At 61.8% G+C, this 52,803-nt stretch carries 50 protein-coding genes and 1 pseudogene (1 of these 51 running past the window's edge); 22 read left to right on the top strand and 29 right to left on the bottom strand.

Going from position 1 to position 52,803, the window contains the following annotated elements; translation table 11 throughout:
* Positions 1-106: 106 nt before the first annotated feature.
* Positions 107-517, bottom strand: coding sequence for a group II truncated hemoglobin (locus QKW60_RS17265; protein WP_282370487.1), 411 nt, complete (start codon positions 515-517; stop codon positions 107-109).
* Between the two features lie 105 nt (positions 518-622).
* Here QKW60_RS17265 and QKW60_RS17260 point away from each other — a divergent pair, with 105 nt between their 5' ends.
* The gene (locus tag QKW60_RS17260; protein WP_282370485.1) at positions 623-1,468 is read left to right on the top strand and encodes an EamA family transporter; all 846 of its coding nucleotides are present in this window, start codon (positions 623-625) and stop codon (positions 1,466-1,468) included.
* A gap of 27 nt (positions 1,469-1,495) precedes the next feature.
* Here the strand turns inward: QKW60_RS17260 and QKW60_RS17255 are convergent, their stop codons facing one another.
* Positions 1,496-3,916: a GcvT family protein gene (locus QKW60_RS17255; protein WP_282370483.1), complete on the bottom strand. Its 2,421-nt coding sequence runs from the start codon at positions 3,914-3,916 to the stop codon at positions 1,496-1,498.
* Between the two features lie 183 nt (positions 3,917-4,099).
* Here QKW60_RS17255 and QKW60_RS17250 point away from each other — a divergent pair, with 183 nt between their 5' ends.
* Positions 4,100-5,623, top strand: a complete 1,524-nt coding sequence (locus QKW60_RS17250; RefSeq protein WP_282370481.1) for a trimethylamine methyltransferase family protein — start codon at positions 4,100-4,102, stop codon at positions 5,621-5,623.
* Between the two features lie 38 nt (positions 5,624-5,661).
* Here QKW60_RS17250 and QKW60_RS17245 read toward each other — a convergent pair whose 3' ends face one another.
* The 8 genes from QKW60_RS17245 to QKW60_RS17210 are packed head-to-tail and all read right to left on the bottom strand — an operon-like array spanning position 5,662 to position 13,230.
* Positions 5,662-6,651, bottom strand: coding sequence for an arginase family protein (locus tag QKW60_RS17245; protein ID WP_282370480.1), 990 nt, complete (start codon positions 6,649-6,651; stop codon positions 5,662-5,664).
* Positions 6,652-6,659: 8 nt separating this feature from the next.
* Positions 6,660-7,028: a carboxymuconolactone decarboxylase family protein gene (locus QKW60_RS17240; RefSeq protein WP_282370479.1), complete on the bottom strand. Its 369-nt coding sequence runs from the start codon at positions 7,026-7,028 to the stop codon at positions 6,660-6,662.
* A gap of 1 nt (position 7,029) precedes the next feature.
* A complete protein-coding gene (locus tag QKW60_RS17235) occupies positions 7,030-8,718 on the bottom strand; it encodes a thiamine pyrophosphate-binding protein (protein ID WP_282370477.1) in 1,689 nt (562 codons plus the stop codon).
* A 3-nt stretch (positions 8,719-8,721) separates the two neighbouring features.
* Positions 8,722-9,513, bottom strand: a complete 792-nt coding sequence (locus QKW60_RS17230) for an alpha/beta fold hydrolase (RefSeq protein ID WP_282370476.1) — start codon at positions 9,511-9,513, stop codon at positions 8,722-8,724.
* 6 nt (positions 9,514-9,519) lie between these two features.
* A complete protein-coding gene (locus tag QKW60_RS17225) occupies positions 9,520-10,116 on the bottom strand; it encodes an amino acid synthesis family protein (protein ID WP_282370475.1) in 597 nt (198 codons plus the stop codon).
* A 12-nt stretch (positions 10,117-10,128) separates the two neighbouring features.
* Entirely contained in the window at positions 10,129-11,181 is a 1,053-nt protein-coding gene (locus QKW60_RS17220; protein ID WP_282370474.1) for an LLM class flavin-dependent oxidoreductase, read from the bottom strand.
* A gap of 21 nt (positions 11,182-11,202) precedes the next feature.
* Positions 11,203-12,684 carry an aldehyde dehydrogenase gene (locus QKW60_RS17215; RefSeq protein ID WP_282370473.1) on the bottom strand — a complete coding sequence of 494 codons (1,482 nt, stop codon included), beginning with the start codon at positions 12,682-12,684 and terminating at the stop codon, positions 11,203-11,205.
* Positions 12,685-12,696: 12 nt separating this feature from the next.
* A complete protein-coding gene (locus QKW60_RS17210) occupies positions 12,697-13,230 on the bottom strand; it encodes a flavin reductase family protein (RefSeq protein ID WP_282370472.1) in 534 nt (177 codons plus the stop codon).
* Positions 13,231-13,345: 115 nt separating this feature from the next.
* On the opposite strand from QKW60_RS17210, the gene QKW60_RS17205 reads away from it, so the two are divergent.
* From QKW60_RS17205 to QKW60_RS17175, 7 genes are all read left to right on the top strand, one after another.
* On the top strand, positions 13,346-14,182 hold the full coding sequence (locus QKW60_RS17205) for a LysR family transcriptional regulator (RefSeq protein WP_282370471.1): 837 nt from the start codon (positions 13,346-13,348) through the stop codon (positions 14,180-14,182).
* 336 nt (positions 14,183-14,518) lie between these two features.
* Entirely contained in the window at positions 14,519-15,478 is a 960-nt protein-coding gene (locus tag QKW60_RS17200; protein WP_282370470.1) for an ABC transporter substrate-binding protein, read from the top strand.
* Between the two features lie 72 nt (positions 15,479-15,550).
* Positions 15,551-16,588, top strand: a complete 1,038-nt coding sequence (locus QKW60_RS17195; RefSeq protein WP_282370469.1) for a quaternary amine ABC transporter ATP-binding protein — start codon at positions 15,551-15,553, stop codon at positions 16,586-16,588.
* Positions 16,581-18,173 (top strand): ABC transporter permease, encoded by a 1,593-nt coding sequence (locus QKW60_RS17190; protein WP_282370468.1) that lies wholly within the window; start codon positions 16,581-16,583, stop codon positions 18,171-18,173. The genes QKW60_RS17195 and QKW60_RS17190 overlap by 8 nt, the downstream gene beginning before the upstream one ends.
* 126 nt (positions 18,174-18,299) lie before the next feature.
* Positions 18,300-19,028 carry an ABC transporter ATP-binding protein gene (locus QKW60_RS17185; RefSeq protein WP_419762700.1) on the top strand — a complete coding sequence of 243 codons (729 nt, stop codon included), beginning with the start codon at positions 18,300-18,302 and terminating at the stop codon, positions 19,026-19,028.
* A complete protein-coding gene (locus QKW60_RS17180) occupies positions 19,022-21,391 on the top strand; it encodes an ABC transporter permease (RefSeq protein WP_282370467.1) in 2,370 nt (789 codons plus the stop codon). Before QKW60_RS17185 ends, QKW60_RS17180 begins: the two co-directional genes overlap by 7 nt.
* A 4-nt stretch (positions 21,392-21,395) precedes the next feature.
* Complete coding sequence (locus tag QKW60_RS17175; protein ID WP_282370466.1) at positions 21,396-22,610, top strand: efflux RND transporter periplasmic adaptor subunit; 1,215 nt, start codon at positions 21,396-21,398, stop codon at positions 22,608-22,610.
* A gap of 129 nt (positions 22,611-22,739) precedes the next feature.
* On the opposite strand, the gene QKW60_RS17170 is transcribed toward QKW60_RS17175, so the two are convergent.
* Positions 22,740-23,885, bottom strand: coding sequence for a type III PLP-dependent enzyme (locus tag QKW60_RS17170; protein WP_282370465.1), 1,146 nt, complete (start codon positions 23,883-23,885; stop codon positions 22,740-22,742).
* A 224-nt stretch (positions 23,886-24,109) separates the two neighbouring features.
* On the opposite strand from QKW60_RS17170, the gene QKW60_RS17165 reads away from it, so the two are divergent.
* Positions 24,110-24,541: an Lrp/AsnC family transcriptional regulator gene (locus QKW60_RS17165; protein WP_263739664.1), complete on the top strand. Its 432-nt coding sequence runs from the start codon at positions 24,110-24,112 to the stop codon at positions 24,539-24,541.
* A gap of 84 nt (positions 24,542-24,625) precedes the next feature.
* Positions 24,626-25,390, top strand: coding sequence for a VOC family protein (locus QKW60_RS17160; protein ID WP_282370464.1), 765 nt, complete (start codon positions 24,626-24,628; stop codon positions 25,388-25,390).
* 47 nt (positions 25,391-25,437) lie between these two features.
* On the opposite strand, the gene QKW60_RS17155 is transcribed toward QKW60_RS17160, so the two are convergent.
* From QKW60_RS17155 to mutM, 7 genes are all read right to left on the bottom strand, one after another.
* Entirely contained in the window at positions 25,438-25,884 is a 447-nt protein-coding gene (locus QKW60_RS17155) for a VOC family protein (protein WP_282370463.1), read from the bottom strand.
* Positions 25,881-26,996 (bottom strand): DNA replication/repair protein RecF, encoded by a 1,116-nt coding sequence (recF, locus tag QKW60_RS17150; protein ID WP_282370462.1) that lies wholly within the window; start codon positions 26,994-26,996, stop codon positions 25,881-25,883. The genes QKW60_RS17155 and recF overlap by 4 nt, the downstream gene beginning before the upstream one ends.
* Before the next feature lie 60 nt (positions 26,997-27,056).
* Positions 27,057-28,175, bottom strand: a complete 1,119-nt coding sequence (gene dnaN / locus QKW60_RS17145) for a DNA polymerase III subunit beta (protein WP_282370461.1) — start codon at positions 28,173-28,175, stop codon at positions 27,057-27,059.
* 117 nt (positions 28,176-28,292) lie between these two features.
* Positions 28,293-29,657 carry a chromosomal replication initiator protein DnaA gene (gene dnaA, locus QKW60_RS17140; RefSeq protein WP_282370460.1) on the bottom strand — a complete coding sequence of 455 codons (1,365 nt, stop codon included), beginning with the start codon at positions 29,655-29,657 and terminating at the stop codon, positions 28,293-28,295.
* Positions 29,658-30,181: 524 nt separating this feature from the next.
* The gene (rpsT, locus tag QKW60_RS17135) at positions 30,182-30,448 is read right to left on the bottom strand and encodes a 30S ribosomal protein S20 (RefSeq protein WP_263739658.1); all 267 of its coding nucleotides are present in this window, start codon (positions 30,446-30,448) and stop codon (positions 30,182-30,184) included.
* Positions 30,449-30,598: 150 nt separating this feature from the next.
* Positions 30,599-31,375: an enoyl-CoA hydratase gene (locus QKW60_RS17130; RefSeq protein WP_282370458.1), complete on the bottom strand. Its 777-nt coding sequence runs from the start codon at positions 31,373-31,375 to the stop codon at positions 30,599-30,601.
* Positions 31,376-31,436: 61 nt separating this feature from the next.
* Positions 31,437-32,288, bottom strand: coding sequence for a bifunctional DNA-formamidopyrimidine glycosylase/DNA-(apurinic or apyrimidinic site) lyase (gene mutM, locus QKW60_RS17125; protein ID WP_282370457.1), 852 nt, complete (start codon positions 32,286-32,288; stop codon positions 31,437-31,439).
* 83 nt (positions 32,289-32,371) lie between these two features.
* Between mutM and ubiE the strand changes: the two genes are divergently transcribed.
* A complete protein-coding gene (ubiE, locus tag QKW60_RS17120) occupies positions 32,372-33,124 on the top strand; it encodes a bifunctional demethylmenaquinone methyltransferase/2-methoxy-6-polyprenyl-1,4-benzoquinol methylase UbiE (protein ID WP_282370455.1) in 753 nt (250 codons plus the stop codon).
* A gap of 1 nt (position 33,125) precedes the next feature.
* Positions 33,126-34,655 (top strand): 2-polyprenylphenol 6-hydroxylase, encoded by a 1,530-nt coding sequence (ubiB, locus tag QKW60_RS17115; protein WP_282370453.1) that lies wholly within the window; start codon positions 33,126-33,128, stop codon positions 34,653-34,655.
* Positions 34,656-34,658: 3 nt separating this feature from the next.
* Here ubiB and QKW60_RS17110 read toward each other — a convergent pair whose 3' ends face one another.
* Positions 34,659-35,330: a flagellar hook capping FlgD N-terminal domain-containing protein gene (locus QKW60_RS17110; protein WP_282370452.1), complete on the bottom strand. Its 672-nt coding sequence runs from the start codon at positions 35,328-35,330 to the stop codon at positions 34,659-34,661.
* 13 nt (positions 35,331-35,343) lie between these two features.
* Positions 35,344-37,023 (bottom strand): flagellar hook-length control protein FliK, encoded by a 1,680-nt coding sequence (locus QKW60_RS17105; RefSeq protein ID WP_282370451.1) that lies wholly within the window; start codon positions 37,021-37,023, stop codon positions 35,344-35,346.
* Between the two features lie 107 nt (positions 37,024-37,130).
* On the opposite strand from QKW60_RS17105, the gene QKW60_RS17100 reads away from it, so the two are divergent.
* Positions 37,131-37,418: a rod-binding protein gene (locus tag QKW60_RS17100; RefSeq protein WP_282370450.1), complete on the top strand. Its 288-nt coding sequence runs from the start codon at positions 37,131-37,133 to the stop codon at positions 37,416-37,418.
* A complete protein-coding gene (locus QKW60_RS17095) occupies positions 37,408-37,764 on the top strand; it encodes a hypothetical protein (RefSeq protein WP_282370449.1) in 357 nt (118 codons plus the stop codon). Before QKW60_RS17100 ends, QKW60_RS17095 begins: the two co-directional genes overlap by 11 nt.
* Positions 37,765-37,957: 193 nt before the next feature.
* On the opposite strand, the pseudogene QKW60_RS17090 reads toward QKW60_RS17095, so the two are convergent.
* Positions 37,958-38,068: pseudogene (locus QKW60_RS17090) on the bottom strand (chemotaxis protein MotB); the annotation flags it as partial.
* Between the two features lie 116 nt (positions 38,069-38,184).
* Between QKW60_RS17090 and QKW60_RS17085 the strand changes: the two are divergent.
* On the top strand, positions 38,185-38,769 hold the full coding sequence (locus tag QKW60_RS17085; protein WP_282370448.1) for a VOC family protein: 585 nt from the start codon (positions 38,185-38,187) through the stop codon (positions 38,767-38,769).
* Here the strand turns inward: QKW60_RS17085 and QKW60_RS17080 are convergent.
* The 5 genes from QKW60_RS17080 to QKW60_RS17060 all read right to left on the bottom strand — a co-directional run bounded on the left by QKW60_RS17080 (position 38,766) and on the right by QKW60_RS17060 (position 43,476).
* Complete coding sequence (locus QKW60_RS17080; protein ID WP_282370447.1) at positions 38,766-39,878, bottom strand: cystathionine gamma-lyase; 1,113 nt, start codon at positions 39,876-39,878, stop codon at positions 38,766-38,768. The genes QKW60_RS17085 and QKW60_RS17080 overlap by 4 nt on opposite strands.
* Before the next feature lie 101 nt (positions 39,879-39,979).
* Positions 39,980-41,221, bottom strand: coding sequence for a saccharopine dehydrogenase family protein (locus QKW60_RS17075; protein WP_282370446.1), 1,242 nt, complete (start codon positions 41,219-41,221; stop codon positions 39,980-39,982).
* 48 nt (positions 41,222-41,269) lie between these two features.
* Positions 41,270-42,364: a carboxynorspermidine decarboxylase gene (locus tag QKW60_RS17070; protein ID WP_282370445.1), complete on the bottom strand. Its 1,095-nt coding sequence runs from the start codon at positions 42,362-42,364 to the stop codon at positions 41,270-41,272.
* Positions 42,365-42,504: 140 nt separating this feature from the next.
* The gene (locus tag QKW60_RS17065; RefSeq protein WP_282370443.1) at positions 42,505-43,209 is read right to left on the bottom strand and encodes a winged helix-turn-helix domain-containing protein; all 705 of its coding nucleotides are present in this window, start codon (positions 43,207-43,209) and stop codon (positions 42,505-42,507) included.
* A 21-nt stretch (positions 43,210-43,230) separates the two neighbouring features.
* Positions 43,231-43,476, bottom strand: a complete 246-nt coding sequence (locus QKW60_RS17060) for a hypothetical protein (protein ID WP_282370442.1) — start codon at positions 43,474-43,476, stop codon at positions 43,231-43,233.
* A gap of 172 nt (positions 43,477-43,648) precedes the next feature.
* Here QKW60_RS17060 and QKW60_RS17055 point away from each other — a divergent pair, with 172 nt between their 5' ends.
* The 3 genes from QKW60_RS17055 (at position 43,649) to QKW60_RS17045 (ending at position 46,088) form a co-directional block, all read left to right on the top strand.
* Entirely contained in the window at positions 43,649-44,122 is a 474-nt protein-coding gene (locus QKW60_RS17055; RefSeq protein WP_282370441.1) for a hypothetical protein, read from the top strand.
* A gap of 132 nt (positions 44,123-44,254) precedes the next feature.
* Positions 44,255-44,890, top strand: coding sequence for a ribonuclease HII (locus QKW60_RS17050; RefSeq protein WP_282370440.1), 636 nt, complete (start codon positions 44,255-44,257; stop codon positions 44,888-44,890).
* 85 nt (positions 44,891-44,975) lie between these two features.
* Complete coding sequence (locus QKW60_RS17045; protein WP_282370438.1) at positions 44,976-46,088, top strand: site-specific DNA-methyltransferase; 1,113 nt, start codon at positions 44,976-44,978, stop codon at positions 46,086-46,088.
* 152 nt (positions 46,089-46,240) lie between these two features.
* Here QKW60_RS17045 and QKW60_RS17040 read toward each other — a convergent pair whose 3' ends face one another.
* From QKW60_RS17040 to mutY, 3 genes are all read right to left on the bottom strand, one after another.
* Complete coding sequence (locus QKW60_RS17040) at positions 46,241-47,854, bottom strand: hypothetical protein (RefSeq protein WP_282370437.1); 1,614 nt, start codon at positions 47,852-47,854, stop codon at positions 46,241-46,243.
* A gap of 538 nt (positions 47,855-48,392) precedes the next feature.
* Positions 48,393-49,529, bottom strand: a complete 1,137-nt coding sequence (locus tag QKW60_RS17035) for an alkane 1-monooxygenase (protein ID WP_282370435.1) — start codon at positions 49,527-49,529, stop codon at positions 48,393-48,395.
* A gap of 52 nt (positions 49,530-49,581) precedes the next feature.
* Positions 49,582-50,643 carry an A/G-specific adenine glycosylase gene (mutY, locus tag QKW60_RS17030; protein ID WP_282370433.1) on the bottom strand — a complete coding sequence of 354 codons (1,062 nt, stop codon included), beginning with the start codon at positions 50,641-50,643 and terminating at the stop codon, positions 49,582-49,584.
* 82 nt (positions 50,644-50,725) lie between these two features.
* Here mutY and QKW60_RS17025 point away from each other — a divergent pair, with 82 nt between their 5' ends.
* The 3 genes in view from QKW60_RS17025 to QKW60_RS17015 are tightly spaced (at most 5 nt apart) and all read left to right on the top strand, a layout consistent with a single transcriptional unit that may run on beyond the window.
* Positions 50,726-51,253 carry a DUF721 domain-containing protein gene (locus QKW60_RS17025; RefSeq protein WP_282370432.1) on the top strand — a complete coding sequence of 176 codons (528 nt, stop codon included), beginning with the start codon at positions 50,726-50,728 and terminating at the stop codon, positions 51,251-51,253.
* Positions 51,254-51,257: 4 nt separating this feature from the next.
* On the top strand, positions 51,258-51,929 hold the full coding sequence (locus tag QKW60_RS17020; protein WP_282370431.1) for a DsbA family protein: 672 nt from the start codon (positions 51,258-51,260) through the stop codon (positions 51,927-51,929).
* A 5-nt stretch (positions 51,930-51,934) separates the two neighbouring features.
* Positions 51,935-52,803: the 5' portion of a CaiB/BaiF CoA transferase family protein gene (locus QKW60_RS17015; protein ID WP_282370429.1), read on the top strand. Its footprint extends 250 nt past the window's final position; 869 of the gene's 1,119 nt are visible here — the first part of the coding sequence; its start codon is at positions 51,935-51,937; the stop codon falls past the right edge of the window.

Here is a 52,803-nt window from a genome sequence, read left to right as displayed (position 1 = left end):
GACGGCGACCAAAAACGCCTCAAAGCCCGCATCACACCCTTCCCGCACTTCGACCCAACAAAAGAACGAGTCAAAGGAAACTATTGAAAGCGTCGGTCCACAAAGCTCAAACGGCGCGAATGCCCCAATCCGTCAGGTCGTTGACAAGCATCATGCAGATGCGCCGCAAGATCGCGCGCAGACGGTCGACCTCGGGTCCTGCCAAACCGTTATCAGCCAAAGCCTGATCCATGCATTTCAGCCAGTCTTCCGCTGTCTCGGCGGAAACGGGCACATGTGCGTGCATCAGTCGCACATCCATATGACCGTGCTTTTCCTCGTAGTAGCGTCGCCCCCCGAGAAACCCACTGAGGAAATTGAACTGCTCCACTCGCGCATGATCCAGCCCGTGCCCCCGGATATGCAGGGTCCGCAGACGGGCACCATCGGCAGAGAACTCGACAATATCGTAGAAATCCTCGACAAGTTTGCGCAGGGCATCCTCGCCTCCGATACGGTCGATCATGGCCTGCGCCATTCGGTCCTCCTGCTGGAATTGGTTTCCTTGTGAGACAATACTTTTCCTTTTAGGAATACCAGAATTACCTGTAGGATGCCAGTAAATCAATCCGGGGAGATGAACTTGGTCAGTCTTGCGCTTGGGCTCATTGCTGCGCTGGCTTGGGGTGTGCATGACTTTCTCGTCCGCTTTCTCGGCGGCGGGCTGATCATTCCTTCCGCTTTGCTTATCGTGCTCTCTGTCGGCACAGCGGTTACCTTGCCGATTGCTGTCGTATCGGGTGGATGGTCAGGCTTGGCCATGTCCGAGTTCTCCGCCGCGATGGGGTCCGGCCTGGCCTATGCGCTTGGCTCCTACTGCCTCTATCGGGCCTTTGCCGAGGGGCCGGTGCGGCTCGTCGCCCCGATCATCGGCGCCTATCCGGTGATCACGGTCGCGCTGGCATGGCTGTCGGGCAAGGCGGTTCCGGTATCCGACTGGCTCGCCGTTGCGGTCATCGTGACGGGCGTCGGACTGGTCGCCAGGCTTTCCGGTGCGGGGGACGGGACCGGGCGGCGTCGGCGGGCAGCGGTCAACGCGGCGGTATCCGGGATCGCGTTCGCGGCCGCCTTTGCGCTTGCTCAGTCGGCGGCCAGCGGCAGCGCGGACTGGCCCGCGATCATGGTGATCCGGGCGGCTGCGATTGCCGGGGTCGTTGCCTTCCTGCTGACCGTGCACCGCGGACCGGTTGCGCCGCAAACAGGACAGTTGCCGGTTCTGGGTGCGATGGGGCTTTTAGACGCCGCGGCGCTGTCACTCGTGACTGTTGCAGGTTCCCTTCCCAACCCTGAATATGCCGCCGTAGTGACGTCCATCTTCGGCGTTGTCACGGTGATCCTTGCGCATGCCATTCTACATGAGCGGATGACAACCGGGCAGTGGTTCAGCGTTTTCGTTGTCTTTTCCGGCGTCGCAATGCTCGGTCTTTGACGGATGTGGTTCCCTTAAGGCCCGGGTTCAGGCGCGGACGTTGTTGTTTTGCGGATCGTAGAGTGCGGCGTCGACGATGACCGCAGTCACCGGATCTCCGATCACCTCGACGGTCAGCACGGTTCCGTCCGCCGCGAAATCGGGTTCAACGAAGGCATAGGCAATGTTGCGCCCGACCCGGTGCCCCCATCCGGCCGACGTTACGGTGCCCACGACGCGGCCGCTGGCCACCACACTGTCGCCGCCATGGGCGGGCGCGTGGGTGCAGTCGAGAACCAGTGACACGAGCCTGCGGCGCGGGCCCTCAGCCTTTCGCCGTATCAGCGCCGCCTTGCCGATGAAATCGGGTTTGGAGAGATCGACGAAGCGATGAAGGCCGGTCTCGAACGGGTCAAATTCGGTGATGAGGTCGGCCTTCCAGTGCAGGTAACCTTTTTCGAGGCGCATGGACTCGACGGCTTGGGAGCCAAAGAGCGTGAGCCCATGCGCCTCGCCCGCCTTCCTGAGCGCCAGCCAGGCGGAATAGAGCGAGGCATTGGGCACGTGGATTTCATAGGCGAGTTCGCCCGAGTAGCTGACCGCCATGACAACGGCAGGCGCGATGCCGACAAAGGCGCGACGGACCGAAAGCCAGGGGAAGGCCGCCGCCGACCAGTCGCCGCGTGAGGCCGCCGCCAGCACGTCACGCGATTTCGGTCCTGCAAGGATCAGGATCGTGTAGTCGTTCGTCAGCCAGCGCAGCCGGATATCCTTACCCTCGGGCAGATGCATGCGTAGCCAGTCCATGTCGTGCCATTCGGACGCTGCCGCCGAGCCGTACCAGATCGTGTCCGCATCGAGATGGGCAATTGTCGCTTCGCCCTTCACGCAGCCATGGTGATTGAGGAGGTAGCCGAGGCCGACACGGCCCGGTTTCTTCATCACCTTCCCGCAGAACATCGTATCGAGCCAGCCCTGCGCATCCGCCCCGGTGATCTCTATCCGGTTGAAGCCGCTGACTTCGGTCAGCCCCACGCCCGATTGCAGCGCCTTCACTTCCTTGGCGACGACATCGAACGCCTCAGTGAATCGGAAGGAATGTGTTTCGTGGAAATCGGCGGAGGGCTTGATATAGGCCATCCGTTCCCAGCCATTGACCGTGCCGAACTCCGCCCCCTCGGCCGCGAGGATCGGGGTTAGCGGCGTCGTCTTCATCGGGCGACCCGCCGGGCGGTGTTCATGCGGGAAATGGAAGCGGAATTCGTTCTGGTAGTCCTCCACGGCTTTCAGCGCGGTCAGTTCGACGTTGGCGTGACCCGTGAAGCGGCGCGGATCAAGGCACCAGGTGTCATAGCAGGCCTCGTCATGGACGATATGCTGCGCCAGAAGCCAGCCATGACCGCCGCCTTCGCCCAGACCCGCGCGCAGACCGATGATGCAGAAGGCGTTGCGTTTGCCGGGGATCGGGCCGACCAAGGGCGCGCCGTCGATTGTATAGGTGATCGGGCCGTTGACGACCGTGTGGATGCCCACCTCCATCAAGGCTGGCATACGGGCAAATGCGCCTTCCAGCACATCCGTCACCCTGTCGAGATCGTCCGGGCAAAGTGCATTTACGAAATTCGGGTCGATTCCGTCCATGCCCCAGGTCTTGCAGCCCTGTTCATAGAACCCGACCAAGAGCCCCATCTTTTCCTGACGACAGTAATAATCGCTGATCGGGCAGCGCAGGAGCGGCATGCGGTGGCCCGCGTCGCGGATCGCGGGAATCTCCTCGGTCAGAAAATACTGGTGTTCCATCGATGCGACGGGGTGGTGGACGCCCATCATCGCGCCGACCTCGTTCACGCGGTAGCCGCAGGCGTTGACGACGATCTCGCAATGGATGTCGCCATGTTCGGTATGGACCGTCCAGCTGTCATCCTTGTGCTGCGTGAGCCCGGTGACGGGAGTATTACGATAGACCTCGGCTCCGGCCTTCCGGGCGCGGCGAGCCAGCGCCTGGCAAAGCTGGGCGGGGTCGATATCGCCGTCGAGCGGGTCCCAAAGCCCGCCGATGAGGTTGTCGGTTGAGATCAGCGGGTGGCGGCGGGCGCATTCGGCGGCGTCGATCACCTCGAAATTGACGCCCATTCCCTTCGCCATCGAGGCGAAATGGCGATAGCCCTCCATCACCCGCTCGGTATTGGCCAGCCGGATGCCGCCATCGCCGTGGTGGTAGTTGATCGGGTAATCCGGGTCCTCGGCCAGTTCCTTGTAGAGCCGGATCGAATGGCTTTTCAGCCCGACCATCGTTTGGTTCATGCCGAAATTCGTGACCTGCGCGGCCGAGTGCCAGGTGGTGCCTGAGGTCAGTTCATTGCGCTCCACCAGAACCACATCGGTCCAGCCTTCCTGCGTCAGGTGATAAAGAGTCGAGCATCCTGCAATGCCGCCGCCGATCACGACAACGCGGGTCTGGGTCTTCATCTGCGGCACTCCGTGTTTTTTGGTATTTGCCATTGAGTTGCGATGCGCTTGGTCATCCGGTCAATGACTGCAAGGCGAGTTTCGAATTTCCGTCGTTGTTCATAGATGTTTTGAAATTGTGCCTCCGTGCTTGTCACGCTGCATATCGGTGCGCGTAACTGAACGTACTGCCGGGAGGAGTGCATGACAGAAGTGACAACAGGAAGGCGCGCTGGGGGCCGCGCGGAACGGGTCGCGAAACGCGCAGCTCCGCCCGAGGTCAATCCCTGCCCGCCGGGGCAGATCGGCGGGTTCTACAAGCCGTTGAGTGAACCGGAAATCGTCGCGATCTATGAAACCGCGCTGCGGTTGCTGGCGGAACTCGGCATGGGCGAGGTGCCCGATATCCTCGCCCGTCAGCTTTTGGATAATGGTGCAGAGCGGTCTGGCAACCGTATCCGTTTCCCGCGCGGGATGGTGGAGCGCGCGATCGAAGTCGCGGCGAAGGAGTTCACCTTTCACGGCCGCGACCCCGCCCGGTCGATTCAAGTCGGCGGAGAGTGCGTGCATTTCGGCACAGGCGGCGCGGCGGTTCAGACGCTTGATCTTGATACCGGTCGTTACCGACCTTCCACTTTGCGCGACCTTTACGACTTTACGCGCTTGCAGGACACGTTGACGAATGTGAGCTGGTTTACACGTTGTTGCGTGGCGACCGACATGGCCGATCCGTTCGATCTGGACGTCAACACGGTCTTCGCGCTCCTGAAGGGCACGACGAAGCCGGTCGCGACCTCGTTCACGCTGGCCGAGTATGTGGCACCGATCATGCGCATGGTCGGAATCGCGCTGGGGGAGGAGGGGGCGTTTCGTAAGGCTCCGTTCCTCAAGGCCCATATCAGTCCGGTCATCTCACCGATGCGGTTCGGTGAGGACGCGGTGGAGGTGACGCTCGCGTGCATGGAGCACGGGCTGCCCATTTCCTGCATCACGGCGGCGCAATCGGGGGCGACCGCGCCGGCGACGCTTGCAGGCTTTCTCGCCCAGTCTCTCGCAGAAACGCTGGCGAGCCTGATCATGGTGAATGTCTTTCAGCCCGGCTATCCGATGGTCTTTTCCAACTGGCCATTGGTCATTGATCTGCGCACGGGGTCGTTCTGCGGCGGGGGCGGCGAGACTTCGGTGATGAACGCGGCTTCGGCGCAAATCTCGAACTGGCTAGGCCTGCCTTCGGGCGTGGCTTCATCGATGACCGACGCAAAGGCGATTGACGCCCAGTATGGTGTAGAAAAGGCGCTGTCGTCGCTTGCCGCCGGACTAGCTGGTGGCAATCTGATCTATGAAAGTTCAGGTATGATGGCCTCACTTCTGGGCGCGTCCTTTGAGGCGTTCATTCTGGATGATGAGATGCATTCGATGATCTACCGCACCCTGCGCGGTGTCGAGGTGACGGAAGAGACGCTCGGTTTCGACGCGATCTGCGAGGCCGTGCTGGGTGAGGGACATTTCCTCGGTGGGGCGCACACGCTTGCGGCGATGCAGCGCGACTATTTCTATCCGCGTTACGCTGACCGCGACGCTCCGATCACCTGGACCGAAAAGGGCCAGAGCGACGCCTGGTCACGGGCACGGGAAGCGGCGCGCGCGATACTGGAGACCCACCGGCCGGACTATTTGCCCCCCGAAGCTGAGGCGCGCATCCGGGGCGAATTCAACATCTTGCTTTAGCTCTTCGGGGCTGACCTCCCCTGGGCGCCTGGACCGCCTCAGGCCCCGGCGGTTCCGGACCGGTTCTCGGCAATCATCGAGATCATCTCGAACATAACCGCTGCTGCCGTCAACGCGGTGATATTATTAGGGCTGTCCTTAGTGGGCATCATGCAGACTACATCGCCGCCGACGATGTTCATGCCGCGTGCCGCGCGCAAAAGGCCCACCGCCTCGTCGATATCGAAGCCTTTCTCGCCGGGTTCAAGGTTCGATACGCCCGGCGCGATGGTCGGATCGAGGCAATCTAGGTCGAAGGTGAGATAGACCGGTCGGCCTGCGAGCACCTCTTTGATCTGGGCGATCACATCGGCCAGCCCGCGCTGGCGGAACTCTTTCATCGTCACGACATTGTAGCCGTAATCGTAGGAGGGCTGCAGCCAGTCGAGCGTGCGGGGATGGCCCCGAAGCCCGATCTGCATCGACCGTGTCGGGTCCACCTGCCCCTGATCGGCGAGATAAGCGCCCCAATGGGCCGCAGATTTCTCTGCGCCAAGAAAATGGTCGACCTTGGTGAAGACATCGGTATGGGCGTCGAGATGGAGGAAGCTGACGGGTTCGCCGCCCGCGATCTTGCCACGCCCAAGCGCCTGAACAATGCCGCCGGTGATCGAATGATCGCCGCCGACCGAGACGGGCCGCGCGCCCGCCGCATCGATGCGTTTGTAGAAATCGGTGATCTGCTGGATGCAGTGTTCGTTGTCATTGGCGCGGGGGAAGGGTACGTCGCCCACGTCGACGATCTTCGCCGCCTCCCACGGGTTGATCCCGAACTCGCCATGGACCCGCCGCTGGACCGCCGAGACATGCCGCAGCGCGCGTGGCCCCAGATGCTGATCGCGTTCGGTGGTGCCGTTGCCGGTGGAATGGGGCACGCCGACAAGCGCGATATCGGCGCCATCGGGTGGCTCGTTCGGACAGCGGAACATGGTGGGGATGCCCCACCAGTACAGGTTCTCCATCATCGAACGGTCGTGTTCCTCGGCCATATCGCCCCCTAACCTTTGTCGTGCCGTTCAACCTCTTCCATCAGTATTGGAACGCCCAGCGCCATGGAATGGATGCCCATGATCGAAGTCAACTGCATGACTTCGAGGATTTCCTCTTTGGTCGCCCCGGCCTTCAATGCGTTCTGGATGTGGCGCCGCACGCCCGACGGCCAGAGATGGGTCGTGGCCACGTTGATCGCAATAAAGATCAGTTCCTTGTGTTTCTGCGGGAGTGGCCCCTTGGTCTGCGGCACCGCGCGGAAGGCAAGGAAGGTTTCCAGATAGTCCGGGTCCATCTCGGCCAATGTGTCCCACATCGGGTTCCAGTCGCCGGTGGCGCGCTGCGCCTCGGTCGCGGGATAGGTTTTTTCGGCCATCTCAGCCCCCCCTGTGCTTGAAACTGTCGCGGCGGAAGGAATAGAGCGCCGCCGGGTCCACGGCCACGTCGATGACGACGGGCTTGCCGCAGGTCAGAGCCGCCTCGATCGCCTCGGCCATGCCCTTCAGCGTATCGGCGCGGTAGCCTTTGGCGCCGTAAAGCTCCGCCAGCTTGTCGAAGGGCGGGCTGGAGATGTCCGCGCCAATATAACGCCCGCCGAAGAAGTCGCGCTGATAGGCTTTCTCGGCCCCCCAGCAGCCGTTGTTCATCACCACCGTGACCGTGTTGATGCCATGATCGACGGCGGTCGACAGTTCCGACACGGTCATGCCAAAGCCGCCATCGCCCATCAGGCTGATCACGGGCCGGTCCGGCGCGGCCAGCTTGACCCCCAGCCCGCAGGCGAAGGAAAAGCCGACAAGGCCGAAATCGAGGGGCGTGAACAGGCTTTTCGGCGTCCAGTAGTTCAGGGCGTCCGTGGCCTGAAGGCACAGCGTGCCCGCATCCATCGTGACTGCTGCGTCCTTGGGCAGCACGTCGCGCAGCGTCTTGAAGAGACCCGATGGATGGATCGGCATCGCATCGACCTGCGCGTCGGCATCGCGCTTGGCGAGAAAGGCCTGACGCTCGGCCTTGTAGGCCGCGGTCCACTTATCAGCGGAAGCACGATCCTTGATCCGCCCGATGGCCTCGGTCAGTTGCGTGGCGGCCGTCGGCGCATCAGCCCAGATGCCGAGCGCGACGGGGAAGTAGCGGCCGATGGCGGTCGGTTCGAGTTCCACATGGATGATCGCGGCGTCACGGTTGATGTTGTCATAGCTGTAGAAGGTCGCGTTGAAGCCGACCCGCGTGCCGAGCGCGAGGATCACGTCAGCCTCGCGCACCAGACGCGAGGCGACGATATTGCCGCGCGGCCCCATTTGCCCGGCATTCAGCGGATGACCGAAGGGAATGGCGTCGCCATGGCCGGGCGATGTGACGATGGGGGCGTTCAGCGCCTCGGCCAAGGCCAGCGTCTGTGCGTGGCCGCCTGTGTTCTTGATGCCGCCACCCGCGATGATCACGGGGCGGGAGGCACCTGCCAGCATCTTTGCGGCCTCGGCAATGGCCTCGGCAGGCGCGGCGGGCACAGATTGGCTGCGATAGGTTTCGGGCGTCTGGAAGGTGTCGAACTCGGCCTGCGCCGACAGCACGTCACGCGGCAGGTTCAGTTGCACCGGGCCGCGCCGCGGGGTCATTGCCACGCGGAACGCCTCACGCACCATTTCCGGCACGCGATCCGCGCTGGTCGCGGTCCACGTCTTTTTAGTGATCGGCGTAAACAGCGCCTGTTGGTCCACCTCCTGAAAGGCGTCGCGATAGACATGGGACGAGGCGAGCGACCCAGCGATGGAGACGACCGGCGAATAGGCGGCCTTGGCCTGCCCGAGGCCGGTGACAAGGTTGGTGGCGCCTGGGCCGTTCTGGCCCGCCAGAACGACGCCGGCCTGGCCGCTCATCCGCGCATAACCGTCAGCCATATGGGTGCCTGTGCGTTCGTCATGAACCCCGATCAGGTTGATTTCCGACGCATCGTATAGCGCGTCGAACATCTCCATCGTCGCCGAACCGATCAGGCCGAAGACATGGCCCACCTTCTCTGCCTTCAGCGCCTCGACCGCCGCCTGTCCGCCCGTGAGCTTTGTCATGGTTCAGTCCTTTTCGTAGAGACGGCCAAGAAACCCGAGGATCGGGGTCAGGAAAAGCTGCGGCTCTTCCAGCAGGCCAAGATGTTGCAGGCGCGGGACGATGATCACCTCCGCCCCTTCGATTTCATCGCCGATACCGCGCGACATGGCGGGGGTGCTGCCCGTGTCATTCTCGCAGGTCATCACCAGCGTCGGGTGCATGATCGGAGGGGCAGGGCGGATCAGTTCCACCACGCCTGAGGCCAGGACCTGCCGGTGCCGGGTGTAGTTGTTCGGGTCATTGGCCAGCACCGTCCCGCGCACCCAATCTACCGTTTTCACATTGCTCGCACGAAAGCCCGGCGTGAACCAGCGTTCCAGCGTTTCGGCGATCGTCGCGCCGGGCCCGCCCGCACCTGTCGCTGCCGCGCGTTCCTCGACAAGGCGCTGGGCTTCGGTCGAGCGTTCATGCGGGGAATTCAGGATCACCAGCGCGTCGCAGCGGTCGGGGTGATCCATCGCGAAGCGGCGGTTGATCATGCCGCCCAGCGAAAAGCCGATCAACGTGGCGTGCGGAATGGAAAGCGCATCCATCAGTTCGCGAAGCTGGTCGGCAAGCACCGTCAGGCTTGGCACCCGGTCGGGCAGGGCGCTTTCGCCGTGTCCGCAGAGGTCATAGCTCAGCACCCGGTAGTCCCGCGCCAGAACCGGCACGAAATCCGACCATGTCGCACGGCTTAGTCCAAGCCCGTGGATCAGGACAAGGACCGGCGCATCGGCCGGTCCTGTCAGGTCATAAGCGGTGCCTCCGGCCATCATGCCTCAGACACCCGCCGGGTTGTCGACATCGCGGCCCATTTCCTTCAGGTCCTGATAGCGGTCGCCGATACGGTGCAGCGGATGGCCGCCAATGGAGGCGCCGAGCGCCACGATGATCTCATCCTCTGCCGGGGCGTCCTGCACGGAAAGATGGATCGTCTGATAATGCGAGCGGCGCCCGCCATCGTCCTTGTCCATCAGCGGGATCATCAGCGACGTGCCGGCCGCGCCGCGCGTGTTGGTGAAGGCGAGATAGGTCTTGGCCTTCACCGCGTCGCGGAACTGGTTGCCGAACCACAAGGAATGGGTCAGCGCCTGTGCATGCTCGATCTCGCCGCCCATGCCGACGACCGACGCCTTGCCGTAGCCTTCCAGCCTGTCGCCGGTGACATCAAGGATCATTCCGGTCAGCAGTTTGCCGATCTCGGGCCCGATATCGCGCACTTCGGGGCTCAGGTCCTCGACCCAGCCGCGCCCGTGCCATGGGTTCTTGATGATGACCATGGCCGCGATCAGCTTCGTAGGCTCGGGCACGCCCTTGCCGCCTTCGATATGGGTGGTCTGGATATTGAGGATCGTCCGTCGGATTTCGGCGGGCATTCATATGTCCTTTCAGGCGTCTTCTTTGACTTTGGCAAAGGCCGGGATGACCTCTTGGCAGAACAGCTCCATTGAGCGTTTCTGTTCGGCATGGCCAAGGCCGAGGCTCGCGTAGTAGATGAAACTGTCCACGCCACGGTCCTCATAGCCCTTCAGCCGGTCGATGATCTGGTCGGGTGTGCCGAACATCAGATTGTCGGACAGCATCTGCGGATCGTATTCGGCGCGGTTTTCCAGCTCTTCCAGCGGGATCTGTTTGGCAAAGCCGTTCTTCACATCGCCGAGATTCTTGAAGAGGTTTTCGAACTGCGACAACTGCCGCTTGGCCGCGGCAATAGGCACCCCGATCTGGTCGGCGCGATCCACCAGCGCGGTATGGCGCATCATCGCGATCTCCGGGCGTTTCTTGCCCGGATGTTTGGCCAGCGCGTCGTTCAGGCGTTCAAGATAAAGATCGACCTCGGACATCGGACGGGTCAGCGGCCAGGACATGATGTTGTAACCATGCTCGACCGCGTAGTCGAAGGTGATCGGCGCGCGGGCGGCGACCCAGATCGGAACCTGTTTCTGCACCGGTTTCGGCACGGAGGTTGATTTCGGGAACTGCCAGAATTCGCCGTTATGTTCGTAGTCCCCAGCCCAGAGCGCCTTCACCGCTGGCAGCATCTCGTGCATGTAGCGCCAGGCGTCGGATTGCTTGAGACCCGGATGCATGCGGTCGAATTCACGCTGATAGGCGCCCGAACCGATGCCGAATTCCAGCCGCCCGCCGGTCAGAAGGTCGGTCATCGCCGCCTCTCCGGCCAGCCGGATCGGCGTCCAGTAGGGAGCGACGGCGACAGCGGTGCCCAGACGGATACGGTCGGTATGATCGCCCCACCATGTCAGGATCTGAAACGGGTTCGGCGCGATGGTCATCTCCATCGCGTGGTGCTCGGCGGCCCATGCGATCTCGAACCCCGCGCGGTCGGCCATCTGGACCATTTCCAGTGTGTGGCGGGCGACATCCTTCATGTCGAGGCTGTCGTCGATCCGCTCCATGTTGATGGCGAGTTGGAATTTCATCTTGCTCTCCGTTGAATGGGCTCAGCGCGCCACGAACTGGCTGCCAAGGGGGGTGTCCGAGGTGTTCATCCAGACGGTCTTTGGCCGTGTATAGTCATAGACCGCCTGAAATCCGCTTTCGCGGCCATAGCCAGAATTCTTCATGCCGCCGAACTCGGCGATGGGGGACACGGCGCGGTAGGTGTTGACCCAGACGATGCCCGCCTTGACCGCATCCACCATCCGGTGGGCGCGGGCGCCATTGCGGGTGAAGATACCCGCCGCCAGCCCGTGTTCGGTGTGGTTGGCCAGCCGCACCGCCTCGGCCTCGTCCCTGAAGCGCAGCACCGACAGGACCGGGCCGAAAAGCTCGGTATCGACGATGCGCAGGTCGGGGTTCGGGCAGTCGATGATCGTGGGGGCGTAGAACCGGCCCGGCAGATCCGCGACACGGTGGCCGCCGCAGACAAGCCGACCGCCCTCGGTCTGGGCATGGGCCACCTCGCGTTCGATGTTTTCCAACTGCCCCTCGGTGCAGATCGGCCCCATTTCGGTTTCCTCGGCCAGAGGATTGCCGATGCGGATCGTGCCTGCGATCTTGGCCATGCGGGCGAGGAAGTCGTCGGCGATGGCGTCATGCAGCAGAAGCCGCGAGCCCGCGACACAGCTTTGACCCGCCGCGCCGAAAATGCCCGAGACCGCGCCGTTCACAGCACTGTGGATATCGGCGTCGTCAAAGACGATGAAGGGCGACTTTCCGCCGAGTTCCAGCGAGACCTCGGCGAAATTGTTGGTGGAGTTGGTCAGGATATGCCGCGCCGCATTGGGGCCGCCGGTGAAGGAGATGCGCGCCACTTTCGGATGCGAGGTCAGGACCCGCCCGCAGGGATCGCCATGGCCGGTGATGATGTTGACGACGCCGGGCGGGATGCCTGCCTCTTCGATCAGCTCGCCGAATTCCAGCATCGCGGCCGAGGCGAATTCGGAGGCTTTCAGAACCACCGTATTGCCTGCGGCCAAAGCCGGGCCGATCTTCACCGCTGACAGAAACAGCTGCGAATTCCATGGCACCACGGCGGCAATGACACCCAGGGGCTCGCGCTTGGTGAAGACGAAGAGGTCGGGCTTGTCGATCGGCAGCGTTTCGCCATGGATCTTGTCGGCGGCACCGGCATAGAAGTGAAAGAATTCCGAGATGTACTTCGCCTGCCAGCGGGTTTCCTTGAACATCTTGCCGGTGTCGATGCTTTCGATCCGGCCCAGATCCTCGGACCTCTCAGCCAGAAGGTCGCCCAGACGCCGCAGGCAATGGCCGCGCTGGGTTGGCGTCATCGCCTTCCACGGACCGGTGGAAAAGGCACGATCCGCCGAGGCAACGGCGCGGTTCACATCCGCTGCCGTCGCCTCGGGGATACGTGCCCAGACAGCGCCCGTGGCGGGATTGACGCTGTCGAAAGTCTTTCCGTCCGATGCTGCGACCCATTCTCCGTCGATCAGCATCCTGTAGGTCTTGATATCGCTCATGAAGGCTCTTTCTCAGGAAATGCGCACCGGTGCGGCATCGCGGACGACGCGGTGATAGGCGCCATCAAGATAGGTCAGCGGCTGGTCCATACCTTCGCGCACTGTCGCGATGCGAATGATGAAGATGCGGTGGCTGCCCGACAGGACTGATTGTTCGACGCTTCCGGCGAAGATCGTGGCCCCGTCAATCTGCGGCGCGGCACCGGGGCGACCGAAACACTCGATGCCGGAAAAGCGGTCCTCCAGCCAAGTGTCGTCCTTGCCCGCGAAGCGGTCGGCGATGGCCCGGCTTTCGGACGGCAGGACGTTGACGCAAAGCTGACCGTTTGCTTCCACCGCCTGCGCGATCCGGCTGTCGGCCCGCAGGCAGACAAGGATCGTCGGCGGATCGGCTGACACGGAAGTGAATGCGCTGACAGTCGCGCCGTGGCGGCCAGCAACGCCGTCGGTCGTTACCACCGTCACGCTGCTTGCAACCATCCGCATCGCCCGGATGAACGCATCGCGTGGAACTTCAGTCCCGGCTTTTTGCTGGCAGGCAGGCATGGCTCGTTTTCCCGTTCGTCTCTGTCGCCAGAAAAACCTGCCAGAGTCGAATGCATTTGAAAAACGAATTGTTTGGAAGCATTAATGCAAAAAAATCGAACCATAAGGGGTGCGAATGAACATCGTGACGCTTCAGACATTTCTGACCATCGTCGAGACCGGATCGCTGGTGCGGGCTTCGGAAAAGCTGAACGTCACGCAATCGACGGTCACGGCGCGGCTGCGCGGGCTGGAGGAAACCCTGGGTCAAACCTTACTCAACCGCCAGAAATCCGGTGCCACGCTGACCCCGGCGGGAACCAAACTTCTGCGCTATGCCGAGATCATGACCGGTCTCTGGCGTCAGGCACGGCAGGAAACCTCGTTACCTAAAGGGGTCACGTCGGTCTGCAATTTCGGGTGTCATGTTGATCTTTGGCCTGGTCCGGGCCGCTCCTTTTTCGAGGCGGTCAACCGGCTCAGTCCCACCATGGCATTGGCCGCTAGCCAGGGTGAGCATGAGGCGCTGGAGCGGCAGCTTGGCTCCGGTCTGGTCGACGTGGCGATGACTTACCGGCCTTCGGTCCACGGTAACCGCACCATCCATGCGCTCAAGCCTGAACGGCTGGTTCTTTACGCAACCCGGCCCGATAACCCGATCCGTTTCACGCCGGACTACATCTATGTCGATCTGGGCGAGGAATACCGCGACCAGCATGCCGCCACTTATGCCGATGCGGGGATCTCGCGCGTCAGTTTTGACAGTGCGATCTGGGCGCTTGATTTCCTTTTGGCCAATGGCGGGTCGGCCTACCTGCCCGACCGGCTGGCGGCGCCGCACCTTGCGTCCGGCACCATATTCGAGATCGGCGCGGCACCGGTATTCACGCGCAACACTTATCTGGTTGTAAACGACCATGCCGCAACGGGATGGGACTGGTTGCCGGACCTTGTCCGCGAACTGGCGGAATAGGCCCAATCCGCACCTTCGAAATATCCATATCGGGAATTTCGATTTTTCTATTCGAAAATAATCATTTTGCAGATGTTTGGAGGCCCGCAATACTCAGGCTTGTGACAGGAAGGAAGCCGCTCGACGGCGTCGGGATGATACCGCGCCGTCATGACCTGATTGGGGGACAGGCAGTTATCAGGCCGCTGGGAGATGTCTCTATTCTGGCCATTGGCAATCTGTCCGCACGGTCAGGGTCCCGGGAGAAAACCCAAGAATAACTGGCCCCGACGGCTCATCCTTTCTACCATCCGGTTAATGACCGGCACGGAAACAACAGCGAGAGGGAACAATAAAATGAACTATATCAAACTCCTGGGCGGCACGGTTCTCGGGTCGACCATGATGGTTGGAACGGCCGCGATGGCTGCCGACATCGTGATCGGCGTGCCGAACTGGCCCTCGGTCAGCGCCGAGGCAAACATTCTTAAGGTGATTATCGAGGACAATCTTGGTCTTGAAGTCGAGCTTCAGAACGGCACCAACCCGATTGTGTTCGAGGCGATGGATTCCGGTTCGATGCAGGCGCACCCCGAGGTCTGGCTTCCGAACCAGCAGAACCTTCACGACACGTTTGTGAAGGAAAAGGGCACCGTTGCGATGAACCCGCACGGGGTTGAGGCATTTCAGGGCATGTGCGTCGACAAGGCCACCGCGGACGCGCATGACATCCGCTCCATCGACGATCTGACGAAGCCCGAGATCGCGGCCCTCTTCGACAGCGACGGCAATGGCCGTGGCGAGGTCTGGATCGGCGCGCCGGGCTGGGCTTCGACCAATGTGGAGCAGGTCCGGGCAAAATCCTACGGCTATGACCAGACCATGGACCAGACTCAGAGCGATGAGACACTGGCCTATGCCGCACTTGCGACGGCGATCGACACCGGCAAGCCCTGGGTCGGCTTCTGCTATACGCCGCACTACGTCTTTGCGTTGCATGAGCTTCAGGTTCTTGAGGAGCCGCCGCACGATCCGTCGAACTGGGATGTGAAGCAGCCCACCGACGACCCGAACTGGCTGGAGAACTCCACTGCCGCCAGCGCCTGGGACAGCGCCTATCTGCACATCCACTACCAGAAGGCGCTGGAAGAAACGCACCCGGATGTGGCGGCACTCTTCGCCAATGCCGAATGGACGACGGAAGAGGTCAGTGACATGACCTTCGCCCTTGTCATCGACAAGAAGGAAGCGGCCGACTACGCCAAGGACTGGGTCGCGGCGAACGAGGATCGTGTGATAGGCTGGCTCGCCAACTGATCCCCCGTATCAACGAAACCAAGACCGGCCGCCGGTTCCAGCCGGCGGCCGTTGAACTCCCGGGGGGATGATATGGCCGAACCAGTCGTCAGACTTTCAAATGTCTGGAAGGTCTTCGGGACACGCGCTGCCGAAGCGATGCAGGCGATCAGGGCCGAGGGATTGGGCAAGCCCGAAGTTCTGAAGCGGTTCCAGTGCGTTGTCGGTGTGCAGGACGCCAGTTTCGAAGTGCCGCGCGGAGAGATTTTCTGCATCATGGGCCTGTCGGGATCGGGCAAGTCGACGCTGGTCCGCCATGTCAATCGCCTGATCGCGCCGACCTCCGGTCAGATCGAAATCCTGGGCCGCGACATCTCCAGCCTGAACGAACGCGAGTTGCGTGAGGTGCGGGCCAAGCAGATCGGCATGGTCTTTCAGCATATGGCGCTGATGCCGCATCGCTCGGTTCGCGATAATGTCGCCTATCCCCTGGAAATCCGCAAAGTCGCCAAGTCGCGGCGTTGGGCCATCTCGGACCATGCGCTCGGTCTGGTGAACCTGACGGGATACGAGGACCGGCTGCCCAAGGAACTCTCTGGCGGCATGCAGCAGCGCGTGGGGATCGCCCGTGCACTGGCCTCCGACCCTGAAATCCTTCTGATGGACGAACCCTTCTCGGCGCTCGACCCGCTGATCCGGTTGCAATTGCAGGACCAGTTCAAGGCGCTGGTCGCCCAGCTTCAGAAGACCACGCTCTTCATTACCCATGACCTAGATGAGGCGATCCGCATCGGCCACCGGATCGCGATCATGAAGGATGGCGTGATCGTCCAGATCGGCACGCCGGAAGAGATCGTGATGAACCCCGCCGACGATTACGTGCGCGAATTCGTCAAAGGGATCTCCAAGCTGAAACTTGTGAAGGCGCATTCCATCATGCAGCCCATGGACAGCCACAAGGGCCCGCTGGACGGTGCGCCGCGTGCCGATGAGGGTGCCGATCTAGACCAGCTTATCAATCTGTCGGTGGCGACCGACCTGCCCGTTGTGATCACCGAGGCGGGCCGTGATGTCGGCATCGTCACCAAACCGCAACTTCTGCGCGGCATTCAGGGGGGCAAGGATGACTGACACCACACAAGAGCTGAAGGTCACCGCCGCCTCTGACATCGCCGTCGATCACGAGGCGCTCGACGCTTCGATCCGAGAATTTGCAGGACCAAACGGCGACACCTACGTCACGGCCTTCCACAAGATCCACAATGCGACGGGCTGGATGCCGCCCACCTTCAACATATGGGCTGCATTACTCGGCCCGCTCTGGGCTGCGGCGCGGGGTGTCTGGGGCATGTTCTGGGGGTTCCTGATCCTTGAGATGATCGCATGGGTACAACTCGGACGCGGCCTGTGGGGCAATCCCGGCGCTGCTTTCCTCGATCGGGCTGAAACCCAATCGGCGCGTGCGGCGGAGTTCCTGCAGCGGGCCGAGGCGGCAAAGGCGGCGGGCGAGGACCCGGCGCGATTCGAAAAACTTGCCGCAAATCTCACCAAGGCCGCCGAGGACAGTCTGGCACAGGGACAGGCCGCCTCTTCCGAGGCTATGGGCATCCTGCTCACCGGCCTTGCCCTTCTGCTGATCGTCAAGCTGGTGCAGGGCTTTTTCGGCAATTCGGTCTATGAACGGCAGTATTCCCGCTGGCGCATCACGCCCGGTTCCGTCGAAAACGGACGCAGGACCAAAAACATTGTTCTCGGCCTCTTCCTCGTCGCCGCCATTGCACCCCTGACCGTCTATAAGTTCACCGTGGCGAGCCCCTCGGAGCTTCTGAACGTCTTCCCCGAAAAGGAGGTTTCGCAGGTCTTCCTGGGCGAGGGCAATGCCACGCTCTTCTCCACAATCGCGAACTGGCTAGAGGCGCGGATTGATGAAACCGCCCGCGCCGGGGCGGATGTGTTTGACGGGGTCACGGCGGGGGTCCGCTCGGTCCTGAACACGCTGACCGTCGCGCTCTCCGGCACGCCCTGGCCGGTCGTGATGCTGGTCATCTGCGTCACCGCCTGGCGCGCGGCGGGACCGCGCGTGGCGATCTTCACCGCCGCTTCGCTCGCCTATATCGCGATGCTGGGCTACTGGGAGGTTGCGATGGAAACCGTGGCGCTCGTCGGCGCCGCCGTCGTGATCTGCGTCGCCTTCGGAATTCCCCTGGGCATCTGGTTCGGCAAGTCGCAACGCGCCTACAGGGCGGCGGAACCGGTTCTGGACCTGATGCAGACGCTGCCCGCCTTCGTATACCTGATCCCGATCATCGCCTTCTTCGGCACCGGAAACCCGCCGGGCATCCTTGCCACGATCATCTTCGGCATGCCGCCGGTGATCCGCCTGACAGCGCTCGGCATGCAGGGCGTGCCCGAAAGCATCAAGGAAGCCGCAACCGCCTTCGGCGCCTCGCGCTTTCAGCTTCTGAAGGATGTAGAAGTGCCGCTGGCGTTGCCGTCGATCATGGCGGGCGTCAACCAGACGATCCTGATGTGCCTGTCGATGGTCGTCATCATCTCGTTGATCGGCGGCGGCGGGCTCGGCAAGGTCATCCTCGAGGCGCTGCAATACGCCGCCAAGGGGCCGGGCCTTCTGGGCGGCTTCGCCATCCTCTTCTGCGCGATGGTCATCGACCGCATCGTTCAGGGCGCATTCCGGCGCGAGGATCTGAAACAGTAGGTTCGGATCGGCGCCGGGTAAGCTCTCGCAAACGCCAAGACGGCGGAATATGATCCTGAACACGACCAATGTCGCCCCACCGGGTATTGAGCGACATCAAGGCAGGCCATGACGAAGTGCCTTCCAATGCGGGCGAAAGGCGCGCAGATGGAGCAACCTGTTTTCAAGCTGTCCGGTGTGACGAAAGTCTACGATACCGGCAAGGTGAAGGTCCGGGCGCTGGATGGCGTCGACCTTGAGCTTTTTCCGCACGAAATTGCGGTGCTCCTTGGACCGTCCGGTTCAGGGAAGTCCACCCTCTTGAACATTCTCGGTGGGCTCGATCAGGTCACGGACGGTCAGGTCTGGTTCCGCGATACCGAGCTTACCGGAATGGGCGACCGCCAGTTGACCGCGTATCGGCGCGATCATGTCGGGTTCGTCTTTCAGTTCTACAATCTCGTCGCCTCGCTGACCGCGCGCGAAAATGTGCAGCTGGTGACGGATGTTTCACGCGATCCGATGACACCTGCCGAGGCGTTGTCGCTGGTGGGTCTCGAGCCCCGGCTTGACCATTTTCCGGCCGAATTGTCGGGGGGCGAGCAGCAGCGCGTGGCCATCGCCCGCGCTATTGCCAAGAGGCCCGAGGTGCTGCTTTGCGATGAGCCGACCGGTGCCCTCGACAGCAAGACCGGGGTTCAGGTTCTGGAAGCGCTGAAAACCGTCAATGAACAGCTTGGCACGGCCACCATCGTTATTACGCATAATGCGATGATCCGGAAAATGGCGCATCGCGTGTTGCGGTTTCAGGACGGTCGCATTGGTTCGGTCGAGGTCAACGATACCCGGATCGCCCCGTCGGAGATCGAATGGTGATGCACGCGCTCGACCGGAAACTCCTGCGCGACTTCGTCCGCCTCTGGGCGCAGGCGCTGGCGATTGCGCTTGTATTGGCCTGCGGTGTGGCAGCCCTTCTGATGTCTTTCGGCATGTATCAGGCGATGGGCGACAGCCGCGATGCGTATTATGAACGTAACCGCTTTGCCGATATCTGGGCGCCCGCCCGACGTGCGCCGATATCGCTTCTGCCCGAAATTGCCGCCATTCCCGGCATCCGCAGCGTTGAGGCGCGAACCGAGGGGCTGGTCACGCTCGATCTGCCGGGACGGGAAGAAACGGCGGTTGGTCAGATCATTTCGCTGCCCATGTCAGGCGAGATGTTTCTGAACTTACCGATCCTGCGCTCGGGCCGTATGCCAGATCCCGATTCCGATGCAGAAGTCGCGGTTAACGAACCCTTTGCCATCGCCAATGGCTACCAAGCGGGGGACAGTTTCTTCGCCAACATCAACGGCACACGGCGGGAACTGACGATCACCGGCACCCTGCTGTCACCCGAGTTCATCTATGCGCTTGGCCCCGGTGCCCTTATGCCTGACAAGGAGGGGTTCGCGGTCATCTGGATGCCCGAACGCGCGGTTCAGGCAGCCTTTGACATGACGGGGGCGTTCAACAGCCTGACCATCGGTCTTTATGCCGGTGCGCGCGAGGACGAGGTCATCGATCGGCTGGACGCCATTCTTGAACGCTACGGGACGACCGGGGCCTATGGGCGCGACCGCCAGATATCGGACAGTTTCGTCTCATCGGAACTAGATCAGCTCTGGACCATGACGATTGTCCTGCCGCCGATCTTCTTCGGCGTCGCGGCGTTCCTGGTGAACATGGTGCTGGGCCGGATCGTGGCGCTTGAGCGGTCGGAAATCGGGCTTCTCAAGGCGCTTGGATACTCCAACACCGCAATCGCGATGCATTACCAGATGCTCGCAGTGTTGACGGCAGTGGTCGGCATTCTTGTCGGCTGGGCCTTTGGCGCATGGCTGGCCCATGGATTGGCGACGCTTTATGCCAAGTTCTTCAACTTTCCCTATCTGATCTTTCGCGGTTCATGGGCGGTTTACGCTGTTTCGGGCCTGATTGGGCTGGCTTCGGCGGCATTTGGAGCGTTGCGCGTGGCGCTCAGGGCGGCGCGCTTGCCGCCCGCCGTGGCGATGCAGCCCCCTGCACCGCCCCGCTTCCGGCGTGGAATCATCGACCGGACGCTGGCGCGGCTGAAGCTTTCGCAGCCGATGATGATGATCATCCGTTCCATTACCCGATGGCCGATACGTGCGGCGTCGAATGCGCTGGGCCTTTCAATGGCGGTTGCTGTTCTCGGGGCGGCCAGTTTCTTTGACGATGCGCTCAACAAGATGCTGGACACCACATTCAACCTCGCCAACCGGCAGGATGCGGTGCTGATCTTTGCAGAGAACTTACCGGAAGCTGCGCTCGACAATCTCAAAGCACTGCCCGGTGCGCTGCAGATTGAAGGGCAACTCAGCGAATCCGTGCTGCTGCGCAACGGCCATCTGGAAAAACACACCGCACTGGAAGCCCGCCGTCCCGATGCTGACCTATCGCGCGTCATCGGCGGATCGGGACGTGTCATGGCTGCTCCGCCAGGTGGGCTGGTCCTGTCCGAACGGCTTGCGGAACAGCTGGCCCTGACGGTCGGTGATGATGTGGAGGTTGAGTTTCTCTCTGGTCGGCGCGAGATGGTGACGCTGCCGATCACGGGTACGATTTCGCAATATATCGGCCTCTCTGCCTATGCCGATTTTGAGATGCTGAACGCGCTTCGCAGACAGGCGCCACAGATATCCGTTGCCAATCTGACGCTGAACGAGGATGAAAAGCTGGCCTTCCACAAAGCGCTCAGCCAGATGCCAGTCCTCGCCGGAACCGCGATGCTGACAGATATGCGCCGGTCGTTCGAAGACACGATCCAGCAGAACATCAACATCACCGCGACGGTCTATATCGTCATAGCCGTGCTGATCACCGTGGGCGTTACCTACAACAGCGCCCGCATCCAGCTGTCGGAGCGCGCCCGTGAACTGGCGAGCCTTCGGATCCTCGGGTTTTCGCGCGGCGAGGTGTCGTTTATTCTGGTGGGCGAGACGATGCTGCTTGCGGTTCTGGCCCAGCCTTTCGGCTGGCTTGCCGGATTCGGTATTGCCTGGGCATTTACGCAAGGGGTCAACAGTGACCTGTATGAGATCCCCCTTGTGATCAGTCCAGCCACCTTCGCCCGCGCAAGCCTTATCGTCCTTTTGACCGCTTTGGCCTCGGCGCTGATCGTGCGGCGGCGCATCGACCGGCTCGACCTCGTTGCCGTCATGAAAACAAGGGAGTGAACCCATGGGTCTGCAACCACGCCACTACATCATAGGTATCGTGGGGGCTGGTGTCCTTGTCGGCCTCGGCTGGCTCACCTTCCGTACCGAGCCGGTGCCGATCGATCTGGCGGAGGTCCGGCGCGCGCCGATGACGGTCACCGTAAATGCCGAAGGAGAAACCCGCATTCGGGATATCTTCGAAGTCTCGGCGCCGATTTCGGGCACGGTGCAACGTGCGCCGGTGGAGGTCGGTGACCCCGTGATCAAGGGGGAAACGGTAGTTGCCGTGGTCGAACCCGCCGCACCCGCGTTCCTCGATACCCGTGCGCGCGAGCAGGCCGAGGCCGCGGTGCGTGAGGCCGAGGCGGCGCTGAGGCTGGCCGAGGCGCAGTTGCGGCAAGCCGATGAAGAGCTTGCCCATGCCACGAGCACACATGCCCGGGCCAAGGCGCTCGCTGAACGCGGTGTTTCGTCCCTGACCCAGCTTGAGGATGCGACACAGATCCTGTCGATCCGCCTTGCCGCACAGGAGGCCGCGCAATCGGGCGTAGAGATGTCGATGAGTGCGCTTCAGCGCGCCCGCGCAGCGCTGATTGAACCCGGATCGGCCATCGGCCGGGGCGAAACCTGCTGCGTCACCCTTCGCGCGCCGATCACCGGCACGGTTCTGTCCGTCGATATCGTCAGCGCGGGGCCGGTTACCGCAGGTACCCGCCTCGTCTCGATCGGCAGGATGGACGATCTGGAAATCGTTGCTGATTTGCTTTCAGCGGATGCCATTGGTCTCGAACCGGGTGCCCGCGCAATTGTCGATCGCTGGGGTGGACCGGTTCCGCTTGAGGCAAGCCTGCGGTCGCTTGCACCGACCGCAAAGACAAAGGTCTCGGCCCTCGGCATCGAAGAACAGCGCGTCGATGCGACGTTCGATTTTGTGTCTCCACCCGAGGCGCGGGCGAGTCTTGGGGATCGCTACGCCGTCTATCTGCGGATCGTGACCTGGGAAGAAGACGACGCGCTGCAAGTACCGCTATCGGCTTTATTCCGGCGTAAAGGGAACTGGGCGGTATTCCGTGTCGACAATGACAGGGCGGTTCTGGCGCAGGTCAAAATCGGTCACCGCAACAGTGAGACGGCCGAGGTCGTGGACGGTCTTGAAGGCGGGGACCGGGTTATTCTGCATCCGTCGGACGAAATTCAGGACGCAGGATATGTCACCGAGCGAACCGGGTCCCGATGACAGGCCGCCGCCTGTTCGTCCTGTACATGCAACCAGAAACGCCTAAGCCGCCATACGCCGAACGCGTCAATGGCGGCTTCGCTGTTTGCCTGCGGGCCTTCAGATCAGCCCGGCTTACTGCTCTCTGCCTCAGAGGCCGAGGCGCATCACCGTGGCGATCTTCATGTCGCCGAAGCCGTTGAAGCGGGTATTGGTCGCGGTCGAATAGGCACCCATGCCGGAGAAGATGAGGAAATCGCCCTCCTCCAGATCGCCCGGCAGGTCGACTTCGCCCGGCAGACGGTCGACGCTGTCGCAGGTCGGTCCAAAGATCACACGCGGCTGGGCTTCCCCGTCGCGCTGCACGCCTTCCGGCGACACGACGGCGATGCGGTCGATGATGCCGGTGATCGGCAGCTCATCGAGGTTGCCGTAGGTGCCGTCGTTCAGGAACACATGCTCGCCATCGCGCAGACCCTTGATGCGGGCGGCCAGCGTGAAGCTTTCGGCAACCAGAGCGCGTCCCGGTTCGCAGACGAGTGCGGGCGGTTCGCCGTCGAACGCATCCTGCGCCACACGGCCGATCAGTTCAAAGATCGCGTCAAGCTGCGGGATCTCGGTCGACAGGCGATGCGACGGGAAGCCACCACCGACGTTCAGACGGCGCGCTTTCACCCCGGCATTGGTGCAGATTTCGGCCGCGGCGCGCAGATAGGCGTCCCATGCCATCGGATCGGTGCACTGGGTGCCCGGATGGAAGGTCAGCGACGGGATGAAGCCCGCTTCGGCAACGGTGGCCAGCAGTTCCGTCGCCAGTTCCACGGTGGCGCCGAACTTGGCGCCGAAATTGTAGGCGGCACCCGCAACGGGCAGCTTGAAACGCACGGAGATTTCAGCGCCTTCGGCAGGCACGATCTCAATCAGCTTCTGAAGCTCGGTCCGGCTGTCCACCGAATAGGACTTCACGCCCATCTCAACCGCATAGGCGATCTCGTGCCGGCCGCGCACCGGGTTGTGGTAGTGCAAAGCGGCCGTGGGCGCGAGGCGGCGCACCATCTCGATCTCGGCGGGCGAGGCCACATCAAATCCCTGAATGCCTGCGGCAACGAGGTTCTGGATTACCATCTCCTCGGGGTTCGACTTGACCGCATAGGTCACAAGCCCCGGAAAGCCGTCAATAAACCGACGCGCACTGGCCTGCAGCACCGACGGGGCGAAAAACATCACCGGGTTGAGCGGTTGTTCGATACGAAGGAATTCGGACGGATTCGCCCAGATCATCTTAGAGAGCCCCATCGGCGGTTACCCTTGCCAACAAGGCGCAGCCACCTTTTGCCCGGGCATACCGGTTGGAAAGCGCTTACGCATTTGACCAAACCAGGTAAGGTGCGTATGAGCCGCCCTTTGCCTGAACGAAGTTCGGGGGATATGGAGCACATTTCTACCGATCAAAAGAGTAGAAATGCTTGACGTTGTCGTTAAAATGACGAAAACGACAATCAAACTGCCGGTGTTGCCAAATGGACGATCTCGACCGCTCAATCCTCGGGTTTCTCGGCTCCGATGCCCGGGTCTCCGTCGCGACACTCGCGCGGCGGCTGAAAGTTGCCCGTTCCACCATTCAGGCGCGGCTGGAGCGGCTGGAGACGACGGGCGTCATCGCGGGCTATACCGTCAAGCTGGGCGAAGCCGCGCGGCAGGCCCGAATCCGGGCGACCGTCCTGCTGACGATCGAACCCCGCGCGCAGGCCAATGTGCTGAGCCGCCTTAAAGCGATACCGGAGGTGGAGCGGGTCCACACGACCTCGGGTCGCGTCGATTTCCTGCTTCAAGTCGCGGCCCCGTCGACCACCGTGCTTGACGGCGTACTTGACCAGATCGGCGAGATGACCGGCGTGAAGGGTTCCGAAAGTCTCATCCATCTTTCGACGAAGTTCGACCGCGCCGTCTGATCCTCCGTCCCTTGCAATTGCACGTCCCGGGGCGCAGGCTGATTGTGCGCCCCGGCAGAGGGCGAGCGAACACGGGAGGAAGAGATGGCCAAGCCGAAACGCGGCAAACCCTGCTGGTATGAGCTGTCCACCGCCGACCCCAACGCGGCAGGGCATTTCTATGCCCATGTCATGGGCTGGAGCCTTGCCGATTCCGGTATGGAAGGTATGGACTACCGCCTTGCACGGGCGGGCGTCGACATGGTCGCCGGGATCATGGCCTCGCAGCCGGGCACGCCGCCAGCATGGATGTTCTATGTCACTGTGACCAATTGCGACAAAGCGGCAAAGGATATCGTCAAAGCGGGCGGTTCAATCGTCTACGGCCCGGCCGACATCCCCGGCACCGGCCGCTTCGCAGCCGCCATGGACCCGCAGGGGGCCGCGTTCGGTATCCTCCAGATGCTTGAGGACGACGGCCGCGCCTTCGATCAGAAGGCGACGGGCCATGGCTGCTGGCACGAATTGATGACCTCCGACCCCGAGGCTGCGCTGGCCTTCTATGGCAAGCTCTTTGGCTGGAAGTCGGGCGATACGCATCTGATGGGACCGGGCATGACCTATCAGCTTTTCCGTCATGGTAAGGCCGATATCGGCGGAATGATGAAGCTGATGCCCGACATGCCGGGGCCGGGCACGCCATTCTGGCTGCCCTATTTCGGTACCGACGGGGTTCAGGCGGCCATCGCCCGCACGGCGGAAGCAGGTGGGCAGGTTCTTCACGGGCCGGTGGAGGTGCCGGGCGGTGCCTTCATCATGGGTGCCCGCGATCCGCAGGGCGCGATGTTCGCACTGGTCGGGCCGAAGTAACGCGGTCGGGAAACGAGGTTCGTTCGTTTTGACACCGTATTGCCGGATTACTCCTGCGCTGCGTCTGCCACTTTCGAAATGTCCAGAGACCCGTCGGACTCAAGGGGCCAGAACGGGTTCATCGCCACTTCCCAGACATGGCCATCAGGGTCGGCGTAATATCCAGAGTAGCCGCCCCAGAAGACTTTCTCTGGCTTCTTCAGTGGCGCGGCGCCCGCCGCGCCCGCCTGCTCCCAAGCAGCATCCACCTCGGCCTCGGTCGTGAAGTTCTGGGCCAGCGTCATCGCTCCGGTCCCAAGCCTTACTCCGGGTCTGCCCTGATCCTTTGCAAGTGCCTCGCGGCCAAAGAGGCCCAGAACCGCACCGTGAATCTGGAAAAACACTACTTCGTCCAATGCTGCGGTCGGAACCCAGCCAAGCGATTCATAAAATGCGCGCGACCGGGCCAGGTCATCGACGCCAAGGGTGATCAGGGTGACACGTTGCGGGGTCATGCGATGTTCCTTTCCTCGGTGATTGAAAGGCCGCCGCTGTCAGACACCTCAAAGCCTTGCGCTCGCGCACCGAGGCCCTCGAAAAGCTCAATCCCGGTTCCGGTCATAAAAGCCTGCGCACCCATCGCGCAGATCTCGTCATAAAGCGCCGCGCGGCGACCAGCGTCGAGATGGGCCGCCACCTCGTCCAGAAGAAGGATCGGCGGCGCGCCGAAATCTTCAGCCAGCGCGCGGCCATTGGCAAGGATAAGCGAGATCAGAAGCGCTTTCTGTTCGCCGGTCGAGGCCTGTGCGGCGGGCATGCCCTTGGCGGCATAGACGGCGCCCAGGTCTGCGCGATGGGGGCCGGTCAGCGTGCGTCCGGCCGCCATGTCTCGGGATCGACCGGCGGCGAAAGCGTCAGCCAGCACCGCTGCGTCAAACGGAAAATCCTCTCCATCCGGCCCAAGGATCGTAAGGTCCGCTGCAGGAAAAGCGGTTTCTGCACCATCTTGTGCAGCGGCAACCCGGGCGATGGCGGCAGCACGGTTTGATTGTATCACAGCCCCTGCCTCAGCCATCTGAGATTCCAGCGCGCCGTACCAGCCCGCGTCGCGCACCTCATCACGCAACAGACGGTTGCGTTCGCGCATCGCTTTTTCATAGGTCAACACAGCCTCGGCATGGCTTGGCACGAAGGACAAGGTCATTCGGTCCAAAAAACGTCGCCGCCCCTCGGCGCCTTCGATCCAGAGTCGGTCCATTGCGGGCACCAGCCAGAGCATCCGGGCAATACGCCCCAAAGCCGCCTGTGCGGCAGATTTACCGTCGATGATGACCGTCCGACTTTCTCCCGGTTCGGCAAAGGTTTCGATCTCGTGGTGCTGATACAGGCTCTCAAGCCCGGCCTTCAGTTTCCAGCCCAATGATTCCGGCCGCCGCGCAACCTCGTCCGGCGCGGCCCGGCGCAATCCACGGCCCGGCGACAGAAACGAAACCGCCTCGAGAATATTGGTCTTACCCGCCCCGTTCGGCCCGAAGATCGCCACCGGGCGACCGTCGAACGTCATTTCCGTTCGACGGTGCGACCGGAAATGCGACAGGAGGAGCGATGTGACATGAAGTCCCGGCAAGATCCTTCAGCCCTTCATCTTGCCAAAAATGCTCCCGTCTGAGGTCCCGGCGAAGCCGGATCAGACACGCATCGGCATCACGACATAGACGGCAGACGTATCATTGCCTTCGCGCATCAAAGTCGGATCGCCCGAGGAGTTGAAGAGGAATACCGCGTTTTCTCGATCGACCTGGCTGGCGATCTCCAGCAGGTACTTCGCGTTAAAGCCGATCTCCAGCCGCTCATCGCCATAGGCTACGGCCAGTTCCTCTTCCGCCGCGCCGGCATCGGGGGCGTTGACCGACAGAACCAGCCGGTCCTCGTCAAGCTGCAGCTTCACCGCGCGCGAGCGTTCCGACGACACGGTCGCGACCCGGTCCACGGCCTTGGCAAACTCAGCCGCATCAACCTCCAGCCGTTTGGTGTTGCCTGTGGGGATGACGCGCGAATAATCGGGGAAGGTGCCGTCGATGACCTTCGAGGTCAGCGTGATCAGAGGCGTGGCGAAGCGCACCTTGGTTTCCGACACCGACACCGCGATCTGCGCCTCGTCATCGTCCAGAAGCTTGCGCAGCTCGCCCACGGTCTTGCGCGGCACGATCACGCCCGGCATGTTCGCGGCCCCGTCGGGCAGAGTGGCATCGATCCGGGCCAGCCGGTGGCCGTCAGTCGCGACGCAGCGCAAAGCCTTGCCACTCTCACCGTCGGCAACGTGCATATAGACGCCGTTCAGGTAGTACCGAGTTTCCTCGGTGGAGATCGCGAATTTAGACTTGTCAAACAGACGCCGAAGCACCGGCGCGGGAGCCGAGAAATTCGCCGTATATTCCGAGGACGCCATGACCGGGAAATCTTCCTTCGGCAGCGTCGCAAGCGAGAAGGTCGACCGACCCGCTTCCACGGTCAGCCTTCCGGCGGCGCTGTCGTCGGTCAGCGAGACGAGCGCGCCGTCGGGCAGCTTGCGCACAATCTCATGCAGCATCACCGCCGAGACGGTGGTCGCGCCCGCGCGGTCCACCTTGGCATCGGCCTTGTCCACAACCTCGATATCGAGGTCGGTGGCGCGGAAGCTGACCGTGCCGCCTTCTGCCTCGATCAGCACATTTGCCAGGATCGGAATCGTATTGCGCCGTTCCACGACCGATTGCGCCTGACCGACCGCTTTGAGAAGCGTTGCGCGCTCGATGCTGATCTTCATATCTGCCCCCTGAGATGGCCCGGGAGGGGAAAGTTAGCAACTTTCCCCGCAGGCTCAAGAATTTTCGGGAATGTCCAATGGAATGACCGGAGGGTCAAGGCCGGTTTCGGCCTTGACCTAGCGGTCGAGGAGGCGGCGCAACAGGTCGATGTCCTCGGCCAGCTGGCTGTCGGTGGCTTTCAGTTCCTCGACCTTGCGCACACCATGCATGATCGTTGTGTGGTCGCGCCCGCCAAAGCGGCGGCCGATATCCGGCAGCGACCGGGTGGTCAGTGTCTTGGAAAGATACATTGCCACCTGACGCGGACGGGCGATGGTGCGCACCCGCTTTGGCCCGATCATGTCGGACAGACGGATGTTGTAATGCTCGGCCACCTTGCGCTGGATATCCTCGATCGTGACCTTGCGGTCCGAGGCGCGCAGGATGTCCGAGAGGCAGTCCTGTGCCAGTTCCAGCGTGATCTCGCGACCGACGAGCGAGGCGAAAGCAAAAAGCCGGGTCAGGGCACCTTCCAGCACGCGGACATTGGTGCTGATCCGATGGGCAAGGAACTCCAGCACGCCGTTGGCAAGCGTCAGGCCGGGATACTGACCACGATAGAATTCCACCTTTTGCTGCAGGATGCCCAGCCGCAATTCGTAGTCGGTCGGATGCAGATCGACGACCAGACCGCATTGTAGGCGGCTCTTGATCCGTTCTTCCAGATCCTTGATCTCGCCCGGCGCGCGGTCGGCGGAAATGACGATCTGTTTGTTCTGGTCAACAAGCGCGTTGAACGTGTGGAAGAATTCCTCCTGCGTCGATTCCTTGCCCGCGATGAACTGGACGTCATCGACCATGAGGACATCGACTGAGCGGAACATTTCCTTGAAATCCATGATCTGCTTTTCGCGCAGGGCCTGCACGAAGCGGTACATGAACTGTTCGGCCGAAAGGTAGAGGACGCGCAGGTCGGGATGGCGGGCCTGAAGCTCATGCGCGATGGCATGCATCAGGTGCGTCTTGCCGAGCCCGACGCCGCCATAGAGGAACAGGGGGTTGAAGGTGACCGGCCCGCCTTCGGCCACGCGGCGCGCGGCGGCATGGGCCAGTTCGTTCGGCTTGCCGACGACAAAACTGTCGAAGGTGAACCGTGCGTCGAGAGGGGCGCCCGGAAGGTCAATATCGTCATTGCTCCGGGATTGCGCGCGCGATGTACGCTTGGCGCGGGGCTCGGACGGTTTTGCAGCGGCAGCCCGATGAGTAGCGACGTGAAATTCGACACGCTCGACGGCCTCGCCCGCTTTCTCCAGATGCTGACGAATCTGTTCGGCGAAGTTGCGTGACACCCAGTCGCGCATGAACTTGGTCGGAGCCTCAACGCGGGCGATGCCGCCCTTCAATTCCGCCAGCTTGAGCGGTTCGATCCAGGTAGAAAAATTGTTCTTTCCGACTGATTTAAGAAGTTCATCGCGTACCTGCCCCCAGGATTCTTCGGTCATCGCTGTTTATCCAGTCTTTCGTCGCTGTCCCGCACTGCAGCCGTGCCGGCTTCTTTTGATCGACGATTCTCATTCGCCGCATCAGCAAACACCGACCAGAACACGGAACTCGAATTCCGGTTCTGACCGCTTCCGCCGGAAGCGCGGGTATCCTGGACATGGCAGCAAGTGAACCGCCCGAACACTTCAGGCAATTCAATAACTTATCTGACAGTCGGCAGTATTTGCCGACCTTCAGACGAACCATCGCGTTGACACTGCCAACACGATTGGAGAACCGTTCAGGAAGCAGCTCCTGCCCGACCCCCGTGGTAACCGCATGTCCCCCCAAGACGACGTGAATCGCACAAGGACGCTAGCAAGGCTGCCGCAGAGGCCGCAACAGAACTTCTCGCTTGACTCAAACTTTGGCGGACCGAATCCGGTTGCATGTGCAAATCGGGCACAGGTGACGTTACGCAAACGCCCAAACGAAAAGGGCGCAACGCAAGGTTACGCCCATAACTCAATGACTTAGCGTAAGATCAGGCCGAGAGGGCCTTAACGCGGGCCGCGAGGCGCGACATCTTGCGCGCGGCAGTGTTCTTGTGAACGACACCCTTGGTGACACCGCGGGCCAGTTCCGGCTGGGCTTCGCGCAGAGCAGCTGCCGCCGATTCCTGATTGCCAGAGGCGAGCGCCTCTTCAACCTTGCGCAGGAAGGTCCGAATCCGCGAACGGCGGGCTTTGTTTACATCTTGACGACGCTCGGCTTGACGGGCGCGTTTTTTGGACTGGGGCGTATTGGCCATATGTGGTTTCCCAACTTCCGGGTTTGTTTCGATACCTAAGCGCGACAAAACCCGGGTTCCCAGTGAACCGGTCGATTCCAGCCTGAGCGGGCTCCACGCGCATGTGACCGCGCCCCCTTAAGGGAAAACGCGGGCAAAGAAAAGAGGTTTTCAGCGGTCGCGGAACTGCGGTTGGCGCTTTTCGAGGAAAGCACCCATGCCTTCCTTCTGATCCTCGGTCGCAAACAGCGCGTGGAAGAGACGGCGTTCGAAAAGCACGCCCTCGCGAAGCGTCGTCTCATAGCTGCGGTTGACCGCCTCTTTTACCGCCATCGCGGTCAGCGCCGATTTCTCGGTGATCTTGCGGGCGGTGGCCATCGCTTCGGAAATCAGCTTGTTGGCGGGCACGACGCGGCTGACAAGACCGGAACGCTCAGCCTCGGCCGCATCCATGAAACGCCCGGTCAGATGCATGTCCATCGACTTCGACTTGCCGACAAAGCGGGTCAGGCGCTGTGTGCCGCCGATGCCCGCGACCACGCCCAGATTGATCTCGGGCTGGCCGAATTTCGCCGTATCGGCCGCGATGATGAAGTCGCACATCATGGCCAGTTCGCAACCACCGCCCAATGCATACCCTGCCACGGCGGCGATGATCGGCTTGCGGCAGCGCAGGAAATCTTCGGTGTTGGTGCCGAACAGATCGTCGGTGAAGGCGTCGACAAAACTTTTCTCCGACATCTCCTTGATATCGGCGCCCGCGGCAAAGGCCTTGTCTGATCCGGTGATGACGATGCAACGCACCTTGTCATTCGCATCAGCGGCCGCAACGGCCTCGCCCAGTTCAGCCAGAAGCGCTGAGTTCAATGCGTTCAACGCATCGGGCCGGTTCAGACGAATAAGGGCGACGTAGTCTTCGATCTCGACGATCAAGGTCTCGTAAGCCATAGAGAAGGGCCTTTCAGATGGTGCGGGCACGAGTCCTATCAGTCCGAACGGCGGGATCAAGTCATCTTTGGCAACGCGCACAGAAGAAGGTGGATCGTCCGGACTGTACAATACGTCCGATCGTGCCGTTGCAACCCTCGGTCGGACAGGGCGCGTTTTCGCGGTCATAGACCCTGAAATTGTGCTGGAAGTAGCCGAGCTCCCCGTCCGCCTGACGGTAGTCGCGAAGGCTTGACCCACCCGCCTCGATGGCTTCCAGTAAGACCTCGCGGATGATCGGGACGAGCCTGGCCACGCGGCTTTGTGTGATTGCACCGGCCTTTCGGCGCGGGTCGATTCCCGCGCGGTGCAGCACTTCGCAGACATAGATATTGCCAAGCCCGGCGACGACCTTCTGATCCAACAGCGCGGATTTGACCGCAGTGTTCCGGCCGCGGAATCGCTGGGTGAGGTAATCCTCATTGAACACGTTTCCGAGTGGTTCCGGCCCGATATCGCGGAGGAGCCAGTGAGTATCGGCCCCTGCCGTTTCCATCATGTCCATCGCCCCGAAACGACGGGCATCGTTGAAGGTGATACGCGCGCCGCCTTCCATGTCCAGAACGACATGGTCGTGTTTGGCCGGGGCGGGGTGGTCGTAATGGAATTCACCCAGTGTCACGCCCGAGATCAACATCCTCCCCGACATGCCGAGATGGATGAGCAAGGTTTCTCCGGTCGAGAGGTCGGCAAGGATGTACTTTGACCGCCGCCTGAGCCCCAGAACCCGCGCGCCGGTCAGGCGGTCGGCCATGCGTTCGGGAAAAGGAAAGCGCAGATCGGGACGGTTGACGGTCGCCCGGTTGATCACGCGCCCTTCCATCGCTGGCAGCAGGCCGCGTCGGACGGTTTCAACCTCGGGAAGCTCTGGCATTCCGGCAACAGTCCTTTCCGCCGCATTGTCTCTGCGGCCAAGGCTTCTATAAGAAGGGCGAACGGACAGAAACGGCAAGGCCCATGAGCGAGAGCGATACCCGCACCACCCATTTCGGGTTCAAGGATGTGCCAGAAGGCGACAAGGCCGGAATGGTCCATGGCGTCTTCACCCGTGTGGCCAACAAATACGACATCATGAACGACGTGATGTCGGTCGGCATCCACCGGCTCTGGAAGGACGCGATGATGGACTGGCTGGCGCCACGTCCGGGCCAGCGGCTACTGGATGTTGCGGGGGGAACCGGGGATATCGCGTTCCGGTTTTTGAAGCGCGCACCGGAGGCCACGGCCACCGTTCTGGATATGACGGAATCCATGCTCGTCGAAGGCCAGAAGCGGGCCGAGGCGGAGAATATGGCAGACCGGCTGAACTGGGTCGTCGGCGATGCGATGGCTTTGCCGTTTGAGGCGAACACGTTCGACACCTATACGATCAGCTTCGGCATAAGAAACGTCACCCGCATTGCGGACGCCCTGTCCGAAGCCTACCGGGTTCTGAAGCCCGGCGGGCGTATCATGGTGCTGGAATTCAGCCAGTTGCCCAATCCGGGCTTGCAATGGGCCTATGACAAGTATTCCTTCAACGTTATCCCGGCGATGGGCCAGATCGTGGCCGGTGACCGCGACAGCTATCAGTACCTTGTCGAATCGATCCGCAAATTCCCCGATCAGCAGGCCTTCGCGACGATGATCCGTCAGGCGGGCTTTTCCCAGGTCAAATACCGCAACCTGACAATGGGTGTTGCCGCCCTTCATTCCGGCTGGAAGATCTGAGTTGCGCGGACCCCATAATATCTGGCGGTTGATCCGCACCGGGGCGACCTTTGAGCGGACGGGCGCGATGAAGATCGCGCTGGAAGGGCTCGACACGCCGCCGCGTCTGCGCGCGCTGGCACGGATCGTCGGCTGGCCGTTCAAATGGCTCGGCTATCGGGGCGACCTGTCGCAGCCGCCGGTAACGCGGGCGCTGACCGCACTTGGTCCCGCCTATATCAAGTTCGGTCAGGTGCTTTCGACCCGGCCCGATGTGGTGGGCGATGAACTGGCCCTGCAACTGCGTGTACTTCAGGACAAGCTGCCACCTTTTCCGACTGACATTGCAAAGGCCACAGTCAGCCACGAGCTTGGCATGCCGGTCGATGAACTCTTTTCCGAGTTCTCCGAACCAGTCGCGGCCGCGTCAATTGCGCAGGTTCATCGTGCCCGCGTCGCGAATACGGGAGCGGACGTAGCGGTAAAGGTGCTGCGCCCGGATATTGAGCGCGCCTTCCGCCGGGATATTGACGCCTTTCATTTCGCTGCGGGTCTGATCGAGGCGCTTCTGCCCGGCACCCGCCGCTTGCGCCCGACCGATGTCATCAAGCATTTCGAAGGCGTGGTGATGGGGGAACTTGACCTTCGGCTGGAAAGTGCTGCGGCGTCAGAATTCCGGGCCAACACGGAAAAGGACGAAGGCTTTCAGGTGCCCGAGCCGCATTGGAATCTCTCCTCGCGCGAAGTTTTGACACTGGGCTGGGCCGAGGGCATTCCGCTGGGAGAGGTGGAGGCGATCAGGGCGGCCGGGCATGATTGCGTGGCGCTGTCTGAACGTGTGCTGCAACTTTTCCTCAGCCATGCCCTTCGCGACGGCTATTTTCATGCCGACATGCATCAGGGCAACCTGAAGGTTGCACCGAATGGCGATATCGTCGCCTATGACTTCGGCATCATGGGCCATATCGACGAATATACCCGTCGCGTCTATGCCGAGATTTTGATCGGTTTCATCCGCCGCGATTACCGGCGTGTGGCCGAAGTGCATTTCGAGGCGGGCTATGTGCCCCGCGACCGCGACGTGGACGAATTTGCCCGTGCCCTTCGTGCCGTGGGCGAACCGATCTTCGGTATGGATGCGACCGGCATCTCGATGGCGCGGCTTCTGTCCTATCTGTTCGAGGTGACGGAACGTTTCGGAATGCAGACCCGGACTGAATTGATCCTGTTGCAACGGACGATGGTGGTTGTGGAGGGCGTTGCACGCTCGCTCAACCCCAACATCAATATCTGGCAGGTCGCGAAGCCGGTCGTCGAGCATTATATCCGCGAGAACATCGGCCCCAAGGCCCTTGTCCGCGATCTGATCCGCACGGCGCAGGTCGTCAGCCGTTTCGGCCCGCGTTTGCCACAACTGGCTGAAGCGCTTCTGATCCGGCAGACGGAAGAGGCAACGCCCGCCGAGAGACCTTCAATGCTTCGGTCGCTCGCGCTCGTCGCGCTAGGCGCGGCCCTTGCCGGACTGGCCATGGCAGCGGTCTTCTGGTTTTGATCCTCACCCGGAGGCGGCACGCAGGGCCGCGATATCGGCTGTCGTGATGACCGCGCCGCCATCCAGGACAATCTCGGGGCCGGACACGCCGTTCCGCACCTCGGTTATCCTTCCATAGGTCTGAATCGTGGTCGTTCCGATCAGTTCGCCACCGCTATAGCTTTCGAGGGTAAATGAATAGGCCGCGGATGGTAGCGGCGCCCCCGACGCGTCTGTTCCGGCCCAGTCCATCGGTGCCGAGGAGACCGCCGCTGGCGATCGCATCACTTCCCCACCACTCGCGTCGTAGACGACTAGCACGGCCTGATCCGCAGAGGCATCGGGGACCGGATAGAGCGTCAGTGGCGCGCCGTCGAACATGACCGGAGCGTCGACCCGCGCTTCCATTCCAACCCATGGGGCAAGTTGCGCCAAACCAGACAAACCGAGCTTGTCCGAAAGGGACTCCAGCAGTGTGTTGGTTTTCACCTGCTGTTCAACACCGGAAAATGTTGCAAGTTGTTGTGCAAATTCCGTGCTCTCCATCGGGTTCAGAGGGTCCTGATTCTGGATCTGCGTGGTCAACATCAGAAGGAAGGTCTGAAAGTCGCTGCTGATGAGATTGCCGCCCCGGTCCTGCGGTGCAGCATTGTTCGCCGTACCCGGCCTCGTGGTTGTTGCTGTTACGGAATCCATTCCTGCCTCCTGGCTAGAGCCTGATATCGAGCCCACTTTCGGTCACGCGTTGCGCAATCGGTTCGGTCAGTGTCGGGATCGCAGACGGGAGTGATGCATCACCGCTCTCGCCGATTTCGTCGGATTTTCCGTCAAAAATCTGCTGCTGGCGTGGGTGGTCGCCTGCACCAAAGCGGAACGTCAGATCCTGAAAGCCGAGATCGCGAAAATCCTGCGCAAGTTGGTCAATGTTGCGCCGCAACAGATCAAGCGTTTCAGGCCGCTCGGCTTGGAGCATCATCGTCAGCGCGCCGTCGTGAGTGACGAGCGACATGCGAACCCTGCCCAACTCCTCAGGGGATAATGTGACCTCAATTGGCCGGTCCGGGAACTGTGTCGCAAATTCTGCCAGCCGATGGCCGAGACCTGCAGGAAGGGCAACCAAACCAGTCGTCGTACGCTCGACCATGCGGTTTGGCATGAAAGGTTCAGGTACTGTTGAGGCAGGTGTATCTTCGGCACCTTCCGCTAGCATGTTGTCCACCGCCGTTTCGGCACGCGCAATCGCAGGCAGGCCTGAATTCGTGTCTGATGCCGCGACGGTTGCTTCGGCGGCAATCTTGCGTGCGGGGACACTCTCAACACCCTGATCCTCGGCTGGTAAAAGTGTTTCTTTTTCTGATCGCTTCGATTGCTCCGACCCATCGAGAGCGGTTGTGACGCTGGTGGCAGTTGTACCAACTAAAGCCTGGTTGCTGGCAGGTTCGGCAGTTGATCGCATTTCCGGTTCTAAGTGCTGCAGGACGGGTTGATGGACGGCCTGCACAAAAGGGAGCTGTGTGTTCGAAACAGCGACACGGACAGGCATTTCACGGCCTTGCGCAAGACGGCTTTCAAACCCGGTAACCAGTGCCTTCGCATTCGCGGCGGTTTCGGCAGACGGTTCAGCTGGCAAGTCGCCATCCTTGTCGATCCGGGGCATTGGAGTATGCAAATCGACCTGAGCGGACATGTGGATAGCGGGGTTGGGTGCGGCGCGTGGCACTTTTGGGTCCGCCGAAGAAAATGTCGGCAACAGTTCGTGCCGAAATGCTTCGGCGACAAATTCGCCAGACAGCGAGCCATCAGTCGCGCGTTGATCAGACAAGACTACTGATCGGGCAACCGGAATTTCTACATCTGTGGCGGCGCCGGAGAATGACGAAAGACCGGTTTCAAGCGGCAGGGCGACTGTGTTGCCAATCGCGCGAGTATTCTGCCTATCTGGAAATACTCGTGCTGCTGATGGTTCCGCAGCGCGGGATTCCGTCGCTTCTTTGGGTACGTCTTTGGCGCCTGGCGTGGGAAGCGATACCGTGGCGATGGCAACTGGTTCTGCCAACACTTCCTCGGGTACCGGGCCGAGATCAGCCCCGTCGCCCTGACAGAGCGACCGAACGTCTCTGGCGTGCACGGTGACATCCGGCAGCACCCCGACCTTTGTCATAGCCACAGGGTGAGTGGCCGCCGTGACAAAGTGCAAGCTGTATGCCTGTATCGTCGGATCAGATACCACGTCGCCGTTTTTATCATTCCCTTTATGGGCTCTTCGCGTCGCGTCAGCGTGAGCAATGAGAAAATCCGCAAGCGAACCCGCAAAAGCACCCTGCAGTATCGGGCTCTCCGGTGTGCTGGTTTTTCCAGCGTTAGGAATGAGAAACGGAATCGGTTCCATGAATCCACGACTTCTGCCTGTGTCGCGATCACATTGTCAGTGCGAGGTTACCGCTTCTTTACCTCGTTCAGCGGATAGTCACGAAACTATCCTTAATTGGAGATATGATGAGCGAGTTTCCCATAACAGCAGGCTCAGGGCGTGTTTTGCCCCCCTCACAAGACCAGGCACTGCGAACCGCCGCGCAAGAAATGGAAGCCGCATTTCTGGCCGAGATGTTGAAGTCGGCAGGACTGGGGAAGGTAAGCGACAGTTTTGGTGGCGGGGCAGGTGAGGAACAATTCGCGTCCTTTCTGCGCGAGAAACAGGCGGGACAGATGGCCGGCAACGGTGGAATCGGCTTGTCTGAGAGCATATTCGAAGCCTTGAAGCGGAGGGCTGCCGATGGCGAATGACATGTGGGCTGTCATTGCCGGCATCGCGGACCTGTTGCGCAAACAGCGGAACGCGCTGCGTAGCGGTGACTTCCCCGCGCTCGGGGCAGCGTCGGCAGAAATCACGGCGCTGCTCGAACGACTGGAGCAGATTTCCCGACATGGTGACGAGCACGAATTGGCACGGTTGCGCAACCTGGCGGACGCAAATCGCATACTCATTGTCGCGGCGAGGCAGGGCGTTCATGCGGCGCGGGAGCGTCTCGGTGCGATTGTCGCGGCGGGCGTGCAACTCAAGACGTATGACAGTCGGGGACGGTCATCATCTTTGTCCTGTTTTGGTGGCTCCATTGAGCGCCGGACGTGAGCCGGAACAGATCGTCTAAAAATGCGCGCATTCGGATTGGTGTCTTAGCGAACTGTTAGATTCTGATCGCCATGGTTGTCATTGCATCCGTGATCGGATGGCGCGGCAGGGCATATTCCGTAAGCCGCATCGGTCAGAACGCCACCGGTGCCGCAACGTGCGGCTTGTGAAACCCGGCGCAAAGCGCCGATTCAGTGAAGGACTCAAGAATGGCCACCTTCCACGCCCCACCGTGGTGCCCGCCGCCGCCGACAACCTTCTTGCGCTTGATGATAACCGGCGCGGCATTGCTCTGCCCGGCCATCCCACCAACCTTTCCTTTCACCCGATTTCACGACTAACAGCGACGCGTTAACACCGGCCTAACCTCCGGGCTCTGAACTCTGCTAAGATGGACCAGCACCAGTTGGGGAGGGGGCGATGCGGAAACTTCAGGCACAGGGCGTGCATCACATCACGCTGATGGGGGCGGACCGGCAAACCTCCATCGATTTCTGGGAGGGGACGCTGGGTATGCCCTTCGTCTTCGACCAGCCCAACCTCGACAATCCCGGCGAGGGGCACCTTTACTTCGACCCCGGTGACGGGCGGCTGATCACGATCTTTACCAATGAAGACCGGGTGCCCGATCCGAAACCGCGCCGCGCCGCGCCGGGCGAGGTGCATCACATCGCGTTCGCCGTCTCCAAGGCGGTCTTTTCGCAAGCGGTGGAGCGGCTCGATGCGCGCGGCATTAGCCACTCGGGCGTCAAGGACCGGGGCTTCATGGATTCGATCTATTTCCGCGATCCGCTCGGGCTTCTGGTCGAGCTGGCCAGCTACCGGTTCGAACCGCCCTTCGGCTATTGCCATGCCGATGTGCTGCACGAGGCGCATCTGATCCGGGTGGCATCGGGCGATTACAACATCGCCGAGGTCCATCTGGCCGATGCGATCGAGGCGCTGATCGCCCGGCGGCAGGGATCGCTGTCAGAAGAGCGCGGGCCGAAGGACCCGTATCGCTAGACGCAGGCGTCGAGCGAGGCTTTCAGCGCGTTCCACAATTCCTCGACCGGCTCGCAGCCGACCGACAGGCGGACAAAGCCGGGGTCCACCGCATCGCCCCATCTGATGCGGCGTTCGGCGGAACTGTGGACCCCTCCGAAAGAGGTCGCGGGTTGCAGGAGGGGGCAATTGTTGATGAAGGTCTCGGCCGCCTCTGCCGACGGCAGGGTCAGGCCGATGAGGAAGCCGGGCCGGGTCATCTGGCGTTGGGCCAGCCCGTGAGAGGGATCGGTGTCCAGCCCCGGATAGCGGATTGCACCGATCGCCGGATGCTCTGCCAATCGGGGCGCAAGGGTCGCGGCGCTTGAACACATCCGGTCGAAACGCAGCTCCAGAGTCTCCAGCCCGCGATGGGCGAGCCAGCATTCGAACGGACCGGGGATGGAGCCCGAAAGCTTCCGCCACTCCCTGACCGCCGCGATGACCTCGCCGTCACGGCTGGCCACATGGCCCGTCAGCACATCCGAATGCCCGTTCGGCGCCTTGGTATCGGCGGCCACCACGATATCGGCGCCAAGGTCGAGCGGGCGCTGGCCGAAGGGCGTCATCGTGGTGTTGTCGACCACTGTCAGCCCGCCCGCCGCGCGGACAGCGGCGGTGATGGCGGCAAGATCGCAGAGGTCAAGTCCGGGATTGGACGGGGTTTCGAGGAAGACGAGTCGGTAGCCGTGAAAGCCACCCTCCTCCATTTCTGCGGTCGGCCGCGTCTCGACCGTCACGCCAAGCCGCTTCAGGTAACGATCTGCCAGCAGCCGCGTCGTGTAATAGCCGTCCGAGGGGATCAATATCCGGTCGCCTGCGGCAAGCAGCGCGAAAAGTGGGGCGGCGATGGCTGCCATTCCCGAGGGGAAGACGACCGTCTCCGCCCCTTCCAGATGGGAAAGGGCCTGCTCAAGAACCTCCCAGTTCGGGTTGTCCGCCCGACCGTACGTCCGCACCCCCGCCGGGTCGCCCGGCAGGTGATACATTGCGGCAAGCGTAATCTGCGGCGGCACCGGATCGCCCTTGGAAAGCGTCTCACGGTGTAGGTGCAGCAGGCTTGCTGCGCGCTCTGCGTCGTTGTGCGTCATGGAAGGCTCCGCTTCGGTCCGGCGCGAGACTAAAGCGGCACGGAGCAAACGAAAAGGCGGCACCCGTCGGGCACCGCCTGTTCAAATCATGCCGCCGACGTTCAGCCGAAATCGACCGCCCGGTCCCCGTCCGCATCCTTCACCCGCGTCGGCAGGCCGATGCGGTTCAGCACGCTGATGAAAGGCTTGGGGTCGAGGTCTTCGACATTGGCCATCTTGCCCACATCCCAGGTCCCCTTGGCGATCAGGATCGCGGCCGCGACGGGGGGCACACCGGCGGTATAGGAAATGCCCTGGCTTCCCACCTCGTTGAACGCTTCCTTGTGGTCGGCGACGTTATAGATGAAGACCTCGGTCGGTTTGCCGTCCTTCGTGCCCTTCACCAGATCGCCGATGCAGGTCTTGCCGGTATAGCCGGGCGCGAGGCTCGCCGGGTCGGGCAGAACCGCCTTCACTACTTTCAGCGGCACGACCTCCAGCCCCTCGACCGTCGTCACCGGCTGTTCGGAGAGCAGGCCGATCGACTTCAGCACTGTGAAGACGTTGATGTAGTGATCGCCGAAGCCCATCCAGAACCGCACATCCGCGTCCTTGTAGCGCTGCGAAAGCGAATGCACCTCATCATGGCCCGACATATAGGCCTTCTGCTTGCCGACGACGGGCAGGTCCCACTCCTTTCCCACCTCGAACATCTTGTTCTCGCGCCATTCGCCGCCCTGCCAGGAATAGACCGTGCCGGTGAATTCGCGGAAATTGATTTCCGGATCGAAGTTCGTCGCGAAATACTTGCCGTGGGAGCCTGCGTTGATATCGACGATGTCGATCTCGCTGATGGTGTCGAGGAACTGATCCTCGGCCAGCCGTGCATAGGCATTCACGACGCCCGGATCGAAACCGACGCCGAGGATCGCGGTGACGCCCGCCTTCTCGCAGGCCTCGCGTTTCTTCCATTCGTAATTCGCGTACCAGGGCGGCGTTTCGCAGATCTTGTCCGGCTCTTCATGGATCGCGGTGTCCATGTAGGCCACGCCCGTCGCGATACAGGCATCCAGCACCGACATGTTCACGTAAGGCGTGCCGACATTGATCACGATCTGGCATCCGGTCTTGCGGATCAGATCAGCGACTGCTCCGGAATCCTTGGCATCCAGCGCATGCGCCTCGAACGTACCCGCGACCTTCATCGCGCCCTTCTCGTGAACCGAGGCGATGATGTCGTCGCATTTCGATTTCGTCCGGCTGGCGATATGCAGATCGCCCAGCACATCGTTATGCTGCGCGCATTTATGCGCCACGACCTGCGCGACACCACCGGCGCCGATGATCAGCACGTTCTTTTTCACTTCGGCTGTCTCCTTATTCTTTCGACAGGGGAAGGGAGGGGCGAGCCCTCACGACAGGCTGGAGGCGTAATCCTCATAGCCAAACTCACGCACCAGACGGATCGTTCCGTCGAGTTCCTTTATGGCAATGGACGGCATGCCGACGCCATTGAACCAGTTCTTCTTGACCATCGTGTAACCGGCGGCATCGGCGACCGAGATCCGGTCGCCCACGTTTAAAGGCCGCTTAAACCGCGCATCGCCAAAGATATCGCCCGCAAGGCAGGACTTGCCGCAGATCTGGTATTCGTGGTCGCCCTGCTGCGGCAGCTTGGCCTTTTCGCGGTAGATCAGAAGGTCGAGCATATGGGCCTCGATGGACGAGTCCACGATGGCCAGATCCTTGCCGTTGTTCAGCAGGTCCAGCACCGTCACCTCAAGCGAGGTCGAATTGGTGATCGCCGCCTCGCCCGGTTCCAGATAGACCTGCACGCCGAACTTTTCCGAAAACGCCTTCAGCCGCGCAGCCAGGTCATCGACCGGATAGCCCTCGCCGGTGAAATGGATGCCGCCCCCAAGGCTGACCCATTTGACCTTTTCCAAAAGCGGGGCGAATTCAGCCTCGATCCGGCCCAGCTGCTGATCGAAGAGGTCGAAATCCCGGTTCTCGCAATTGTAATGGATCATGAATCCCGAGATGCGGTCGATCACCGCCATGATCTTCACCGGGTCCCATTCGCCGAGTCGTGAAAACGGCCGCGCCGGGTCGGCAAGATCGAAACCGCTGGTCGAAAAGCGCGGGTTCAGGCGCAGCCCGCGCTGAATACCGGCGGAATGGTTGTCGAAGCGTTCGAGCTGGCCGATGGAGTTGAAGATGATCTTGTCGGCGTATCCCACCGCCTCTTCGATCTCGTGATCGGCCCAGGCGACGGAATAGGCATGGGTTTCCTTGCCGAACTTTTCGCGGCCAAGACGCAGTTCGAAAAGCGACGAGGAGGTCGTGCCATCCATATGATCGCGCATCATGTCGAAGGCCGACCAGGTGGCAAAGCATTTCAGCGCCAGAAGCGCCTTCGCCCCGGACCCGGCGCTCAGCCGGTCGATGATCTCCATGTTGCGAAGCAGCTTCGCCTTGTCGATCAGATAGAAGGGTGTCTGAATCACGGGCGCCCCCCACTGGCCAAAGGAAGGGCCCCTATAGGACCTCGGGCAGATTCCCGCAAGAGCCGCCGGGGCCGTGCGAGGGCGCTGCCCTCGCGCTCCCGGAGTATTTTCGGACAGAAAGTGAAGTAAACGCGCCCGCGTCAGAGCATGCGGATCGCGTCCTTGTCGACGGCCAGCATATAGCCGCGACGGGCGATATTTTTCACCAGCAACTCGCTGACCATCTGGTTGCCCAAGGCATCGCGAAGCCGCTTGATCCGCATCGCGCCCGCGCTTTCATCGCAATCGGCAGAGTTCTTGCCTGAGATGACGCCCTCGATCTCGGCACCTGACAGAACATCGTCATCCATCCGCGCCTCGGCCAGAACCGAAAGGGTTTCGATGGCGGCGGGGGTCAGCTTGAATTCCATGTTGTTCAGCACGACCGCATTCTCGGCGCGGCTGATCAGAAGCGACGACACCTGAATCCCCTGACGCTCGATCTCACCCATGCGCTTGTTCAGCGCAACGATCATGACGAGGAAGATCAGGGCGGCGACCAGAAGGCCGGTCGCGAAGATCAGAAGGATGAAGATGACCGTGCGGTAACTCGCCAGTACCTCGGAAAAGGCGGTGCCTGATTGCGCGAGAACCTCCAGAAGCTTGATCTGCTCACCCGTGCGCAGCGCATCATTTTCAACGAAGATCCGTTCGACCCGCGCGTTGAAGGCATTGGCATCGGGCAGCGCCATGAACAGCAGCACCGCCGCCAGCGCAAGGATCGCGACAATCGCCACGATGCCCCAGACAACGATCCGGTTGCCAGAGCGAAGCGCGTCACTCGTCGTGCTTGAGGTATCGGTCACGTCGCGGATTCCCGGGCTCGGTCAGTTGGAGCCTAGGATGGACACAATGGCCAGAAGCGTCCAGCCTTCCTTTTTCAGCTTGGGCGCCAGCGCCTCGGCCGCCGCCTCTTTCGAGGCGCAGGCCTTGTCCGGCAGATCCGCCGTGCCGTAGTCCAGCCGCAGGGGATCGTCCTGCTTGGCCTTGTACTCGACCTTGCATTTGGCGGCCGCCGGTCCGGCGGCAAGGGCGGCGGCGAGCGCCATGGGGATGATGAGTGTTCGCGTCATGATGCGATCACACTGCTCGGGGACGGAAGGCTAATCAATAACCAATCCGGTTTTTGCTCCCGTTATCGCCTAGCACGGCGGCGTTATTGCCTGCCGCATCAGGTCGGGCCCAAGGTTTTGCCATGAACTTACGGGGGCGCTGCCCGCCCATCCACCCGAAAGGAGATGTCCGATGAAAAGCCGCCTGATCGCTACTGTAACTGCCGCGACGCTTGCCTTCACCTCGGCATTCGCGACGCCGGTTTTCGCCGACGACCGCAGCAAGGACGCGCTCAAGGTGCTTCTCGGCGCGGCCGCGATTGGCCTCGTGATCAACGAAGTAAACAAGAACAAGCGCAAGAAGGAACAGCAGCAGGCCGCCCAGACCCGTCGCTACGACGATGAATGGAAGAATGAACGCTGGAAGCGCCCGCACAAGAAAGGCCACAAGAACCGCTGGATTCCCGCCGAATGCGTCTTTTCCATCCGCGGCGACGACCGCCGCCGCGATGTTGTTTCGGCGCGCTGCCTGGACGAATACGGGATCAACCGGCGCGTTCCCGAGCGCTGCGCCTTCGACATCAATACGCGCTGGGGCAACCGCACCGTCTATGGCGCGCGTTGCCTGCGCGACCATGGGTTCAAGATCGCTGACGGCCGTTGGTAAGGCCGCAGCGCAAGAAATAACTGTCGAGCAGTTGGTCCGGCATCCCTTGTACTCCGGATCGGTCCACTGGGCGGGTGCCACGGCACCCGCCTTTTTTCTTGCGCGCAGGGTCTTTTCGCGCAAGGTGGCGCCATGTCCGGAAATCCTGATCTGAGCTTTGAAACGGCCGCGCAAACCCGTGGTCTGCAAAACGTCGCTGGCGTCGATGAGGTTGGCCGGGGTCCCTTGTGCGGCCCGGTCCTCGCCGCCGCCGTGCGCCTTGATCCGGCGTGTATTCCCGACGGACTGAACGATTCAAAGAAGCTGACCGCCCGGCGGCGCGAAGCCCTGTTCGAGGCGATCATGGCCTCGGCCGATGTCGCTGTGGGCGAGGCTTCGGTGGCCGAGATCGACGAACACAATATCCTCCGCGCCAGCCATATCGCGATGTGCCGCGCGGTTGCAGGGCTGGCGATGGTTCCCGATCACCTGCTGATCGACGGCAACCTGATCCCGCGGGGTCTGACGATCAGTGCCGAAGCCGTTGTGAAGGGTGACAGCCGGTCGATGTCGATTGCGGCGGCCTCTATCGTCGCCAAGGTGTTGCGCGATCGCATCATGGTGGATTTGGCGCAACAGCATCCGGGCTACGGCTGGGAAAGGAACGCCGGTTACCCGACGAAAGATCACCTTGAAGCACTCCGAAATCTTGGTGTGACCCCACACCATAGGCGTTCGTTCAAGCCCGTGCACAATATCTTGTGCCAAGTAAAAACTATAAGTGCTTGATTCAAAAAAGAATTTGACGGCGAATCGCTCCTGACTCATCTTGGGGTCAACAAGAACGGCACCAGATGCCGGGGATGAGGCAGCGATGACGAAGACCATAACGAAGGGGGCTGTGAAGCTCCCGCTCAACGAAATTATCGACGGTGACTGCATCGAGGTGATGCGGTCCTTGCCCGCCGAGAGCGTTGATCTGATCTTCGCCGACCCACCCTATAACCTTCAGTTGCGCGGCGATCTGCACCGGCCCGACAATTCCAAGGTCGATGCCGTGGACGATCACTGGGACCAGTTCGACAGCTTCAAGGCCTATGACCAGTTCACCAAGGACTGGCTCGCCGCCGCCCGCCGCCTGCTGAAACCCAACGGCGCGCTCTGGGTCATCGGCTCCTACCACAATGTCTTCCGCATGGGCGCCGAGTTGCAGAATCAGGGGTTCTGGATCCTGAATGACGTGGTCTGGCGCAAGTCGAACCCGATGCCGAATTTCCGCGGCAAGCGGTTCACCAACGCGCATGAGACGCTGATCTGGGCCTCGAAATCCGAAGCCGGGAAATACACCTTCAACTATGAAGCGCTGAAGGCGCTGAATGAAGGCGTGCAGATGCGCTCGGACTGGGTCATTCCGCTCTGCACCGGTCATGAACGGCTGAAGGACGAGGCGGGCGACAAGGCGCATCCGACGCAAAAGCCCGAGGCGCTTCTTCACCGTATTCTCGTCGGCACGACCAATCCGGGTGACGTGGTGCTCGATCCGTTCTTCGGCACCGGCACCACCGGTGCCGTGGCCAAGATGCTCGGCCGCGATTTCATCGGGATCGAGCGCGAGGCGGCCTATCGTGAGGCGGCGACAAAGCGTCTTTCGAAAATCCGCAAGTTCGACCGCGAGGCGCTTGAGGTCTCCGCCTCCAAACGCGCCGAGCCGCGCGTGCCCTTCGGTCAGGTCGTCGAACGCGGCATGCTGCGGCCGGGCGAAGAACTTTATTCCGCCCGTGGCCAGCGCGCCAAGGTGCGGGCCGATGGCACGCTCATCGGCAACGACATCAAGGGCTCCATCCATCAGGTGGGCGCGCATCTGGAAGGCGCGCCAAGCTGCAACGGCTGGACCTACTGGCATTTCAAGCGGGACGGAAAACTGGTGTCGATCGACATCCTGCGCCAGCAGATCCGCGCCGAGATGGACGATACCCGCCCACATTGATCACAAGTTACCGCCGGTGCCTGTGGCTTGAACCACGGCACGAAACTCACCCCGCCGGAATGCACCCCGGCGGGGCTTTTTCTTTGCGGTTCGAAGCAGGGTTGGTCCGGTCCAAGCTCCGGAGAAACTGTCCTAATGAACCTGCTGAGCGGTCAGACCACTATTCCGGCCTTGCGGAATCCCTCGCACCAGCGCTCGCCGTCTTCCGGTCGGGCGCACATCCGACAACAGTTATCTGCGACAACGCTGACGTCCCAGCTCTCTGGTCGCAGCGCCTCCAACTCGCGCAGGGCCGTCGCGACCTCCTCGGCCCGCCCGAGATGCGCCAGCGCGGCCACCTTAGAGAGGCGCATATGGATCGCCGGGTCGGGCCAGCCGACGAACTGTTCCAGCGCGGCTTCGTAGCGGCCGAGCATGAAATTGATGTCAAACAGGTCCTCGCGGAAGCTAAACCCCTTGAACGGGTCCCGCAGCATCGCGAGTTCGACCAGTTCCAAAGCGTCACGGTGGTCTCCCAGAAGCGTCATCGTCTCGGCACCATGCACCATGGTGACAAAACTGTTGGGATTCAGCGCCATCGCTTGCTGCAGGTGATGCCGCGCACTCGGATGCTCGCCGATCAGCGCGTACGCCTTTGCCAGCTCGACATGGACATCCGATTCACCTTTGGCCAGCCGCGCCGCAGCAGCCGCGTGACGCCGCACCTCGGCGGCCACCTCCGATAGTGGCAGCGCCTTTGTAAAGGCCTCATAGGCTCGATGGGCGGCCAGCTTCGAATGGGCTTCCGCGAAGCCCGGATCAAGTTCAACCGCCCGTTCCAGGAGCCGAGGGATCTCGGGAGTAGTGCTGTCGCTCAGATACAGCCAGTCAGAGCGACGAACCAGATCGTAGGCGTCGATGTCGTTCGGTGGCTTGCGCAACGACTCGACCCGGTTGCTGGTCGCGACATGACCCGCGACCATAGTCGCGACAGTGGCCGCGATCTCATCCTGCAGCGCGAAGATGTCGGCGACCTCTCGGTCGTAGCGGTCGGACCAAAGGTGGCCCGCCGTCTTGGCATCGACGAGCTGGACTGAAATCCGTACCCTGTTGCCCGCCCTGCGCACGCTGCCCTGAACCAGAAAGCGAACCCCCAGCTTCTCGCCGACATCAATTGGGTCGACCTCCCGCTCGCGGAAGGCAAAGGAAGAAGACGACGCAATCATGAAGACTGATCCAAAACGGTTGAGTTCGGTATTGATGTCCTCGGTGATGCCATCCGAGAAATACTGCTGCTCAGGGTCACCGCTGAGATTGGCGAACGGCAGCACCGCGATGCCGTGCTTCTCAGCCGCCTCCACGCCGGGCGATGGCGGTCCGGTATCGGCACTATTCTCCTCGGCCAACCGCTCGTCGCGAAGCCAGTCTTCGAAGGCCGGGTCGCGAAGGGAGAAGCCGGCCAGCAGTTCCTCGCCAGGTGCGCCTGGGTCCAGCGCGACACTCTCAGGTTTCAGGGCGACCGCCTCATGCGTGGTGTGCAGGGCCATGTCAGCATTCGACCCAAGGTCTTTGCGCAGCCCGGTCAGCACCTGTCGAAGCGAAGCGCGGCCCTGGGCCTCATCCCGGTCGGACCAGAGGAGTGCGATGATTTCCTCCCGGCTTCGGACCCGCCCCAGTGGCCGCGCAAGATAGGCCAGAAGCGCTTTCGCCTTCTTCAATTTGATCGGGATTTCAGCACCACCCGCATCGGTCAGCGAGAAGCGCCCGAAGAGGCTCAAGCGAAACATGGTTTGGTTCGGCAGCACGAAATAACGGTCATCTAGCTATTTATAGCGACGAAATCACGTTCGACCTAGCACTGGCACGCACGCACTCACGGCCACGCTGACGAGATGATCACGGGCGACGCATAGATTGATCTTCATTGGCGAGGCAGATCAGCCGTCGCTCACCAGAAGGAGAAATCAAATGCTGCACGAGATATTCCTGAACGCAACAGTTCCCGGCGCCTGCATGAACGCGTTGAATGCAGCGAAAGAGCGGGATCGGCGGAGCAGACGGCATATCCGTAACGAATGCCATGCCGACAAGCCGCTAGCGGTACATGCATCCCGCCACGCGACTTTCCGGGAAAGGGTCCTATCGCTTTTCGTCCGCCCTGCACACGATGAAGTATGTCAGATTTCGGCAGAGTGAGACTGCACTCATTGTAGAACACCAAACGTCAAATGCGCCCGCAATGCCGTCCAACACGGCTGCGAGACATGGCCATATCTTTTTCTGGTACGCATCCAGCAGGGATATCTGCGAAACAAAATAAAAGGGTCAGCTTGCGCCCTTTGGCATCGGCAGATTGCCACGGTTGTAGTCCGTCCAGTCGCTGATATCGGGGTAGTATTTCTTCCGCCATGCCCGCACACGCGGGTTCATGCGCCGCCGCCAGAGCGGCGGGACCATGGCAAGGGCGGTCATGCCGGGATAGCCGAAGGGCAACTGGGGGGCCTCATCCGCGCTGTAGGTCTGCAAAAGCGGGAAGCGGCGGTCGGGTTTGTAATGGTGGTCCGAATGGCGCTGAAGGTTGATCAGCATCCAGTTGGTGACCTTGTGATCGGCATTCCAGGAATGACGCGGCAGGACATGCTCGTACTTGCCTTCGCCCAGATGGCGGCGGGTCAGGCCGTAATGCTCCACGTAGTTCACCAGTTCCAACTGCCAGATCGCCACGAAGGCTTGCCATATGAAAAGGCCAAGACCCACCCAGCCACCGATGGCGAGGGCAAGGGCAAGCGCCAGAAGCTGCAGCGCGCCGTAGCGCCAGAACGGGTTTGACTTGTGCAGGGGCGAACGCCCGGCCCGCGACAGAAGCTGCTTTTCCGCCCGCCATGCTGATCCCGGCCCCTCGGTCAGGACGCGGACGAACATCCGGTGAAAGCCTTCGTTGTAGCGCGCCGTCACCGCATCGCGCGGCGTACCGACATAGCGGTGATGGACCAACAGATGTTCAGTGCGGAAATGGCTGTAAAGCACCGTGGCAAGCAACAGGTCGCCAAGCCAGCGTTCCAGCCGGTTCTTCTGATGCATCAGCTCATGCGCGTAGGTGATGCCGATGGAGCCGGAGATGACGCCGACACCGAAGAAAAGCACGATCTTTTCCCATGGCACGAGATGGTCGGTGCGGGTGACATACCAGATCATCCCGTAAAGCGTGACCGCCTGAATCGGAAACCAGATCATGGTGATGAACCGGTACCAGAAGAGATCGGCCTCGGGCGTATCGGTATCGGGGTTTCCCGTCTCCCGCCCTGCAATGACGTCGAGGATCGAGGTCACGATCCAGCCATAGACAGGCAACAGCCAGACCGTCCAGCCGCCGACGGACGCCCCGATGATGGCAAGCGGCACGAGGATCAGCGACAGCCAGAACGGGGCTGCCGAGACGAAGCTGGAAACGGGTCGGGACATCGGGCCTCTGCCTCATGCCTTTTGGTCAGTCTAGTCTCGGGGCGGCTGCCGCTCAATCGCCGGTCGCAGGCAGGGACGCAAGGTCATGAACCTTGCGCATGACAGTCGGCAGATCATCCGCGCGGAACTCCGTGCCCGGCACGAAGTGCCCCCGTTGAGGGTTGGCGCCTACGGGCAGAAGGGCGGTTTCGACCCGCAGGACCAGATGGAAATGGGTGAAGGTATGTCGTACCTCCCCCGGCACTTCGCGCCAATTGGCCTCGGCCGGCGGCGCGGGCGCAGGTTCCGCCCCGGTCCAGTCGGTGCCCGGCCAGCCGAGCATGCCGCCCAGTAGCCCGCGTTCGGGACGCCGTTCCAGCAGCACCGCGCCATCGGCGCGGCGGCCGAGATAGGCGATGCCGTAACGGGTCGGCTTGGCAGCTTTCGGTGTCTTGCGCGGAAGGTCGGTCGCGACCCCCTCAGCCTGCCCCTTGCAGAAGGCGCGAAGCGGGCAGATGCCGCAGGTGGGAATTCGCGGGGTGCAGATGGTCGCGCCAAGGTCCATCATGGCCTGCGCATGATCGCCCGGGCGTTCGCGGGGCGTCAGCCGGGCGGCAAGCGCTGTCAGTTCAGCCTTGGCACCGGGCAAAGGTGTTTCGACCGCAAAGAGCCGCGCCGTAACCCGCTCGACATTTCCGTCAACCACGGTCGCGGCCTCGTCAAAGGCGATAGAAGCGATGGCGGCGGCGGTATAGGGGCCGATGCCCGGGAGGGTCAGCAGGCCGTCGCGGGTTTCGGGAAACCGCCCGCCATGATCCGAAACCACCGCCCGGGCGCATTTCAGCAGATTGCGGGCGCGGGCGTAGTAGCCAAGCCCCGCCCATTCGGCCATGACGTCCTCATCCCGTGCGGTCGCCAATGCCGCCACGTTCGGCCAGCGCGCGGTGAACCGGTGGAAATAGTCGCGGACGGCAGCGACGGTCGTTTGTTGCAGCATGATCTCGGACAACCACACCCGATACGGGTCCGGACGCACCCCCCGCGCGCGGTCGGCAGGACCGACCCGCCAAGGAAGAACGCGGGCATGGGTGTCGTACCAGCCGAGGAGTGCCGCGCCGATATCTTCGTCCCGCAAATTTCCGCTCCGTCATCATCAAGCCGGTGGGCAAGGCCCCATGCGGGGTCTAACATAGGACCAAGATCGGGAAAGGACAGGGATGAGCGTTACGCCCCCAAACCAGAAGCGGCGCGGCCGGGGGTTTGAGCCCGCCGCAGGCCTTTTGAAGGACCGCATCCGCTCGGTCGGCGAATCGCGTGGCTTTGCCGTGTCGCGGCTTCTGACCCACTGGGCCGAAGTCGTGGGCGAGGAGATTGCCGCCATCGCCCTGCCGGTCAAGGTCGGCTACGGGCGCGAAGGGCTGGGCGCGACACTGACGCTCCTGACCACCGGCGCCTCGGCGCCGCTCCTGCAGATGCAGCTTCCGAAGATCCGCGACAAGGTGAATGCCTGCTACGGCTACAACGCCATCTCGCGGGTGGTGATCACACAGACCGCGCCGACGGGTTTTGCCGAAGGACAGGTCGCCTTCACCCCGAAACCGAAACCCGCCCCGGAACCGCCAGATCCGGCCGTGCAAGCCACTGCCCGAACACTTTCCGGTGAGATCGGGGACCAGACTCTCAGGGCAGCGCTTGAAGCCTTGGGCGAAAAGGTCTTATCTCGGCCCCGAAACAGAAAAGGCTGATCCCATGTCCAAGACTTACCTCATCGCCGGCGCCGTGGCGCTTGTCGCTGCCGCAGGCGGCGCGTTCTGGATGACGCGGGATGCCGCGCAGACTGCGAATGTCTCCACCTTCTCCACCGCCGCAGTCGCGCAGACCGCGACCGATGTGCAGATGGTGCCGGACATGGTGCTTGGTCAGGCCGAGGCGCCGATCGAGGTGATCGAATACGCCTCCTTCACCTGCCCGCACTGCGCGAACTTCCATGAAACCGCGTTCGACCAGCTCAAGGCGAACTACATCGATACCGGTAAGATCCGCTTCGTCTACCGCGAGGTCTATTTCGACAAGTTTGGCCTTTGGGCCGCGACGGTCGCGCGCTGTGGCGGAGAGGAGAAGTACTTCGGTATTTCCGACATCATCTACGATACACAGAAGACCTGGATCGGCGACGGCGATGCCGCGACGATTGCCGACAATCTCAAGAAGATTGGCCTGAAGGCCGGCCTGTCCGCCGAGGCGGTCGATGCCTGCATGCGCGACGAGGATCAGCTCAAGGCGATGATCGCGACCTATCAGACGAACGCCACGAAGGATGAGATCAACTCGACCCCGTCCTTCGTCATCGACGGCGAGAAGTACTCCAACATGTCCTATGAGGATTTCGCCAAGATCCTCGACGAGAAACTGGCGAACTGACCGCGATGACCCCGCTTCACGGCCTGAAGGTCGTCGAACTGGCCCGTATTCTAGCCGGTCCATGGGCCGGCCAGACGCTGGCCGATCTTGGTGCGGATGTGATCAAGGTCGAAGCGCCCGAAGGCGACGACACCCGCCAATGGGGCCCGCCCTTCATCGAACGTGAAGGGGATCGTTCGGCCGCTTACTTCCACGCCGCAAACCGGGGCAAGACCTCGGTTACGGCCGATTTTCGTACCGAAGCGGGGCAGGCCCTCGTGCGCGATCTGGTTAAGAACGCCGATATCCTGATCGAGAACTTCAAGGTCGGGGGCCTGAAGAAATACGGGCTCGATTACGAGAGTCTGCGGCAGGTGAACCCCCGGCTCATTTACTGTTCGATCACGGGTTTCGGCCAGACCGGTCCCTATGCCCACCGGGCGGGGTACGATTACATCATTCAGGGCATGTCCGGGCTGATGAGCGTGACCGGAGAGCCGGACCGCCAGCCGCAGAAAGTGGGCGTTGCGGTGACGGATATCTTCACCGGCATCTATGCCGCGACCGCGATCCTTGCCGCCGTGCACCAGCGCACGGTGACGGGCGAAGGCCAGCATGTCGATATGGCGCTTCTTGATGTGGCGACCTCGATCATGGCCAATCAGGCGATGAACTACCTTGCCTCGGGTACGCCGCCCCAGCGCATGGGGAACGCGCATCCGAACATCGTGCCCTATTCGGTATTCGATTGCGCCGATGGCTGGATCATTATCGCCACCGGAAATGACGGGCAATACCGGCGGCTTTGCACGGTGCTGGGGCTCGACGAACTCGCCGAAGCGCCTGACTACCTTACCAATGCCGACCGCATCGCCAACCGCGTAACTCTGACAGT

Source organism: Albidovulum aestuarii, assembly GCF_029961185.1.
In the GTDB taxonomy this organism is placed as follows: domain Bacteria; phylum Pseudomonadota; class Alphaproteobacteria; order Rhodobacterales; family Rhodobacteraceae; genus Albidovulum; species Albidovulum aestuarii.
This window is presented reverse-complemented; position numbering and strand designations above follow the sequence as displayed.

What these genes read in the sequence shown, in the direction of transcription:
- QKW60_RS17180 (WP_282370467.1), top strand. Translation starts at nt 19,022, where the DNA reads ATGGTGATGCACGCGCTCGACCGGAAACTCCTGCGCGACTTCGTCCGC.
- QKW60_RS17100 (WP_282370450.1), top strand. Translation starts at nt 37,131, where the DNA reads ATGAGCGAGTTTCCCATAACAGCAGGCTCAGGGCGTGTTTTGCCCCCC.
- rpsT (WP_263739658.1), bottom strand. Translation starts at nt 30,448, where the DNA reads ATGGCCAATACGCCCCAGTCCAAAAAACGCGCCCGTCAAGCCGAGCGT.
- dnaN (WP_282370461.1), bottom strand. Translation starts at nt 28,175, where the DNA reads ATGAAGATCAGCATCGAGCGCGCAACGCTTCTCAAAGCGGTCGGTCAG.
- QKW60_RS17230 (WP_282370476.1), bottom strand. Translation starts at nt 9,513, where the DNA reads ATGGCCGGAGGCACCGCTTATGACCTGACAGGACCGGCCGATGCGCCG.
- dnaA (WP_282370460.1), bottom strand. Translation starts at nt 29,657, where the DNA reads ATGACCGAAGAATCCTGGGGGCAGGTACGCGATGAACTTCTTAAATCA.
- QKW60_RS17085 (WP_282370448.1), top strand. Translation starts at nt 38,185, where the DNA reads ATGCGGAAACTTCAGGCACAGGGCGTGCATCACATCACGCTGATGGGG.
- QKW60_RS17225 (WP_282370475.1), bottom strand. Translation starts at nt 10,116, where the DNA reads ATGCCCGCCGAAATCCGACGGACGATCCTCAATATCCAGACCACCCAT.
- QKW60_RS17060 (WP_282370442.1), bottom strand. Translation starts at nt 43,476, where the DNA reads ATGACGCGAACACTCATCATCCCCATGGCGCTCGCCGCCGCCCTTGCC.
- QKW60_RS17165 (WP_263739664.1), top strand. Translation starts at nt 24,110, where the DNA reads ATGGACGATCTCGACCGCTCAATCCTCGGGTTTCTCGGCTCCGATGCC.
- QKW60_RS17215 (WP_282370473.1), bottom strand. Translation starts at nt 12,684, where the DNA reads ATGAGCGATATCAAGACCTACAGGATGCTGATCGACGGAGAATGGGTC.
- ubiE (WP_282370455.1), top strand. Translation starts at nt 32,372, where the DNA reads ATGAGCGAGAGCGATACCCGCACCACCCATTTCGGGTTCAAGGATGTG.
- QKW60_RS17080 (WP_282370447.1), bottom strand. Translation starts at nt 39,878, where the DNA reads ATGACGCACAACGACGCAGAGCGCGCAGCAAGCCTGCTGCACCTACAC.
- QKW60_RS17255 (WP_282370483.1), bottom strand. Translation starts at nt 3,916, where the DNA reads ATGAAGACCCAGACCCGCGTTGTCGTGATCGGCGGCGGCATTGCAGGA.
- QKW60_RS17195 (WP_282370469.1), top strand. Translation starts at nt 15,551, where the DNA reads ATGGCCGAACCAGTCGTCAGACTTTCAAATGTCTGGAAGGTCTTCGGG.
- QKW60_RS17020 (WP_282370431.1), top strand. Translation starts at nt 51,258, where the DNA reads ATGTCCAAGACTTACCTCATCGCCGGCGCCGTGGCGCTTGTCGCTGCC.
- QKW60_RS17170 (WP_282370465.1), bottom strand. Translation starts at nt 23,885, where the DNA reads ATGGGGCTCTCTAAGATGATCTGGGCGAATCCGTCCGAATTCCTTCGT.
- QKW60_RS17220 (WP_282370474.1), bottom strand. Translation starts at nt 11,181, where the DNA reads ATGAAATTCCAACTCGCCATCAACATGGAGCGGATCGACGACAGCCTC.
- QKW60_RS17045 (WP_282370438.1), top strand. Translation starts at nt 44,976, where the DNA reads ATGACGAAGACCATAACGAAGGGGGCTGTGAAGCTCCCGCTCAACGAA.
- QKW60_RS17175 (WP_282370466.1), top strand. Translation starts at nt 21,396, where the DNA reads ATGGGTCTGCAACCACGCCACTACATCATAGGTATCGTGGGGGCTGGT.
- QKW60_RS17200 (WP_282370470.1), top strand. Translation starts at nt 14,519, where the DNA reads ATGAACTATATCAAACTCCTGGGCGGCACGGTTCTCGGGTCGACCATG.
- QKW60_RS17155 (WP_282370463.1), bottom strand. Translation starts at nt 25,884, where the DNA reads ATGACCCCGCAACGTGTCACCCTGATCACCCTTGGCGTCGATGACCTG.
- QKW60_RS17095 (WP_282370449.1), top strand. Translation starts at nt 37,408, where the DNA reads ATGGCGAATGACATGTGGGCTGTCATTGCCGGCATCGCGGACCTGTTG.
- QKW60_RS17245 (WP_282370480.1), bottom strand. Translation starts at nt 6,651, where the DNA reads ATGGCCGAGGAACACGACCGTTCGATGATGGAGAACCTGTACTGGTGG.
- QKW60_RS17190 (WP_282370468.1), top strand. Translation starts at nt 16,581, where the DNA reads ATGACTGACACCACACAAGAGCTGAAGGTCACCGCCGCCTCTGACATC.
- QKW60_RS17110 (WP_282370452.1), bottom strand. Translation starts at nt 35,330, where the DNA reads ATGGATTCCGTAACAGCAACAACCACGAGGCCGGGTACGGCGAACAAT.
- QKW60_RS17055 (WP_282370441.1), top strand. Translation starts at nt 43,649, where the DNA reads ATGAAAAGCCGCCTGATCGCTACTGTAACTGCCGCGACGCTTGCCTTC.
- QKW60_RS17160 (WP_282370464.1), top strand. Translation starts at nt 24,626, where the DNA reads ATGGCCAAGCCGAAACGCGGCAAACCCTGCTGGTATGAGCTGTCCACC.
- QKW60_RS17250 (WP_282370481.1), top strand. Translation starts at nt 4,100, where the DNA reads ATGACAGAAGTGACAACAGGAAGGCGCGCTGGGGGCCGCGCGGAACGG.
- QKW60_RS17205 (WP_282370471.1), top strand. Translation starts at nt 13,346, where the DNA reads ATGAACATCGTGACGCTTCAGACATTTCTGACCATCGTCGAGACCGGA.
- QKW60_RS17025 (WP_282370432.1), top strand. Translation starts at nt 50,726, where the DNA reads ATGAGCGTTACGCCCCCAAACCAGAAGCGGCGCGGCCGGGGGTTTGAG.
- QKW60_RS17240 (WP_282370479.1), bottom strand. Translation starts at nt 7,028, where the DNA reads ATGGCCGAAAAAACCTATCCCGCGACCGAGGCGCAGCGCGCCACCGGC.
- QKW60_RS17210 (WP_282370472.1), bottom strand. Translation starts at nt 13,230, where the DNA reads ATGCCTGCCTGCCAGCAAAAAGCCGGGACTGAAGTTCCACGCGATGCG.
- mutM (WP_282370457.1), bottom strand. Translation starts at nt 32,288, where the DNA reads ATGCCAGAGCTTCCCGAGGTTGAAACCGTCCGACGCGGCCTGCTGCCA.
- QKW60_RS17265 (WP_282370487.1), bottom strand. Translation starts at nt 517, where the DNA reads ATGGCGCAGGCCATGATCGACCGTATCGGAGGCGAGGATGCCCTGCGC.
- QKW60_RS17040 (WP_282370437.1), bottom strand. Translation starts at nt 47,854, where the DNA reads ATGTTTCGCTTGAGCCTCTTCGGGCGCTTCTCGCTGACCGATGCGGGT.
- QKW60_RS17185 (WP_419762700.1), top strand. Translation starts at nt 18,300, where the DNA reads ATGCGGGCGAAAGGCGCGCAGATGGAGCAACCTGTTTTCAAGCTGTCC.
- QKW60_RS17235 (WP_282370477.1), bottom strand. Translation starts at nt 8,718, where the DNA reads ATGACAAAGCTCACGGGCGGACAGGCGGCGGTCGAGGCGCTGAAGGCA.
- QKW60_RS17050 (WP_282370440.1), top strand. Translation starts at nt 44,255, where the DNA reads ATGTCCGGAAATCCTGATCTGAGCTTTGAAACGGCCGCGCAAACCCGT.
- QKW60_RS17130 (WP_282370458.1), bottom strand. Translation starts at nt 31,375, where the DNA reads ATGGCTTACGAGACCTTGATCGTCGAGATCGAAGACTACGTCGCCCTT.
- QKW60_RS17105 (WP_282370451.1), bottom strand. Translation starts at nt 37,023, where the DNA reads ATGGAACCGATTCCGTTTCTCATTCCTAACGCTGGAAAAACCAGCACA.
- QKW60_RS17035 (WP_282370435.1), bottom strand. Translation starts at nt 49,529, where the DNA reads ATGTCCCGACCCGTTTCCAGCTTCGTCTCGGCAGCCCCGTTCTGGCTG.